The following is a 41,214-nucleotide window of genomic DNA, read 5'->3' as shown; positions in this document are numbered from 1 at the left end:
GCATCTTGTCGGCGTTGGTGACGAAGTAGGGCGAGATGTAGCCGCGGTCGAACTGCATGCCCTCGACGACGTCGAGCTCGGTCTCGAGCGACTTGGCTTCCTCGACGGTGATGACACCCTCGTTGCCTACCTTCTTCATGGCGTCGGAGAGGAACTTGCCGATCTCCGCATCGCCGTTGGCCGAGATGGTGCCGACCTGGGCGATCTCGTCGTTCGAGGTGACCTTCTTGGAGTTCTTGACGAGGTCGGCGACCACGGCTTCCACGGCCAGGTCGATACCACGCTTCAGGTCCATCGGGTTCATGCCGGCGGCAACCGACTTTGCGCCTTCACGAACGATCGCAGCCGCGAGCACGGTTGCGGTGGTGGTGCCGTCGCCGGCCGCGTCCGCGGACTTCGAAGCGACTTCGCGCACCATCTGTGCGCCCATGTTCTCGAACTTGTCGTCGAGCTCGATCTCCTTGGCGACGGTGACGCCGTCCTTGGTGATGCGGGGAGCGCCGAACGACTTGTCGAGGACGACGTTGCGGCCCTTGGGGCCGAGCGTCACCTTGACGGCGTTGGCGAGGATGTCGACGCCACGCAGCATCTTGTCGCGTGCATCGACGCCGAATTTGACTTCTTTAGCTGACATCTGGATTTTTCCTTAGGTGTTTAGCTGGTGGGGAGAGGGGGCTCTTAGGCCGCCTTCTTCTTGGAAGCGGGGACGTCGAGGACGCCCATGATGTCGCTTTCCTTCATGATCAGCAGGTCGACGTTGTCGATCTTGACTTCAGTGCCGGACCACTTGCCGAACAGCACGCGGTCGCCGACCTTCAGGTCGATCGGGATCAGCTTGCCAGCTTCGTCGCGGCCACCGGGGCCGACGGCGACGACTTCGCCCTGCGAGGGCTTTTCCTTGGCAGTGTCGGGAATGATGATGCCGCCGGCGGTCTTCTCTTCTGCGTCGATACGCTTGACCACGACGCGGTCGTGAAGCGGACGGAATTTCATGCAGTCCTCCTAAGTAGTTGCACGGTATGGGAATTTTTTGGCGTTAGCAGTCTGTGCCAGCGAGTGCTAGCACAGGCGAGGCTGAAATAGGACAGGAATTTTGCGGGGGCAAGGGCTTCTAGCAGAAAATTCGGCACTCTGAAGGCCCGGGTGCCAGAATCTCTTTACCATCGTTAACCCGCCCGGTGACCGTATTAGCACGGAGCCGTCTCTGCTGCTAAAGCATTGAATTTCAACAGCTTGTTAAACTTTTGGGCTTGAGATGGATTGTCAGTTTGCGTCACATTTCTCTCATGTGAGCGCATCAGTACCGGGTGGCTCGTAAGGCGCACACCGACCAAGCCGCCCCTTGAATGCGCTCCTGCAAAGGAGGTTGGCATGGGCTTGCGGAGTGGGGGCGTTTCCGAAGATTTCCGGAAACAGCTTTTGGGTTACGGGCTGACGACGGCGCAAATTCTCTATCGGATGCCCGATCATCCCTCGCTTCTCCAGACCTACGTCTGGCAGAACTACGACATGTTTCCGAAATTTCCGGCGCTGAAGGATTTCCTGGCGTTCTGGCAGGAGAAGCTCGACGGTCCGCTCCATTCGGTGACCGTCGCGCATTCCAAGCTGATCAAGCCGGCCGAGCTGCGCGCCGTGGATGGCGTGTTCCGGCTGCATTGAACAGCGCGCCGGCATCGTAGAGTGGGCAAAGGCGCGCTCGCGCCGTGCCTACCATCTCTCCACGATTGCATCTGGCAATGGTGGGCACGCTTTCGCTTTGCCCACCCTACGATATCTCGTTCTGTGCTAGCCTCCGCCCATAACAACAGGGAGGCGGCCCATGGCCAAGAAAACAAAATCGCGCAGCGCGGCCCAGGCCGCGGTGAAGAAGCGGAGCGGAGCCAAGGCCGTGGCACGATCCTCGGCGCGCAAGGCGGTGAAGGCAAAGGCGCGCACGACACCGGCGAAGGCCGCTCCGAAAAAGCCCGCGCGTCCCAAGCAGCGCATCGCCATCAGCCATCACCGCGAGGAAGACTTCAAGGCCGATGGCCTGCGCGCCTACGCCAAGTACCGCGACCTCGGCATCGCCGAAGCCAGTCACGGCCTCGCGCAAGCCCACGTGATCCGCCTGCAAGGACCCTGCGATCCGAACGAGGTGTCGAAGCTGCACTTCCACGACGTCGAATTCCAGATGGTCTACGTGCTCAAGGGCTGGGTGAAGACCTACATGGACGGTCAGGGCGAGACCTTGATGAAGGAAGGCAGCGCCTGGACCCAGCCGCCGAAGATCAAGCACATGATCCTGGATTATTCGGATGACGTGGAGCTGCTGGAGGTGATCCTGCCGGCGGAGTTCAGGACGGTGGAGTTGAAGGCGTAGCCTCGCTCTTTCCGCCGTCATTGCCCGCAATGACGGCTCTCCTGTAGCCCGGATGGAGCGAAGCGAAATCCGGGGCGACTGTCTGCGACGGAGATACTGTCCCGGATTGCGCTGCGCTCCATCCGGGCTACGGCCACTCAGCTCAACACCCCCACCACAGCGCCCATCAGGCACGTCGTCAGCGTTCCCGACACGATCGATTTCAGCCCGAGCGCGTTGATCTCCTCGCGCCGCTCCGGCGCCATCACCCCTAAGCCGCCGATCATGATGCCGAGGCTGGCGAAATTGGCGAAGCCGCACATTGCGTAGAGCATGATCAGGCGCGAGCGCGGATCGAGCGTATCGGGCGGCAGTTTCGAGAAGTCGACATAGGCGATCAGTTCGTTGAGCACGGTCTTGGTGCCCATCAGGCTGCCGGCGGTCACCGCCTGGTCCCAGGGCAATCCCATCAGCCAGCACACCGGCGCCATCACGAGGCCGAGCAGCCGTTGCAGCGAGATCGCGCCGCCGCCGATATTAGGCAGCAGGCCGAGGATGGCATTGACGAGATAGACCAGCGCCACCAGCACCAGCAGCATGGCGACGATGTTGATCAGCAGTTCGATCCCCGCGCTCGTCCCCTTCACGATTGCATCCATCGGGCCGGAGACATCCATGTCAGGATCCTCCAGCGCGCCGCCGGTGCGCTTGTCTGAAGTCTCCGGCACCATGATCAGGCTGACGAGGATCGCGGCCGGCGCACCCAGCACGGAGGCGATCACGAAATGGGCGGCGGCATCGGGAATGAGCGGCGCCAGCAGCGTCGCGTAGAGCACCAGCACCGTGCCGGCGATGCCGGCCATGCCGCCGGTCATCACCAGGAACAATTCGCTGCGCGTCATCTGCGCCAGATACGGCCGCACGAACAGCGGTGCCTCGACCATGCCGAGGAAGATGTTGGCCGCGGTCGAGAGCCCGACCGCGCCACCGACGCCCAGCGTCCGCTCCAGCAGCCAGGCCATGCCGCGCACGATTGGCGGCAGCACGCGCCAGTAGAACAAGAGCGTCGTCAGCACGCTCATGACCAGCACGATCGGCAGCGCCTGGAACGCCAGGATGAAATCGGCGCCCGGCACCTTCAGATCGAAGGGCAGGGGACCGCCCCCGACATAGCCGAACACGAAGGAGGAGCCGGCGCGCGAGGCCGCGGAGATCGCGCCGACCGCGTCGTTGATGGCGCCGAAGGCGCGCGCGACGACGGGCACCTTTAGGAGCACGACCGCGGTGACGAAGGTTGCGACAAGCCCGATCGCTGCTTGGCGAGCCGAGGCCGCGCGGCGATTCTCGCTCAGCACCCAAGCGATCAATAGCAATGCGAAAACGCCGAGTGCCGATTGCAGCCGAAGCATGATGTCCCCAAACCCTCAATGATTATGGCCGCGCGTGCGTTGCAAACGCAATGCCGGAAGGCCGCCGAAGCCGCTCGCTGTTGACAAGCAGGCCTGCGTCAGCCACGCGGGGCAGGTCGAAATCAGGGGGCGGACGGTCCAAGCGTGACCCAAGAGGCGATGACAGAGCAGCCGATATCCTCGAATCCGCCGGTCACCGCCCGCGCACTTCTCGCCCACCGCGCCTTCCTGTTCTTCCTGCTCTCGCGCAGCCTGTCGCGCTTTTCCAGCCAGATCGCGGCGGTCGCGATCGGCTGGCAGATTTATGATCTCACCGGCTCGGCCTTCGACCTCGGCATGGTCGGCCTCGTGCAGTTCCTGCCCACCGCGCTTCTGGTGTTCGTCGCCGGCCATGCCGCCGACCGTTTCGAGCGCAAGCGCGTGGTTCAGCTCTGCCAGCTCGTGGAAGCCGCGACCGCGCTCTATCTCGCAATCATCACCTATCTCGGCCTGGTCAGCGAGGTGCAGATATTCATCGCGACCTTCGTGCTCGGCATTGCCGGCGCCTTCGAGAGCCCGACCACCGCGGCTCTCTTGCCGCTGATCGCGCCGCAGGGATCGCTCCAGCGCGCAACTGCAGTCGCGAGCGGCGCGGGGCAGGTCGCGACCATCACGGGTCCGGCGCTCGGCGGCTTTGCCTACGCGGTCGCGCCGCACCTCGCCTATGCCGTGATGCTGCTGTTCTGGATTCTCGGGATGATTTTGACCGGCTTCATCCGGCCGCGCCCGCAGGCGGTCTCCAAGGAGGGGACGGACGCCGACAATATCTTCGCCGGCGTCCGCTTCATCCGCAGTAACCCGGCGATCCTCGGCACCATCTCGCTCGATCTGTTCGCGGTGCTGTTCGGCGGCGTCACCGCGCTGTTGCCGATCTATGCCCGCGACATCCTCCAGACCGGCCCGATGGGGCTCGGGATCTTGCGCGCCGCGCCCGCGGTCGGCGCGCTGCTGATGACCATGGTGCTGGCGCGTCACGCCATCTCGCGGCATGTGGGCCTGCGCATGTTCCAGGCCGTGATCGTGTTCGGCGTCGCCACGGTCGTGTTCGCGCTGTCGTCGTGGATGTGGCTGTCGGTGCTGTCGCTGGCCATTCTCGGCGCGGCAGACACGATCAGCGTCGTGATCCGCTTCTCGCTGGTGCAGCTCTCAACCCCCGACGAGATGCGCGGCCGCGTCGGCGCGGTGAACTTTCTCTTCATCAACGCCTCCAACCAGCTCGGCCAGTTCGAGAGCGGAGTAGCAGCCGCGCTGCTCGGCGCGATGCCTGCGGCCGTGCTCGGCGGCGTCTGCACGGTCGCGGTGGCGCTGCTGTGGATGAAGCTGTTTCCGAGCCTGCGGCAGGTGGAGAGCTTGGAGTAGGGGCTCCGCTCTCTCCCTCCCGTCATTGCGAGCGCAGCGAAGCAATCCAGAATCTTGCCGTGGAGGCGTGGTCTCTCACCAGGAGACCACGACGAGACTGCGTTGGTCGTCCCAGTTGTCGAGAAAGCTGGTTCGGAAATCCTGCTGTGCCTCAGCGATCGTTAATTCGAATATTCTCTGCGCGTACGATTTTTCAACGAACATCCCGTCCGGGAGGAATTCATTGAAAAAGGCGTCAGCGACGGCGTTTCTTTGATACCCGATCTGTTTGGTGTAGACGACATCCTCCAATCGATCGACCATCGGATACTGCTTGATCTTGAAGGCCTTCAATCTCTTCAAGACATTTGGCGGCAGTTGCGGCTTCGGCGCGAAAAAGCTTCTCTTGTCGGTAAAGTATAGACCCGTCTGGGTCGGGTTCATCGGATCCGATTCGCCCGTGGGGCAGAAATAAAAGCTGTCGGAGAATTTTCCGATCCCCGACAGCTCCCGTTGATGAAGGGCTTGATAGTAATCTTGCGCGGAGAATCCGTGATCGGAAAGAAGCCGCTCAAAGTCGATATACTGATTTGTTTTCTTGCGACTGAATTGAACGATCTTTTGAAGTTGAGCCTGCTCGACGTCGATGATGACAGGAAAATCAGTGACGTCATCGTCGATGTGAAGATGATATATGTCCAAACCCATTTGTACCGTTCCGAACGATTTGCGGAGCCGCCGGGCAATGGCCGGGATTGTGGCTCTACCCCAGATGGCTCATACCTTAGTTCGGGATTGTGACATGCTTTCTCGCCCTTTCCCGCCTCTGCGCGCGTGTAAGGACGATTGTCGAGGCCGGGCCAGGACTTATTCCGTCTCACCCCGCTTGCGGGGAGACTTCGCGGCGCCTTGACGCCTACTGTGCATGGGGTTGTTTTTCAGTTTTTTGAGTCAGGCCCTCTCCCCGCAAGCGAGGAGAGGGAGAGGTCTTCAGCCCCGTCCGACGAACGGCATCTTGGTGGCCATGACGGTCATGGTCAGCACGTTGGCATCGAGCGGCAGGCCGGCCATGTAGGCGACGGCGTCGCCGACCGCCTTGGCGTCCATGCGCGGCTCGTGCTTGGTGGTGCCGTCGGGCTGCAGCACGCCGGGGCCGTTGACCATGCGATCGGTCATGGGCGTCGCGGCATTGCCGATGTCGACCTGGCCGACCGCGATGTCGTACATGCGGCCGTCGAGGTTGGAGGCCTTGGTGAGGCCCGTGATGGCGTGCTTGGTCGAGGTATAGGCCGCCGAGAACGGACGCGGCGCGTGCGCCGAGATCGAGCCGTTGTTGATGATGCGGCCGCCGCGCGGGCTCTGGTCCTTCATGATGCGGAAGGCGTGCTGGGTGCACAGGAACGGGCCGGTGAGGTTGGTGTTCACCACCGCCTGCCACTGCTCGAGGCTGAGATCCTCGAAGTTCACCGCCGGCGCGCCCATGCCGGCATTGTTGAACAGCACGTCGAGCCGGCCGTAGGTCGCCTTCACCTTGTCGAACAGCGCGGCAATGGAGTCCGGCTTGGTCATGTCGGCGGTGACGCACAGGCTCTTGCCTGCAGGGCCGAGCTTCGCGGTCTCCTCGAGCATGTCGAGCCGGCGCCCGACCAGCACCACGGTGAAGCCGATGTTCATCAGCGCCAGCGACGCCGCGCGCCCGACACCGGTGCCGGCGCCCGTCACCACTGCGATCTTGTTTGCTTCACTCATCGTTTCCTGCCTTTTCTCTCTTCAAGTTGGCTGTCAGGTTTTTGGTTCTTTTTCGTTCTTGTAGGGCGGCCGCGGAATGTTCTGATGCGCCGCGCGCAAGGCCGCCGACCAGCGCGAGCGGAGGTCGTGGAAATAGGGCTCGCCCGCCTCGATGCGGTGGTTGAGATCGGCATCGCAGGCATCCGCGCGCACCACCAGCACGTCGATCGGAAGACCGACGCCGAGATTGGAGCGCATGGTCGAGTCCATCGAGATCAGGCCGGTCTTGAGCGCCTCGTAGAGCTCGACGTCGTAATGCATGGCGCGGTCGAGCACCGGCTTGCCGTATTTGTGCTCGCCGATCTGCAGGTAGGGCGTGTCCGTGGTGCACTCGATGAAATTGCCGGCGGTGTAGACCATGAACAGGCGCATGCGCGCGCCCTTGATCTGGCCGCCGAACAGGAAGGAGACGTCGAAGGAAACGTCTTCGGATCGCAGCGCCGGTCCTTCGGTCGCGTGCACCGCCCGGATCGCCCGGCCGATGCGCTGGGCGGCCTGGAACATGGTCGGTGCGTTCATCAGCGTCTCGACCTCGCCCGTGGTGGGGTCCTCCAGGCCTTCGGTCAGCGTCGACAGCACCGACTGGCTGATGGCGAGGTTACCGGCGCTGGCGATCGCCATGATGCGGTCGCCGGGTTTCGAGAAGATGTGGAGCTTGCGGAAGGTCGAGACATTGTCGAGCCCGGCATTGGTGCGGGTGTCGGCGATCATCACCAGACCGTCCCGAACCAGGATTCCGCAACAATAGGTCATTTCCAGTCCCCGAACGCGTTTGCGCGGAATTACTAGCCAATTTCGGGGAGGCATGAAACCCCCGATTCCCCGGGGGAGGCCGGCATTCTCCGGCGAAACGGCTATCTCTGCCGCTCAGTCCGCAGCATCGACGAGAAACGCCGCATCGACGGGGACGCCGAGCGCCGTGACCAGCCGGTTGGTCTCCGCGGCCATGCCGACGATGGCGAGCATCTCGCCGTATTCGGCCTCGGTCATGCCCTTGGCCCGTGCGCCCGCGGTGTGCGAATGGATGCAGTAGCTGCAGCCGTGCGCGATCGAGACCGCGACATAGAGCATCTCCTTGATCTTGGGATCGAGCGCACCCGGGGCCATCACCTCCTTGATGCTCTCCCAGGTCCGCCGCAGCGTCTTCGGATCATGCGCGAGCGCGCGCCAGAAATTGTTGACGAAGTCCGATTTCCGCACCTTGCGGATATCGTCGAAAACGGCGCGCGCCTCGGCTGAGAGCTCATCGTCCGAAAGCAGCTTTACGGTCGCCATGGGATACCTCGCGGGGTCAGGTCTGATCCCGCGAGTGTAGCACGGCTCGAGCCCTCAGCCGGCATGTCCGGCCGAGCGACGCAAGGCCAGCTTGCCGATTTCGACATATTGCCGCTGCTGCGCGTGCGCGTGCTGTGCTGCGACGTGAAGGTCGCGCAGGCGCCGCTGCAGCGGCGAGCTGTCGTAGACAGCGCCGGCGCCGGCCAGCGCAAAGCAGGCATCCGCGATGCCGACGCAGGTCGCGGCGAGCCAGGTCGCGGATCGGGCCCCCTCGATCATGAGGTCTTCGTCGTTCAGCGTTCCCGCCAGCGCGTGACGCCAGTGGCTGGCGGCCTGGACCTCGTGAAACGCTTGCGCGGCTCCGAGGTCGGCGGAAATCCGGCCGAGATCGTATTGGAAGATCTCGGACTCCCGCATCGGCACGGCCGCGTACAATTGCTGCCTTCCGGTGCTGGCCAGCGCGAGCAGGTCATCGACGGTGCCTTCGGCCATCCCCACCGAGAATGCGCCGTGCACCAATGGCAGCCATTGCCGCAACGCCTGATAGAGCGGACCCGACTGGCGCGGGGCGGCATCGAGATCGAAGAAATGGGCTTCGGAAACCAGCGTCTCCCGCAGCGTGACGTGATGGCTGCCGGTGCCCTTGAGCCCTGCCGCGTGCCAGGTGTCCTCGATCTCCCAGTCCCGCGCCGGCAGCGCAACGACGCGAAGCAACGGCTTGCCCTGCGGGCCGGGGACCGGTTTGCCGTTCTCGGTGACGATGCAGAACCCGCCGATCCAGTCGGCATGCGTGCAACCGCTGGCGAACGGCCAGCGGCCTTTGACGCGATAACCGTCGGCCACGCGCTCTGCTGTTCCACCCGGTTGGGACGAGCCGCAAATCGCCGTATCCGGTCCGTCCTGATAGATGCGCTGGTACAATTCCGGAGGTGACGCGGCGACGAAGAGGCTGCTCGCTCCGGCGACAGTCGCGATCCAGCCGATCGAGCCGTCGAGACGGGCCAGTGCCTTGATGACCTCCAGTCCGGCCGGAAAATCCAGCTCCAGCCCGCCATGACTGCGCGCAACGAACATCCGGAAGAGCCCGATCGACCGCAGTCGTTCCAAGAGGTCGGACGGGACGCGGCGTGCGGCTTCGATCTCGGCGGCGTGTGCCTTGATCTCGGGAGCCAACTCCCGGATCCCCGCAAGCATGTCTTGGTGGGGATCGCGCAGGGGCACGGAATGCTTCTTGTTCTTTTCGTGAAGCCGCATCTGTCTCAACCTCTGTTGCGGAAACGGATCACAACGGAGGTTGAAGAGATGGCGCTACGGGACGGTTTCAGCGCGGCGGTCGTCGATTACAGCTGTAACGCTGCGACGTGATTGCGCCGCAGATCCCTCGGACGAGATACCGCCGCGCCTAGCTCTGCCGCTGTGACTGGGACTGCGATTGCCCGCCGCGGCCGGCCTGCTCGACCTTCACGGCCACCGTCAGCGTCTCCGCGCCGCCGCCATAGCGGGTGCCGCGAACGGGGGCTGCGCCGAGATAGTCGAGCCCGATCGCAACGCGGACATGGGCGTCGGTGGTGCAGATGCAGTTGGCGGGATCGAAGCCGACCCAGCCGAGACCGTCGACGTAAGCTTCCGCCCAGGCATGGCCGGCATCCTGGTGCACCGTGCCGTCCGAGCGCAGGAAATGGCCGGAGACGAAGCGCGCCGGCACGCCGCCGCTGCGGGCGCAGGCGATGAAGATATGCGCGTAGTCCTGGCAGACGCCGCGCTTGAGGGTGAACGCTTCCGCCGCCGAAGTGCCGCTGTTGGTCGGATCCTCGTCGAAGGTCATGTGATCGCTGATTTGGGTCATCAGCGTGTGCAGGAAGCCGAGCGTGTCGCTCTCGGCCTCGCTGCGCAACTGCCGCGCGACTGCCGTCATCGCCGGATTGACGGCGGTGAGGTCGGTGGCGCGCAAGAACATGCCGGCCGGAAAACGCTCGTCGGCGCCGCGCAGCACGCCGCCGGTGTCGTGGGTCTCGATCAGGCCCTCGGCGGTGATCTTGATGTCACCGACGGGTCCGCAGGACAGCACATGGGTGACGTTGCCGAAGGCGTCCTCATGGGTGTCGAGCTTGGTGTCGGTCGAGACGTCGATCTGCCACTCCGCCACATATTGCCCGTCATGGCTGCCGGGCGTCATGCGCAGGATCTGGATCACGCTGGTGGCCGGCGGCTCGTAGCGATAGGTCGTGGTGTGCTGGATTCGCAGGCGCATGGTGGACCGTTGTTCTGGCGTCGTCATTCCCCAGGCTCGCCCTGCGGGCGCACCGGAATGACGGCAGTATCAGATCAAATACTGCTTCGTGATGATTTCGCCCAGCCTGGAATTGTCCGTGATGAATTCCTGAATGAATTCATGCACGCCGTGCTGGAAGATGTCGTTCATATTGCTGTGTTCCAGCCGGTTGCGGATGCCGCGGGCATGGCGCTGGGCGGGGCCCTGGCGGCCATAGGCGACGCCGATCTGGTCGAGATTGCGCACGAGATTGCCGTAGCAGCTCGCCAGCGAGCGCGGCAGCGTGTCGTTGAGGATGAGCAGGTCCGCAATCAGCCACGGCTTCAGCGTCTCGCGATAGACCCAGTGATAGGCCGTCAGCGCCGAGACCGAGCGCAGGATCGAGCTCCACTGATAGAAGTCGAGCGGGCCGCCGACATGCTCCTCCTCGGGCAGCAGCACGTGGTACTTCACGTCGAGGATGCGCGCGGTGTTGTCGGCGCGCTCCAGATGCACGCCCATCCGCGAGAACCAGTAGGCGTCGTTGCGCAGCATGGTCCGGTAGGCCGAGCCGTCGAAGCGCAGCGAAGTCTCCTGCACGAAGCGCAGGAATTTGGCGAGATCCTCGCGCGTGGAGGTGCCCTTGCTCCAGACCTCCTGGAGTTCGATCCAGGCCGAGTTGATGGTGTCCCACATCTCGCTGGTCAGCGCGGTGCGCACCGAGCGCGAGTTCAGCCGCGCCGCCTCGATGCAGTTCCTGATCGATGATGGATTGCTTGCCGAGAACGAGAGGTAGTCGACGACGTTGTGCTCGTTGGCGACTTCGTATTGCTGATAGAAGCTCGCGGCGACGCCGGCGGTGAGAAGCGCCGAGTCCCATTCATTGGTCTTGCCGATATAGGCGGCGGGAAGCGCGGTGACGCGCAGCGTCGCATCGATGGTGCGCGCGAGATATTCGGCCCGTTCGACATAGCGGGCGAGCCAATAGAGGTTTTCGGCGGTACGCGACAGCATCTGACTACTCGTCCAGGATCCAGGTGTCTTTGGTGCCGCCGCCCTGGCTCGAATTCACCACCAGGGAGCCTTCCTTGAGCGCGACCCGTGTCAGCCCGCCGGGCACGATCGTGGTGCTCTTGCTGCCGGTGAGCACGAAGGGCCGCAGGTCGACGTGGCGCGGCGCGAGGCCGCTTGCCGTACAGGTCGGGCAGGTCGAGAGCGCCAGCGTCGGCTGCGCGATAAAACCTTCCGGCTCGCGCTTGAGCTTTTCGCGGAAGGCCTCGATCGTCGCTTTCGTCGCGGCGGGGCCGATCAGCATGCCATAGCCGCCGGAGCCGTGGACTTCCTTGACGACGAGCTCGCCGAGATTGTCGAGCACGTAGGCGAGATCCTTCGGCTCGCGGCAACGCCAGGTCGGCACGTTCTTCAGGATCGGCTCCTCGCCGAGATAGAATTTCACGATGTCCGGCATGTAGGAGTAGATCGCCTTGTCGTCGGCGATGCCGGTGCCGACCGCGTTGGCGAGCGTGATGTTGCCGGCCGCATAGGCCGACATCAGCCCGGGCACGCCGAGCACGGAGTCGGGGCGGAAGGTGAGGGGGTCGATGAAATCGTCGTCGACGCGGCGATAGATCACGTCGATCCGCTTCACTCCCTCGGTTGTCCGCATGAACACTTCGTTGTTCTTGATGATGAGGTCGCGGCCTTCGACCAGTTCGATGCCGAGCTTGTCGGCAAGGAAGGAGTGCTCGTAGTAGGCCGAGTTGTAGACGCCGGGCGTGAGCAGGGCGACCGTCGGCTCGCCGGAGGCGCCTTGCGGCGCCACCGATCGCAGGGCGGAGAGCAGCTCGTCCGGATAGCGTTCGACCGGCGCCACCCTGTGGCGGGCGAACAGGTCCGGAAACAACCGCATCATGATCTCGCGATTTTCCAGCATGTAGGACACACCCGACGGCGTACGGGCATTGTCCTCCAGCACGATGAAGTCCTCGGCATCGACCCGGACGATGTCGATGCCGGCGATGTGCACGTAGACGTCGTGCGGCACCTGCTGGCCGTTCATCTCGGGGCGGAACACCGGGTTCTGGAAGATCAGGTCGTCGGGCACGATCTCGGCGCGCAGGATGTCGCGGCCATGATAGATGTCGCGCAGGAACATGTTGAGCGCGCGCACGCGCTGCTTCAGGCCCTTCTCCAGCAGCGCCCATTCCTTGCCGGACATGATTCGCGGGATCACGTCGAAGGGGATCAGGCGCTCGGTGGATTCGGAGTCGCCATAGACGGCAAAGGTGATGCCGATGCGGCGGAACAGGAGCTCGGCCTCCTGGCGGCGATATTCGAGCGCCTCGGGAGGGGTCTCCTTGAGCCAGCGCGCCAGCTCCTGATAGGCGGGGCGAAGGTCCCCACCGGGAATGTTCATTTCATCAAACGCGACTGCCATAGATCCCGACTTGTCTCCGCAAGGCGTTGCGCCATTCGACAGGTCGCCAGGCCTTGGTGAAGACCGCAACGTCCTGGCCATGCGGCAAGAGTGCATGACTCTGAGGAGGTAGCAAGGGCTGGGCCAGCGCGATAAGCATGGAGTTGTGGCATTTGCCGGGGACAGCCGGGAGGGTGCCTCAAAAAATGGCTGAGGACTGCTTATTTCGGCAGCAAAACCGCGTGACTTCAACGCGTTACCTCGGCAAAGTCTGGCCGACAGGTGAGGGACTTAAGGTATGAGCGACATCGTCACGGCGGGCATTCTGGTCATCGGGGATGAAATCCTGTCCGGCCGCACCAAGGACAAGAATATCGGCTTCATCGCCGAATACCTGACCAATATCGGCATCGACCTGAAGGAAGTCCGGGTCGTCTCAGACGACGAGGACGACATCATCGCCGCGTTGGATGCACTGCGGAAACGCTACACCTATGTCTTCACCACCGGCGGCATCGGGCCGACCCATGACGACATCACCGCCGACAGCGTCGCCAAGGCATTCGGCGTCGGCATCGACCACCATCCGGAAGTCGTCGCCCGCTTCCGCGAGCGCTGGAGCGAGCAGGACCTCAACGAGGCCCGCCTGCGCATGGCCCGCATCCCCGACGGCGCCGAGCTGATCCAGAGCGCCACCATCCTCGCCCCCGGCTTCAAGCTCGGCAACGTCATCGTCATGGCCGGCGTGCCCTCGATCATGCAGGCGATGATGGACATCGTCTCGCCCAAGCTGAAATCGGGCGTGCGCATGCTCTCCGAATCGGTCCGCGCCAATGCGCGGGAGGGTGACATCGGCAGCCCGCTGCGTGCGATCGCCGCCGCCCATCCCGACACCATCATCGGCAGCTATCCGTTCATGGACGAAGAGCAGAAGCCGAACACCAATCTGGTGGTGCGCTCGCGCGACGCGGACAAGCTGGCAGCGGCGATGGCAGCGGTGAAGGAAATGCTGGCGGGATTGAACATCACCCGGTAGCAGAAAGGCGGCCGGATGAAGATTGGCAGGAGACAACAATGGCTGGTGAAGCACCGGAGCTGAGCGCGCAGGAGCGGGCCGGCAAGGCCTTTCCCGTTTCGTGGGACCAGTTCCACCGCGACTGCCGGGCGCTGACCTGGCGGCTCAACGAGGTTGGCCCGTTCCACGCCGTCATCGCGATCACCCGCGGCGGGCTGGTGCCGGCCGCGATCGTGGCGCGCGAGCTCGGTGTCCGCATCATCGATACGGTCTGCATCGCCAGCTACGATCACGACAAGCAGGGCGAGCTCCAGGTCCTCAAGGGCATGTCCGAAGCGGCGATGAAGCTCGGCGGCGGCACCGGCAAGGGGCTTCTGATCGTCGACGACCTCGTCGACACCGGCAAGACCGGCAGGCTGGTGCGCGACATGCTGCCCGATGCGCATTTCGCCACCGTCTACGCCAAGCCGAAGGGACGCCCGCTGGTCGACACCTTCATCACGGAAGTCTCGCAGGACACCTGGATCTTCTTCCCCTGGGACACCGCGCTGTCCTACCACCCGCCGCTGCGCGACGGCGCGGCGTAGCTTTTCTTCGCCTCTCCCCGCGTGCGGGGAGAGGCCGCGCCGAAGGCGCGGGTGAGGGGGACTCCCCGCGAGTCCAAGTCTCACCGAACTTGCTGAGGCTACCCCTCATCCCGACCTTCTCCCCGCACGCGGGGAGAAGGAGAAGAGCCGCACCATGCCCCTGCAAAACCGTGTCACGCCGACCGGCGACATCATCGCCACGCCGCACCGCGGCCTGTTCACCGGCAATCGCGGCATCATCCATGATCCCGCGACCAGGACGCTGTTGAAGAGGCGCTGGTCGTCGCCGGCCTGGCTCACCTGCACCTGCGAATTCCGCGGCCGCCGCCGCGAGGTGATGGCGACGCATAGCTGGACCGAGCTGTTCTTCCTCGACGAGGCCACCGCGCTCGCCGCCGGCCATCGCCCCTGCTTCTACTGCCGTCGTGACGATGCCAATCGCTTCCGGGCTGCGTGGGAGAAGGGCAACCGCGTCCGTGACGTCCGCATGCACGATATCGACACGGTGCTGCACCACGAGCGGCTCGATCACGGCAAGAAGCGGCTTCATGCGCTGCTGGTGCCGCTCGAGCAGCTTCCAGATGGCGCGATGCTGCAGCAGGGCGAGGAAAGCTTTCTGCTGATGCAGGGCGGGACGCTGTTGTGGTCGGCGGCGGGCTATGTTGAAGGCGCGCGAGAGCTTGACGATGCGCAGTTGCTGACCCCGCCATCGACGTTGCGCGCGATGAGCGCCGGCTATGAGGTCACATTGCACCCCAGCGCGCACCGCGCCTGACCGTCCCCCGCAAGGGGGAGGGAACGCAGCGAGCGTGTGGCTATTTCAGCGGCCGCCCTTGCTCATCCACTGTCGTCCGCGCATCGCGCAGCTCCCATTCGCGGATGATCTGGCGGCAGCGGGTGAGCTCAGCCTCGGTTGCCGTACCCGTATCCTTCGACGCACGCTCGACCATGGCCTTGCAATTCAGCAGCACGGAGCGATCCTCCGCGCGCGCGGCGAATGTGATCCCCGCAAGAGCTGTGACGACGAGCGCCGTTCGGAGCACCATCACCCCAGCTTCTCACGCGCCAGCGCGGCACCGGCGCCGAGCGCCATCAGCTTGGCTTCGGCGATCTCCCGCCGCATCGGCGCCATGCCGCAATTGGTGGTGGCGATGATGTTGCTCTTGGGAACGAACTTCGACACCGCGTCGATCACCTGCACGACGTCCTCGGCCGTCTCCACCGTGTCGCTGGCGACGTCGATCACGCCGGCCTGCACGATCTTGGTCTTGAGCAGCGCGAGTAAATCGAGCGGCACCTTCGAATTCCGGCACTCGATCGCGACCTGCTGGATCGGGCTCGCGTCGATCGCCGGAAAGATCTGCTCGTACTGCCGCCACTGCGCGCCGAGCGTTTCCTTCCAGTCGGTGTTGGCCTTGATGCCGTAGCCGTAGCAGATGTGCACGGCGGTGGCGCAGGTCAGCCCCTGTGCGGCACGCTCCAGCGCCTTGATGCCCCAGTCGTTTACCTCGTCCATGTAGACGTTGAAGGCGGGCTCGTCGAACTGCACGAGATCGACGCCGTCGGCCTGCAATGCCTTGGCTTCCTCGTTGAGGAGATCGGCGAAGGCAAAGGCCATCTTGACGCGATCACCGTAGTAGCGGTCCGCAATCGTGTCGATGATGGTCATCGGGCCGGGCAGGGTGAACTTCAGCTTCTTCTTCGTATGCGTGCGCGCCACGCGCGCCTCGTCGGCATGAACACGCCCCTTGAGCTGAAGCGGCGCGACCACCTGTGGCACCATCGCCTTGTAGCGGTCCTTGCGGATGCCCATCTCGACCTTGTGGGCGAAGTCGATGCCGTCGATCTTCTCCAGGAAGCCGTGCACGAAATGCTGGCGGGCCTGCTCGCCCTCCGTGACGATATCGATGCCGGCATCCTCCTGGACCTTGACGGCAAGCATGGTCGCGTCGCGCTTGGCGCGGACAAGCTCCGCGCCTTGCGACTTCCAGGGTGCCCAGAGCATGTTCGGCTCGGCGAGCCATTCCGGCTTCGGCAAGGAGCCGGCGATTGTGGTTGGAAACAGCATGGCGGCTCTCCCGGCAGGTTGTGTTGCGCCCCTTCCTGCCATGTCTTAACGTCAAGGTACAGAACAACAAAAGTCGCTCTCTATTCCATCGGCGATGACAGGGAAGGCCAAAGGAAAGGCCAGGGAAAGGCTAAGGGAAAGGTCATGATCGACCTCTATTACGCGCCGACGCCGAACGGCTGGAAAATCTCGATCATGCTGGAGGAACTCGGGCTCCCCTATAACGTAAAGCCCGTCAATATCCGCGCCGGCGAGCAGTTCAGCCCCGAGTTTCTGGCGATCTCCCCGAACAACCGCATTCCCGCGATCGTTGATCGCGAACCTGCCGACGGCGGCGCACCGTTCTCGGCGTTCGAGACCGGCGCGATCCTGATTTATCTGGCGGAGAAGACCGGCCGCTTTCTGGCCAGCGATCTGCGCGGCCGCTCCACCACCATCCAGTGGGTGATGTGGCAGATGGCGGGCCTCGGGCCAATGCTCGGCCAGCACGGCCATTTCGCGCTCTATGCTGCCGAGAAGATCCCTTATGCGATTGAGCGCTACCGCGACGAGGCTGCGCGGCTCTATGGCGTGCTCGACCGGCAGTTGGCCAAGACCGGTGCCTATGTCGCCGGCGACTATTCCATCGCGGACATCGCCTGCTTCCCCTGGACCATGACCCACAAGGCGCAGGGCTTTACGCTCGACGACTATCCGAACGTGAAACGCTGGTACGCCGAGGTGCGGGCAAGGCCGCCCGTGCAGGCGGGGCTTTCGATCGGCAAGTTCGTGAAGGAGCCGTTCGACGAGGAATCACGCAAGATCATGTTCGGCCAGCGTGCCAAGGAAGTGCTGGGAAGGAAATAGAACTCCGCTGCCTCCTCGTCATTGCGAGGAGCGACTTGTCCGCCGTAGCTCGAAGAGCGAAGGCGGAAGCGACGAAGCAATCCAGACTGGTTCCGCGGAAAGACTCTGGATTGCTTCGCTGCGCTCGCAATGACGGGGATAGAGCACGACAAACAAGATAAAAAGGAAACGCCATGATTGAATTCTTCTTCGACTGTTCCAGCCCCTGGACCTACCTCGCCTTCCACAACATCCAGCCGCTGGTAAAGGAGCTGGGGGCCGAGATCATCTGGCGGCCGATCCTGGTGGGCGGCATCTTCAACACGGTCAATCCGAGCGTCTACGCGCAGCGCGAGACGCCGGTGCCGCTGAAGGCGCGCTACATGAAAAAAGACCTCGCCGACTGGTCGCGCTCGGCCGGCCTTGCGATCAAGATGCCGCCGACGGTGTTTCCGGTGAACAGCGTGAAGGTCATGCGCGGCTGCATCTGGCTGGGGAAAGACATGGTGCCGTTCGCCACTGCCGTGTTCGAAACCTATTGGGGCGGCGACAAGGACATCTCGCAGGACGTCGTGCTCGCCGAGATCTGCAGGAAGGTCGGTGTCGACGAGCAGAAGTTCTTTGCCGGCATCTCCGAGCAGGCAATCAAGGACCAGCTCAAGGCCAACACGGAAGAGGTCGTCGCGCGCGGCGGTTTCGGTTCGCCGACGATCTTCGTGGGCAAGACCGACATGTACTTCGGCAACGACCGCCTGCCGCTGATCCGCGAGGCGCTCGAACGCAACAAGGCGAGTGCGGCCTGATGGTGCGGGCTGTCGTCTGCCGCGCGCTCGGCGCGCCCGAGACGTTGCGGCTGGAGGAGTTTCCGTCGCGCGCCGTCAAACCGGGTGAGGTGCGCGTTGCGATCCGCGCCGCCGGATTGAACTTTCCGGACGTGCTGATGGCGGCCGGCGAATATCAGCTCAAGCCGGAGCTGCCGTTCACGCCCGGCATGGAGGCCGCCGGCGACGTCACCGAGGTGGGCGCAGAGGCGAGCGGCGTGTCCGTCGGCGACAAGGTCATCGTGAAGATGCGTCATGGCGCCTTCACCGATGAAGCGGTGGTGACGCCGACGCAGCTCACGCCGATGCCGTCGACGTTCGACTATGCGGAAGCCGCGACCTATCTCGCCGGTCACGGCACCGCCTATCACGCGCTGATCGATCGCGGCCGGGTCGAGCCCGGCGAGGTGTTGCTGGTGCATGGCGCCGGCGGCGGCGTCGGGCTTGCCGCCGTCGAGATCGGCAAGATGCTGGGCGCGACCGTGATCGCGACGGCCTCCAGCGACGAGAAGCTCGCCATTGCGAAATCGCGCGGCGCCGACCATCTCGTGCGCTACGATCGCGAACCGTTTCGCGATGCCGTCAAGCGCATCACCGACGGCCGGGGCGCCGACGTCGTGTTCGATCCCGTCGGCGGCGAGGTGTTCGAGAACTCGATGCGCTGCATCGCCTGGGGCGCGCGGCTGCTGGTGATCGGTTTTACGGGTGGCATCGGATCAGCGAAGACAAATCTTTTGCTGATCAAGGGCGCGAGCGTACTCGGCGTTCGTGCGGGCGAAGCCGTGCGGAAAAATCCGGCGCTCGGCGACGTGCGGCTTAAGGCTCTGCTGCAATGGGCGGAGGAGGGCAAGCTCCGACCCAACGTCTCGCACCGTCTGCCGCTGCAGGATTATGCCAAGGCGATGCGGCTGTTGATCGACCGCAAGGCGATCGGGCGCGTGGCGCTGGTGATGGAGTGACGGTGCCGTAGGGTGGGCAAAGCGGAGCGTGCCCACCATCTGGCTGTTGTCGCAACAGATCGTGGGCACGGCGCAAGAGCGCCTTTGCCCACCCTACGAGAGCGCTATTTGTAGTCCCGCTCGGTCCACCACGGAAAATAATCCGGCATATCGCTCGACACTTTGTTCTTGAACTGCGCGGGGCGCTTCTCCAGGAACGACACCACGCCTTCCCTAACGTCGTCCGAGCGGCCGCGGGTATAGATGCCACGGCTGTCGACCTTGTGGGCTTCCATGGGATCGTCGGCACCCATCATGCGCCACATCATCTGGCGGATCAGGGCGACCGACACCGGCGCGGTCTTGGCGGCGAATTCCTTGGCGAGCGCACGGGCGGTCGGCAGGAGATCATCGGGGGCTACGACCTTGCTGACGAGACGGCCGGCGAGCGCTTCCTGGGCCGGGAAGACGCGGCCGGAATAGCACCATTCCAGCGCCTGCGAGATGCCGACGATGCGCGGCAGGAACCAGCTCGAGGCGGCCTCCGGCACGATGCCACGCTGGGAGAACACGAAGCCGAAGCGCGCTGCATCCGAGGCGATGCGAATGTCCATCGCGAGTTGCATGGTGACGCCGATGCCGACGGCAGGGCCGTTCACGGCGGCGATGACGGGCTTCAGGCACTTGAAGATGCGCAAGGTCACCTGGCCGCCGCCGTCGCGCACCTGCGGATCGCTGTAATCGACCTTGCCGTCCGCGAAGCGCTTGACCGGGCCGCGCCGCGCATCGCGATCGAAGGTATCTGCACCCGAGGAGAGATCGGCGCCCGCGCAAAAACCGCGGCCGGCGCCGGTGACGATGATGGCGCGGACGTCGTCGTCCTTGTCGGCGGCGTCGAACGCGTCGATCAACTCGGCCTGCATCTGCGCATTGAAAGCGTTGAGCTTGTCGGGCCGGTTCAGCGTGATGGTGAGGATCTGCTCGGCGACCTCGTATTTGATGGTCTCATACGCCATGGTGGTTTCCTTCCTTTGTTCTTTTCACTGCGGGAGTGGCCGAGGCTCTGACCCTCCCCTGGAGGGGGAGGGTCGATCGCGCGCAGCGCGAGCGGGGTGGGGTGATCTCTCCACACGCGCACTGTGTCCGCGGAGAGACTGTCACCCCACCCCGTCTCACATTTCGCTGCGCTCCATGTGAGCCGACCCTCCCCCTCCAGGGGAGGGTGAAGCAATAAGCTCGGCATACTCTCTCAAGCAAGTCATCCGGGCTTGCGCCCAAAGGGCGCATCCCGGAATGATCGAGCGTTGCTATCGTGCCGGCGGGCTCGGCCAGGGCCGTTGTGCGCTACGCAGGCCTTCGAACGCCTTGGCCATGCCGAGCACGCCGATATCGTCGAAGCGGCGGCCGACGATCTGCACACCGATCGGAAAACCATTGGCGTCGAAGCCGCCATTGATGGAGACGGCAGGGTTCTCCGACATATTCCACGGCACGGTATAGGCGATGTGCTCAAACGGCCTCATGGGATCGTTGGTGGGCGCGGCCCAGTCCGCAGGGTAGTTCACGTTCGGCGCGGTCGGCGAGATCACGTAGTCGAGCTCGCAAAACAGCTTTGACGCAGCGGCGCGGATCGCCATGGTCTGGTTGAATCCGCGGATAACATCCACACCCGAGAGCTTTGCGCCGGATGCGCCCCATTTGAAGATGTAGGGCAGCACCTTTGCCTGTTCGGCCGGCGTCAGCTTGGACAGATCATCCCACATCCGCGCGCGCCAGAAATTGTCGAGGCCATCGAGCATCTCGCGGGTCAAAATGCCGTCGACCTCGGTGACGACGCTCCCTGCGGATTCGAACGCCTTTGCGGCTTTCACCGCGACATCGCGGACCGGCCTCTCTGCCGGCAGACCAACGCCGGCATCGAGCATCAGGCCGATGCGGAGCTTGCGCGGCGACTTCTCCAGCCCCTTCCAGTTGAGAGGCTCGGCGGGCAGGCTCATGCCGTCGCGCCGATCGGGCTTTGCAATGACGCTCATCATCAGCGCGCAATCGTCGACCGTGCGGGTCATGGGACCGGCAACACGGCCGACATAGGTCGGGTCGATCGGCACGCGGCCAAAGCTGGGTTTCAGGCCGACGAGGCCGCACCAGCCCGCAGGCAGGCGGACCGAGCCGCCGATATCGGTGCCGAGATGCAAGGGGCCGTAGCCAGCCGCAGCAGCGGCGCCCGCGCCCGCGCTGGAGCCGCCGGGATTCTTGGAGAGGTCCCAGGGATTGCGCGCCAGCGCGTGGAAGCTGGAGAGCCCCGAGGACAGCATGCCGTAATCGGGCATGGTGGTCTTCGCGAAGATGATCGCACCGGCCTCGCGCAGTCGCGCAGCGGGCGGGGCGTCCTTCTCGGCCGGCACGAGCTTCACGCTCGCAGCGCCGAGCGGGACGGGCACGCCCTTGGTCGCGATGTTGTCCTTCACTGTCACAGGCACGCCGTCGAGCGCGCCGGAGGGTTCGCCCCCGCTCCAGCGCGCGGTCGAGGCCTTTGCGGCCTCGCGCGCGCTGTCGGGATCGAATGCATAGAGCGCCTTGAGGTGAGGTTCCCACGCAGCGACGTGCGCAAGCACGTCCTCCAGCACCTCGCTCGGCGAGAATTGCTTGGCCCGATAGCCCGCGATCAGATCGACCGCGGAGAGATCGTGCAGCGAGGTGACGGCCTCTTCGACGCTCTTTTTGTGCATTGCTAACCTACCGGCATGCGCGTTTCGATGATCCGGGCGAACATGCTGGCGCCGATCGGCAGGATCTTGTCGTCGAGCACAAAGCCGGGATTGTGGACGGGCACCGAGCCGTCGTGGCCGACCCAGAAATAGGCACCGGGAATGGTTTGCAGCATGTCGGCGAAATCCTCGCTGCCCATCTTCGGCTGGGTGCGGGTGATGACGTTGGCGGGATCGACGATCGTGCGCGCGACGTCCTCGACCACCTTGGACTGCTCGACCTGGTTGACCAGCACGTCGAAAGTGTCGCGGATGTCGACGTCGATCACACACTGATAGGCGCTCGCGATGCCGGCGCTGATCGTGCGGATGCGTTCGGCGATCAGGGTGCGGACTTCTTTCGAGAAGGTGCGGATGGTGCCGCAGAGATGCGCGTCGCCGGGGATGACGTTATAGGCGGAACCGGCGTGAATCTGCGTGATCGAGATGACGGCGGCCTGCAGCGGCTCGACGTTGCGGCTGACGATGGTCTGGATCGCCTGCGCCAGCGTGGTCGCGATGATCACCGCGTCCTTGGAGCGCTCGGGCATCGCGCCATGCGCGCCGTAGCCGGTGATGCGGAGGTCGAAGAAGTCGGCACTGGCCATCGCGGGGCCGGGCAGGATCGCGATCTCGCCGAGATTGAGGTCGGGCGCGTTGTGCAGGCCGTAGAGCTCGTCGCAGGGGAATTTCTCGAACAGCCCGTCCTTGATCATCGCGCGGGCGCCACCAAGGCCTTCCTCGGCGGGCTGGAAGATCAGGTGCACGGTGCCGTCGAAATTTTTGGTCTCGGCGAGGTAGCGCGCAGTGCCGAGCAGCATGGTCGTGTGGCCGTCATGGCCGCAGCCGTGGAAGCGGCCGGGGATTTTCGAGCTCCATTTCAGGTTGGTGTTCTCTTCCATCGGCAGCGCGTCCATGTCGGCGCGCAGGCCGATGCGCTTGGCGCTCGAACCCTTGCCCTTGATGACGCCGATCACGCCGGTGCCGCCGAGACCGCGATGCACCTCGATGCCCCAGCTCTTCAGCTTGTCGGCGACGATGCCGGAGGTGCGCACTTCCTCGAAGCCGATCTCGGGATGGGCGTGGAGGTCGCGCCTGATAGCAGTGAGTTCGTCGGCATAGCCGTCGATGCGGTCGATCGTGGGCATGTGTCCTGTCCGGTTAGCGTGATGGGGGCGTGAAAACGGGGCCGTTCGGCTTGATGCGGATGCCCGGCCGCAGGCGCGTCCAGGGCAGGGTGGCAGTGTCGGCCGGCATCGCGCCGGGCGCGGCGCAGATCATCAGCTTTTCCGCGATCGGCTCGAAATCGGCGCGAAAGTGCACCGAGCTCTTGTTGACCAAAATCTTCTCTTCGGTCGGCTCGATGCCGACATAGCGGTACATCGCCTGATCGGCGAGCTGCGCCTTGTGCGATGAGACCACGACGCGGACATCACCGATGCGCAAGGCTGCGGACGGGCCCATCTCCATCTCGCGGCCGCCGTAATACGGGCCGGGCGCGATGAAGCGGCCGTCGGAGAGTTTTTCGACGATGAAGGTCTCGCGATAGGGCTCGTCGCCGGGGATGCCGGACTTGCCGCCGAGCGACAGCGTCACGGTCGCGCCGACGCCGGCGTCATGTGCGGCCTTGGCCGATGCCGGATCGTAGATCGCGCCGGTCGCCGCGCTCGCCTTGTTGCGCACCAGTGCGCGCAGCATGCCGGTGGTGTCGGAATCACCGCCGGCGCCGGGATTGTCCTGGGTGTCGGCGATGATGATCGGCTTGCTCGCGCCCTTGGCGAGTTCCATCGCATGGCGCACGCCGTCGTCGGGCGACCAGATCTTGCCGTCGAAATCGTCCTCGTGGCTTTCGATCAGTTTGACGATCGCATCGGCCGCGCGGTCGGCGTCGGCCTGCGTCTTGCCATAGGCGAACACGCTCGGGCCGCAGTCGCGGAAGTCTGCGGCGGGGAAGCCGGGCGCGAAGGACAGCGTCGGAACGGCTTCGCTCTCCAGCGCGGCCAGTTTTTCGTAGATGCCCTTGGTGGGAAAGTCATTGGTGCATTGCCAGCTGATCGCGATCAAGAACGGCAATTGGCGAAACGACTTTGCAAAGCGCTGCTTGGTCTTCAGCAGCAGGGCGAGGTGCCTTGCGGCGGCGCGGCCGGTCTCGGCCATGTCGACGTGCGGATAGGTGCGGTAGGCGATCAGCGCGTCCGCGTGTTCCATCATCTCGGGCGTGACGTTGGCGTGCAGGTCGAGGCTGGCAACGAGCGGAACCTCCTTGCCGATGACGCGGCGCACGCGCGCCAAGATTTCGCCTTCGCCGTCGTCGAGATGCTCGGTCACCATCGCGCCATGCAGATCGAGATAGACCGCATCGAGCGGGCCGGCGGCGGCGATACCGTCGACCATCACCTTTACGATACGCTCGAAGGCGTCCCTGGTGACATGCGCCGACGGACTTGCGCCACAGGCGATCGTCGGAATGAGGTCCCAGCCGTTGGCTTCGGCGCTGTCGACGAAACCGGCAAGGCCGACATTGATGCGGCGCATCACCTTCAGCACGTCGGCGCCTTCCGTCATGGCCGGCCAGCCGCCGCCATGCTGGAAATCCGCGAAAGTCGCCTTGGTCGGGGCGAACGTGTTGGTCTCGTGCAGGAAGCCGCCGACGGCGATGCGTGTCATTAATTCTGGTCCGGTCAATAAAGAGTTCGGGACGTTAGCCTTGTGCCTGCGGCGAGAGCAAGGTGGGACGCACTCGCGCTATGCATGGCCTCAAGCTGTTTTGGGAATACTTGCCGCGATCACCGTCATTGCGAGCGAAGCGAAGCGAAGCAATCCAGACCGTCTCCGCAGAGGGACTCTGGATTGCTTCGCTCCGCTCGCAATGACGAGTGGACAAACCTACAGCGTCGCCGCGACGCCTTCCGATACCGGTCGGAAGTTCGCAAAATCCCAGCCGCGGCCCGGTGCGGCCTCCAGCAGGGCCCTGGTGTAGGCTTCCTTCGGATGCGTCAGCACCTCGGCGGCCAGGCCCTGTTCGACCACACGGCCGTGCTGCATCACCACGACCTCGTCGCAGATTTGCGCTGCGACGCGCAGATCGTGGGTGATGAACAGGATGGCGATGCCGAGCCGATTCTGAATCTCGTCGAGCAGTTCCAGCACCTGCGCTTGCACCGAGACGTCGAGCGCGGAGACCGCTTCGTCCGCGACCAGCACGTCCGGATCGAGCGCGAGCGCACGCGCAATGGCGATGCGCTGGCGCTGACCGCCGGAGAACTGGTGCGGATAGCGCGTCACTGCGTCCGCAGGCAGGCCGACGAGCTCGAGCAGCTCGCGCGCCCGCTTCATCGCATCGGCATGCGGGGTGCCGTAATTGATCGGGCCTTCCGCGATGCTCTCGCCGACGGTAATGCGCGGGTTGAGCGAGCGATAGGGATCCTGGAACACGATCTGGATCTTCTGCCGGTGCGGCTGAAGCAGTCGGCGCGAGATGTCGGCGATCTCGCGGCCGGCAAGGCGCACGCCGCCCGAGGTCGGATCGATCAGGCGCACGATGCACCGCGCGACCGTCGACTTGCCCGAGCCGCTCTCGCCGACGATGCCGAGCGTGCGGCCCTTGCGCAGCGTCAGCGTCACCTTGTCGGCGGCGACGACCTCGCGGCCTTTGCCGAAGAAGGCACGCTCCTTATAGACCTTGCCGAGCTCGTTGGCTTCCAGCACCACCGGCTCTTTGGTCTCGGGCCGCGCCGCGCGCGGCACCAGGCTCGGCACCGCTGAAAGCAGGTTGCGGGTGTACTCCATGGTCGGGTTGCGCAGCACGGTCTCGAGCGGACCGGTCTCGACCAGCCGGCCCTGCCGCATCACAGCGACGCGGTCGGCGATCTCGGCGACGACGCCCATGTCGTGGGTGATGAAAAGGACGGCCGTGCCGTGATCGCGCTGGAGGTCGCGGATCAGCGTCAGGATCTGCTTCTGCGTGGTGACGTCGAGCGCGGTGGTCGGCTCGTCGGCGATCAGCAGCTTCGGCTCCAGCACCAGCGCCATCGCGATCATGATGCGCTGGCGCTGGCCGCCGGACAGGCGATGCGGATAGGAGGCGAAGATGCGCTCGACCTGGGGCAGGCGGACCTGCTCCATCATGTCGAGAATGCGCTTCTTCCGCGCCTTGGCGTCGAGATCGGTGTGGGCGCGCAGCACTTCGTCGATCTGGCGGCCGACCGGCACCACCGGATTGAGCGCGGTCATCGGCTCCTGGAAGATCATCGCCATCTGCGTGGCGCGGAGCTGGCGCAGCCGGCGATCGGTCGCGGTGAGAATCTCTTCGCCGACCAGCTTGACGCTGCCGCCGGTCGGAACCAGCGTGCCCTTCGGCAGCAGGCCCATCGTGGTGAGCGAGGTCACCGACTTGCCCGAGCCGCTTTCGCCGACGAGACACAGTGTCTCGCCCTTGTGCACCTGGATCGAGATGCCGTCGATGATGTTGGCGCCCTTCGGCTTCTTGCCGACGGAGACGACGAGGTTGTTGATGTCGAGGACTGGGTTGGTCATCACTTGATCCGTCATCACTTGCCCTCCCGCTGCTTCATGCGGGGATCGAGTGCGTCGCGGGCGGCGTCGCCGATCAAATTGATGCTGAGGATGGCAATCGAAAGCAGCAGGCCCGGCCAGAAGATCAGCGTCGGCTTGAGCTGAAAATACTGACGGCCCTCGGCCATGATGTTGCCCCAGGTCGGCGTCTCCGGCGAGATGCCGGCGCCGAGGAAGGAGAGGATGGCCTCGGTCAGGATCGCGGAGGCACAGACATAGGTGCCCTGGACGATCAGCGGCGCGATCGTGTTCGGCATCAGATGGCGCCACATGATCTTCGGCAGGCTGGAGCCGACCGAGATCGCGGCTTCCACATAGGGCTCCTCGCGCGCGGACAGCACGACCGAGCGCACCAGGCGCGCCACGCGCGGAATTTCGGGGATGGTGATCGCGACCAGCACGGTCCAGATGCTGGCGCCGGACAGCGACACCACAGCGATCGCGAGCAGGATGCTCGGCATCGCCATGAGGCCGTCCATGACGCGCATCAGGACGGCATCGACCAGCTTGAAGAAGCCTGAGACGAGGCCAATCGCAAGGCCGATGGCGATCGCCAGGATCGCCGAGCCGATGCCGATCAGGAGCGAGATGCGGCCGCCATAGATGACGCGCGACAAGAGGTCACGGCCATAGGCGTCGGTGCCGAGCAGGAACTGCGCCGAGGCCGGCTTCAGCCGCTGCGAGGGCGCAAGCTGGACCGGATCGTGCGGCGCGATCAGCGGCGCCAGGATCGAGACCAGCACGATCAGCGCGAGCAAGATCGTGGCCGCCGCGATGATCGGCGTCGAGGTGAGGAATCCGAAACGCGGCCGCAGCGGCGACGTGATCGGAATGGACGACTGGGGAAGGCTATCGACGGACATTTTTGTTGGTATCCTTAGCCCTAGTACCGGATCCGGGGATCGAGCAGCGTGTAGGCGACGTCGATCAGGAGATTGACGACGACATAGATCAGCGACGTCAGCAGGATCATCGCCTGGATGACCGGATAGTCGCGCGCCAGCACCGCGTCCACCGTGAGGCGGCCGATGCCGGGGATGTTGAACACGCTCTCGGTGACGACGACGCCGGAGATCAGCAGCGCAAAGCCGGTGCCGATCACGGTGATCACGGGCACGGCCGCGTTGCGCAGCGCATGGCGCATCATCACGGCGACCTCGTTGATGCCCTTGGCGCGGGCGGTGCGGACGTAGTCCTCACCGAGCACGTCGAGCATCGCCGCGCGCGTCATGCGCGCGATCAGCGCGATGTAGATGAAGGAGAGCGCGCAGGTCGGCAGGATGATGCGCTCGAAGAACGGTCCAAAGCCGTTGAAGATGCTGCGGAAGCCCTGCACCGGCACCCAGCGCAGGTCGATCGCGAAGACCTCGATCAGCAGATAGCCGACCACGAACACCGGCACGGAGAAGCCGAGCACGGAGAGGCCCATCACGAAACGGTCGATCCAGGTGCCGTGCTTCCACGCCGCGATGACGCCCAGCGGCACGGCGACGATCACCGCGAGGATGATTGTCGAGAGCGCAATCGAGATCGACGGCTCGACGCGCTGGCTGATCATCTTCATGACTGGCAAATTGGAGATCAGCGACGTCCCGAGATCGCCGTGCAGCAGCTTGTTCATCCAGGTGATGAACTGCACGATCAGCGGCTCGTTGAGGCCGAGCGAGTCGCGGATGCGTTCCAGCCGTTCCGGCGTCGCGTTATCGCCGGCGAGAATTGCGGCGGGATCGCCCGGCGTCAGCCGCAGCAGCAGGAAGACGAACAGCGCGACGACGCCCATCACGGGCACCGCGGCCAGAACGCGGCGAATGAGATAACCTAGCATGCACCTATCTCCGGCTGCGGAACTTGTGGGGCCCGGAGGCCCCCGTGGAATCGGTTCTTTCTATCATGCACGCCTGTCACTCGGGCTGGAAAGCCGGCCGGAGAAGCCGACGTTTCGGGGCAAATTGTGTGCCAAGGGCAGGGCGGTCGCAAGAGGCCGCCGAGCCTCCGATATCGACCACTCAGGATGCATGGCGGAACTCGCGCTCAACCCTGAGTGACGGTGCGGCCGGCGGTGCGTTGAGCCCGCGCCAGCCGTCGATGGTTCCGGCAATCATCTGCGCGGTCGCGGCCGACAAGGTCCAGCCGAGATGGCCGTGGCCGGTGTTGAAGAACACGCCCGGCATCCGTCCTGCGCGCACCACCGGCATCATGTTCGGCATCATCGGCCGCAGCCCGGCCCAGGGCACGACCCTGGACGTTTCGACGGCGGGGAAATTGTTGCGCACCCAGTCGACCAGCGGCTGCACCCGGTCGGCGCGGATGTCGCGGTTGAAGTCGTTGAATTCGGCGGTGCCTGCGACGCGGAAGCGATCGGCGCCGAGCCGGCTGGTGACGATCTTGGCGGCTTCGTCGAGCAGGCTGACGGTCGGCGTCGCATTGCGGCTCGCCGCAGTGTCGAGCTGCACGGTGATCGAATAGCCCTTCACCGGATAGACGTTGACGCGCTCGTCGAGGAGGGCGGCGAAGTGACGGCTGGCCACACCGGCGCAGACCACGACACCGTCCACCTTCAGCATGCCGCGCGCGGACGCGACAGCGTCGGTTGCGGAAAGATCAGCCCAGCCGATGACAAAGCCGCCACCTGCCTGGGCAATGGAATCGATGTTGGCTTCGTGGATAAAGGTCGCGCCGCGCCGCTTGCAGGCTTCCGCAAGTCCGCGCGTGAATTTGTGGATATCGCCGGTCGCATCCGACGGCGTGTAGAAGCCGCCATAATAGTCCTTGCGCAGCGTCGGCTCGATGGCGCGGATCTCCTCCGGTGTCACCGGACGGCGATCGAGCCCGCCTTCCTTCAGCAGCGCGTTGACCTGCAGACCGGATTCAAAACCTTTCTTGTCGTGACAGATGTGCAGGATGCCGCGGCGTTCGAGATCGAAGTCGATGCCTTCGCGCTCCGCGATCTCGAACAGATGCTTGCGGGCTTCGATCGCGAGCCGTGTGGTCTGAACCGTGTTGGCGCGGTAGTTGCCGATATTGGCGACGAACTCGCTCATCCACGAATATTTGTGCCAGTTCGGCCGCGGGTTCATCAGCAGCGGCGCATCGCGCCGGAACATCCAGCGCAGACCCTTCAGGATCGTTGCGGTGCTATTCCACACCTCGGCATTGCTGGCGGAGAGCTGTCCGCCATTGGCGAAGGAGGTCTCCATCGCGGCGTAGCGGTGCTTGTCGAGCACCGTCACCTTGTATCCGCGTTCGAGCAGGGCATGGGCGGTCGTTACGCCGGTGATGCCGGCGCCGATGATGGCGATATGGGTCATGATAGTTCGGGGCTCCCGTGAGTTAGGATAGGCTAACCGCCGGCCAAAGGCCGTTGGCGGCGCCCCATCTGTCACGGTTACCTGAGAGCTTGATCCGTTGCGGACCCTGTGAGGTCAGCTCCGGACTATCCCCTTCGGTGGACGTCACGATCCCAAGATCGTGCCATCTCTCTCCAGATCGTCCTGACGATACGGTCCTTTTGCCTGAGAGTTTCCGGGGCGGTTGCTCCGTCGGCGCCGCAACGAAAGCTTGAACTCTCGTCGCGATCTCTCCCGCATCGTCGCGTGGACAATCGAGCAGTACGATGCGCCTCATTTTTAGACAAGGCTAAATTTCAACCGCGACTGCCAACGCATTGTGCAGTGCGAAGTTGATTCAATTACTCCAGCGTCGCCAGCAAACCGGCCATCAGGCGGCCGCGCTCGACCAGGCTGTCGACCTCGATGAATTCTTCCAGCGTGTGACCGTTGCCGCCGCGCACGCCGAGGCCGTCGAGCGTCGGGATGCCCATCGCGCCGGTAAAGTTGCCGTCGGAGCCGCCGCCGGAGCTCGCATGCGGCAGCTCAGTGCCGAGCGATTTGGCGATGTCGCGCGCCTTCTCATAAAGCGCCATGGTGCCGGCATCCGGCTCCCAAACCGGCCGTGTCACGCCGCGCGTCACCTTGAACGTGACATCATTGGTCGTGCCCGACAGCGCCAGCATCCGCTCGACGCCGCGGTCGAGATCGGCCTGGCGCTTGGCCATGGACAGCGCCTCGCCGGTGGCGGTCGTGGCAACGCAATTGACCCATTGTCCGCCATGTACGACGCCGACCGAGAAGGTGCAGTCCTCCGTCGTCATCGCGTCGATGGCGAGGATCTGCCGCGCCATCTCGCGGATCGCCGAGCGTCCGGCCGACAATGTCGCGCCGGCATGGCTCGGCCGGCCCGTCGCTTCCAGATTGAAACGCGCGATGGCATAACGTCCGGTGGTGACGCCGTTGTCGGCGCGGCCCGGTTCGGGCACCAGCACATATTTGTTGCGCGCGGCTTCCGCCTCGATGATGTCTCGCGTCGAGGGCGTGCCGACTTCCTCGTCGGGCGTAAACAGCACGGTGATCGGCAGCGGCGTGGTGAAGGAAGCGCGTGCCAGCTGCCGGATCGCTTCCAGCGAGAGATAGTTGCCGCCCTTCATGTCGTAGATGCCGGGGCCGTAGCACTTGTTGCCCTCGCGCCGCCATTTCAGCTTCTCGATGGTGCCGACCGGGTGGACGGTATCCATGTGGCCGGCGATCAGGATGCCCGGCTCGCCCTGTTTCGGATGCGGGAAGCGCGCGCGGATCACGCCGCCAAAGCCCTGTCGGCCGCCGATGCGTTCGATCGTCGCACCCATGATCGCCATATCCCGCGCTGCGATATCCAGCATGCGGTTGACGGTACCCGCATCCCAGGTCGGGCTCTCGCATTCCACCCAGGCGCGCAGGCCCTGGAGCATCGCCTCGGAATCGAAGGGAAGATTGGCTGGATTCATCTTAATGTCTCTCAAGCTTCGAAAGATGGAACGCGCATTGCATTGGCGCGGACAGGACTGGCGGAAAGCGTTGTAGAGCCAAACCGATCTTTGTGGAGCCCGTGAGCGCGCCGCTTGGGGCTGCAGCGAAACCGGATTGACGCGCTCGGCACTGTCTGCAAGTCTCGAAAGACAAAGGCATCGCATGAGGTTAGTTCGCCTAAAGAACGAACCGAATGCTCAACCAATAACCTGCCTTTGAACAGTTTCACGTCAGGAGAAACTTTTATGTTGAGCTTGATGCGCCGGGGGCGTCGCGCGTTCGCCTCCACACTTGCGCTATCGGTCGTTGCGCTTTCGACGGCGATGGCCTCGCCGGTACTTGCCGCCGCCAGCAAGACCATCACCGCGGTGATGCATTCGGATCTGCGCATCATCGATCCGATTTTCACCACCGCCTACATCACGCGTGACCATGGCTACATGGTCTACGACACGCTGATCGCGACGGACTCGAACTTCAAGATCCAGCCGCAGATGGCGGACTGGAAGATCTCCGACGACAAGCTCACCTACACCTTCACGCTGCGCGACGGCCTGAAGTGGCACGACGGTACGCCGGTGACGGCGGAAGACTGCGCCGCTTCACTGAAGCGCTGGGCCGCGGTCGACGGCATGGGCCAGCAGATGATGCAGTTTACTGCGAGCATCGAGGCGACCGACCCAAAGACGATCACGCTGAAGCTGAAGGAGCCCTACGGCCTCGTGCTCGAATCCATCGGCAAGCCGTCCTCGCGCGTCGCCTTCATGATGCCGAAGCGTCTCGCCGAAACGCCGCCGGACAAGCAGATCCCCGAGCAGATCGGCTCGGGCCCGTTCAAGTTCGTGCAGGGCGAATTCCAGCCCGGCGTCAAGGCGGTGTACGTCAAGAATACCGACTACGTGCCGCGCAAGGAGGCGTCGAGCTGGACTGCCGGAGGCAAGTTGGTCAAGGTCGATCGCGTCGAATGGATCACCATGCCGGATGCGCAGACCGCAGTGAACGCGCTGCAATCGGGCGACATCGACTTCATGGAAGTGCCGCCGTGGGATCTGCTGCCCGTGCTTGAAGGCAATGCCGACCTCAAGGTCGAGACGCTGAACAAGTTCGGCTACCAGACCCTTGGGCGCATGAACTTCCTCTATCCGCCCTTCGACAATCCGAAGATCCGCCGTGCCGCACTTCTGGCGATGAACCAGAAGGACGTGCTCGACGCGCTCGTCGGCAATCCCAAATACTACAAGATCTGCGGTGCGTTCTTCATCTGCGATACGCCGTTCGCGACCGACGTCGGCTCGGAATCGCTGGTCAAGGGCAACGGCATGGCGGAAGCCAAGAAGGCGCTCGCCGAGTCCGGCTATGACGGCACGCCCGTCGTGGTCATGGTGCCCGGCGACGTCGTGACGCTGAAGGCGCAGCCGACGGTCGCGGTGCAGTTGCTCCGCGAGGCCGGCTTCAAGGTCGACGCGCAGGCGACCGACTGGCAGACGGTGGTCAGCCGGCGCGCCAGCCAGAAGCCTCCGAAGGAGGGCGGCTGGAACATGTTCTTCACCAACTGGGTCAGCGCCGACGTGTCCAACCCGATCGCCAATCTGTCGATCGGCGGGCAGGGCAAGAAGGGCTGGTTCGGCTGGGCGGAGAACGCCAAGATCGAGAAGCTCAAGGACGACTTCGTCCGCGCCGCCTCGCTCGACGATCAGAAGAAGATCGCGACCGAGATCCAGAAGGAAGCCTACGACCAGGTGATCTACGTGCCGCTCGGCCAATATCTGGCGCCGAGCGCATGGCGGAAGTCGCTGACCGGCGTGCTCGACGGCCCGGCGACGCCGGTGTTCTGGAACATCGACAAGACCGAGTAAAGCGAGGGCGCGCCAGCGCGCCTTTCTCGACCGTTACGCGGCGTCGCTGTCATCAGCGGCGCCGTTTTCGTTTGTCAGCCTGGCGTCAGCTTTTAACTCTTCCAGTGTCCAATCATTGCTATTTGTTTCTGACTTGAAATAGATGTGCGCAGTTTGCCCATCACTTCCTTCCTGCATTCGAGTCCCGTGGCGATTGATTTTTCATTTCGAGCAATGGCAGAGCGGTCCGATCGCGCGCCGGCGCGATGGCGGCGGCCTTTCCTGCGCTGGCTCGACGGCGTCGAGACGGGCTGGGCCGTACCGCTTCTCATTGTGTGCTTCGTCGCGCTCTGGACGATCTATCTGGCCGTCGCCTATGCCGGCAGCGGCCTGCACCCCGATACCCTCGAGGCCTGGACGCTCGGGCGCCGTTTCGCGTGGGGCTATCACAAGCATCCGCCGTTGATGGGCTGGGTTACGGCGGTGTGGACCGCCGTCTTCCCGCTCACCGACTGGTCGTTGCAATTGATGGCGATGGCCAATGCCGGGCTCGCCCTGTTTTTCGTCGACCGGATCGCACGGCAGTTCGTGACCGGGGACAAACGCATCCTGGTGCTGCTGCTCTTGATGCTGACGCCGGCCTATCAATTCCACGCCCAGCGCTTCAACGCCAATGCGGTGCTGCTTGCGCTCTGGCCGCTCGCGACCTGGTGTTTTCTGCGCGCGTTCGAGACCCGCAGCGCGGCCTGGGCGGTCGCCGTAGGATGCACGACGGCGCTGGCGATGGTCGGCAAATATTATTCGGTCTTCCTCGTGGCAAGCTTTGCATTTGCCGCGCTGGCCCATCCCGCGCGCCGCGCCTATTTCACGTCCGCTTCGCCGTGGATATCGGTCGTGATCGGGCTCGCGGTATTGTCGCCGCACATCTACTGGCTCGCGACGACGGGCGCGTCGGCCTTCACCTACGCGATGGCGCACGCCAACGGCAACTTCGTGAGCTCACTCGGCGAGGTGCAGAACTTCCTGCTCGGACTCCTTGCGGCCATCAGCGTATCGGCCGTCATCTGGGTGATCATCGCAGGCACACGGCTGAAGCAATTTGCGGCCGACTTCGCCGCGATGAGTTCCGGCCTGCGGCTTCTTTTCTATGTTGCGATCGGCACGATCGTGCTGCCGGTCCTGACGTCGCTGGCGATGGGCACCGATCTGCCGTCGCTATGGGCGCTGCAAGGGCTGTTCCTGTTCGCTGTGCTGATCGTTTGCGGCACGCGCTACCCGATCGAAAGATTCTACACCGTCAATGTCACGGTCATGACCGCAATCGTTGGGCTCGCCGCTGTCTTCGTCGCCGCCCCGATTCACGCCGTCTATCGCAACAATCACGGCTACGAAGAGGGCCGGAATTTCTACGCGCAGGTAGCCAACGAGCTCACCCGGGAATGGCACGAGCTGACCGAGGAACCCCTCAGCGCCGTCAGTGGCGACGATTCGCTGGCCTTTGCGACCGCGTTCTACAGTCCGGACCATCCGTATTACGCGCGGCCGTTCGAATTTCAGTACATGTGGGGCCTGCCGCGAAAGACGACATTGGATCGTGGTTGGGCCGCGCTCTGTTTCAGCGGCCAGGACTATTGCGGCAGGTGGATGGAGTCGGTGTCCGCGCGCGCCGGGCATTTCGTCAAGCGGCAGTTCACCGTGCAGGCGACGCTATGGGGCAAGCCCGGCCTGACGCGAGACGTGGTCGTGCTGATCGTGCCACCGCGAACGAGCAGCGCGACGCCCGAGAGCGCCGCGCAGGACTTCAGCGCCAGCAGGCGCCCGCCGGACCAGGCTTTGCGCTCAGCAATGGCTGTCGCGGATTCGCTCGAGGCCTTCGCTCGCGAAGGGGGGAGTGAACGGAGCTTGGTCGGCGCCCGACGTCGGGCGTTCCGTTTCCGCCCGATCCGGGGTGGTGTTGTCTTCGCGATGTTCCGGTTCCATGAGGCGGCCTTTCGAATTGCTGCAGTACAACATCGACCCGGCCGGGAAGTTCCTCATGCGATGGGACGATGATGCGGCTTGAACAGCCGTCCCTTTTCCACCACCAGCACGATCGCAAGCGCCGCCAGCGTCGACAGGAAGAAGCCGACCGAGAACGGCAGCAGCGTGCCGTCGAAACTCTGCCCGATCGCCATGCCGACGACGATGCCGATCAGCGTCGTGATCGAGCCGTAGAGCGAGGAGGCGGTGCCGGCGATGTGGCCCTGCGGCTCCATGGCCAGTGCGGTGAAGTTCGCGACCATCATGCCGAACGAGAACATCATCAGAGCGGACAGCACCATGAACAAGGAAAGCGGCAGCATGCCGAGGCTTTCCGTCAGCAGCATCACGCCCGCAACCGCGGTGTAGAGCGTCAGCGCGCCGTGCGAGATCACGCGCATGCCGAGCCGTCCGACCAGCTTCGCATTGAGGAAGCCGGCGATCGCGGTGCCGGCCGCGATCGCGGCGAAAGCAATCGGGAAATAGTGGCCGAGATGATAGATGCCGGTGAAGACCTGCTGCGCCGAGAAGACATAGGCAAAGAGTGCGCCTATCACGCTGCCGGCGGCCGTCGCATAGCCGATGGTCTGGCGGTTGGTCACGGTCTGCCGGAATGCCGAGAGCACGTCTGCGGGCGCCAGCGACCTGCGTTCGGACTCGGGAAGGGTTTCAGGCAGCCGCAGCACGCTCCATGCGAGCGCGAGCAATCCGTAGAGCATCAGTACGACGAAGATGCCGCGCCAATGCGTGACCAGCAGCACCGCCTGCCCGAACGAGGGCGCGATCACCGGTACCGCGATGAACACCATCATGGCGAGCGACATCACGCTCGCCATCCGGCGGCCGACATAACAGTCGCGCACAATCGAGGTCGCGATCACGCGCGTTGCCGACGTGCCGAGCCCTTGCAGCGCGCGCGCCAGCAGCAGCGTCTCGAACGAGGGCGCGGCGACCGCCAGCACGCTCGCCACCGCATAGACGGCCATGCCGCCGAGCAGCACCGGGCGGCGGCCGAAGCGGTCCGACAACGGGCCCATGACGAACTGGCCGGCGCCGAAGCCGATCAGGAAGGTCGAGAGCACCAGCTGAAGATGGTTGGCGTTGGGAATGGCGAAGGCTGCCCCTATGTTGGGCAGCGCCGGCAGCATCATGTCCATCGCAAGCGGATTCAGCGCCATGATGGACGCGATCACGATGACGAATTCTGGAAAACCCATAGGCCGGTGTCCCGAGGACACCCAATCGTCGGCATTGACGTCGGACAAAGCTCACCTCTGAAAAAGAGGCTTTTTGATCGGTTATGCTGCGTCGCACAACCCATGTTTCGGGATGGCTGACAGGCGGGGCGGCGGCGCACACGAGTTTGTGAGGTCGCGGGCCGCGCGGAACTCCTGGGTCAATCAATCGAGCGATCAGCTCGTAACTTTCGCAATCCAAAGTTCTAAGATTCCCGGCTTAACAAGCGGCTCTTTGCTAAGGGAGATATCCGGACTCAAGTCGCCCCTGATCTTGTCGTAGACCTTTCTCTCAATCTCTTCCGAATTGGCTTTCTTGATTGCTTCGATGACTTGGTCGTCCGTTAAAGGCATGATCAATCCTGATATTCAGAAATCAGTTTTGCGGCCCTATATGGCTGCGGAAAAACGCCGTCGCGTTGTTTTGGGGCTGGCTCTCTCCGACAGCGAAACCCCACTCAACCACGAGATTCAATCCGTCCCATCATCAGATTATCTCAAGGCGATTTTGTGTAAAGTATCAATCATAGAATGTGATTGCGTGAGGCATCTTGTCGTCGCGAGCGAGCGCGCGAGCTTCGCCAAGCCCGAGATCGCGATCGGCATCACGCCGACCTTCGGCGGCAAACAGCGCCTGCCGTGGCTCGCGGGCCGCAAGCCGCATCACACGGCATTCGCGCCTCGCCGTCGCGCGGGTCATCACCGCCGCCACGCGGGGCCTCAACGTCTCGATCTCGGAAGGCCTCGCCATCGAGAGCGAGCAGTTCGCACGCATGGCGGCGGCTCGGGACACGCGCGAAGCGCTCGATGCCTGGCTTGCCGTCCGCTCGTCGCGGTAGGGGTGGCGCGGCGGATCTGGCGGTCGCGGCGACAGGGAACCGGTTCCCCGCCGTCCAGGCGGAGCGCTGGCAACCAGGGATTCACCATAAGCGCGAGCGCAACGCACAGGGGAGATGAATCCGCAACCCATCCTGTCCATGGTGGCACGGCTGGCGCCGCGTTGGCGCCGGGAGAAACCTGGCCAAACAAGGTATCCGATTGTGTCCGATGTCACCGGTGCAGCACGATGGTTGGAGCCCTCGGCCGACACGGCTTCGCGGCGGAACTTCTGGCTTGCCTGCCTGATCGCACTGACCACACTGCTGGTGCTCGGCAATCTCGCCAACGACGCCGTGCTCGACATGAAATATGGCTGGGACACCCGCGTCAATTGCGCGGCGGTCGATGCATATGCCGGCGGGCTCGATCCTTATTTCGTCAAGAACCTGAAGGGCACCAAGCTCTCTTATCCCTATCTCCCGGTGACGCTGGACGTCTTCCGCCCCTTCTGCGCGGGTGGATTCATGGTTGATCACTACAAGGGCATCTTTCCTGTCCTCGCCGTGCTTTGCGGGCTCCTCTTGCCCGGTCTTGGCCGAACGCGCCCGAGCGCGCGCGATGTTGCGCTGAGGGTGCTCTGCGCGCTCGGCGCGTTCGTCGGTTTCGAATGGGTGCAGGCGTCCGGCAACTTCGCGATCCTGAGCGGCGTGCTGACCGCGATGGCGCTGAGGTTTCTGCTCTCTCTGTCCGCATCCGATGCGCCTGAGGACAGCAACTTTCCGCGGCGGCTCGCCGGCGCCGCGCTGCTCGGCCTCGTGACGTCGTTCAAGCTGGTGTTCTTTCCCGTGCTGGCCGCTCTCTATTTCCTGCCGCTGCCGCGCGGCCGCAAGCTCGCGCTGATCGCGGTCGCGGCGTTCAGCTTCGCATTGCCGATCCTGATATCGCGGCTGATGTACCCCGAGCTGTTCGCGAGCTGGCAACTGGCGATGGGCGGAAAGATCCCTGACCAGCATCTCGTCGATCTCTTCGAGATCAATCCGTCGCTGCTGCTGGCGGCGCGCGACCTCATGGATTTTGCCGGCCTCGGTGACAGCAAGGCGGCGACGTTCGCGACCTATGCATTCGCAGCACTCGCGCTCGTGCTGCTGCCGTTCGCCTTGTCCATCCTGCGTGTCGTCAAGAGCCCGCCGCCGCAGGAAGGCGGATCACTTCTTGCGCGACTGGATCGCTGGCTGATGGATCATCCCCGCGTCGCCATGCGCATCACGGTGTTCGCGATGTTTGCGCTCTATCTCAGCTCGCCGCGCCTCAAGGAATATGCCTTTTTCGAGCTCGCGCTTTATGCCGCGATCCTCGTCGTCGATCTTCCGGCCCTGTCACTTGCCGCGTTCCTCGCCGTCGGTCTCGCCTTTCCGGCACTGATCTCGATTCTGGGGACGGCATTCGAGGGCAGCTTCATCCTGCTCATCATTGCGCTGACAAGTTTCTGGATCCTGCTGCTCGACTTTCGCGCCGAGCCGATGCGGCTGGAGACGGAAGGTGCGCAGTCATAACGCATGCCGCCGCGTCCGCCGGAAAAGGACGGCGCCTTGCCCCCGCGCAGGCTCCATCCGGTTCGCGACTGCATCGTTCTGCCGCCCGCCTTTGGGCGGAGGCTCGCCCCGTCAGCTCCGATGGTGCGGGCAGCCGGGGTCGAACCGGCACAGCGCTTGCGCGCCGAGGGATTTTAAGTCCCTTGCGTCTACCAATTCCGCCATGCCCGCTTGATCCAACGAGATCAAATAGTTAAGTCCACCTCCGGCCGTCTGGAATTGGTGCGTTTCGTGGGCCGGATGAGCGGTTCTTCCTTAAGCGAGCCGGCCGCGCAAGGCAAAGCCTCAATCCGGACATCTGTTGTTGCTTTAGGCATTCTCAATCCACGGGGACTATTCATCCGGCATGGCTGCTTCGCTTTCCTCTCCGCTGCGCTTCTGCGGCGCGCTCGTTGTGCTGCTTGCGGGCGGCGCACTGTCCGGCTGCGCCAGCATGAGCGAGACGGTCGCTCCGGCCTTTGCCGACCCTGGCAAATACGAATTGTACGACTGCAAGCAGCTCGAGGGTGAGCGCAAGGCGCTTGCCGCCCGCACCGCCGATTTGCAGAAGCTGATGGACAAGGCCGAGACCGGGGCCGGAGGCGCCGTCGTGTCCGAGCTCGCCTATCGCAACGACTACATTGCGGTGCGCGGGCAGTCGCAACTTGCCGAGGAGGCATGGCGCCGCAACAGGTGCCGGGAAACGCCGCCCGGTGTGACGCCGGCGGCCTCTGCTCCGCAGCGGCCGGACATCAAGCCCGCCCCGAAATCCGGTAGCGCCGTTCGCTGAGCTGACACGATTGCGTCCGCCTCAGGGGCGCCAGCCGTAGATCCAGTCCTGCCGCGCCAGCATGCGCTCCGGGCCGAGCGCGCGGATCGCAACATCGCGCGCGATCGCGAACGGCCCACCGAGATGATAGATGCGGCCCTGCTGCCGCGCTGTCCGCTGCACCCGCCGCACCCGTGCCTGCCGCGCGCGGCCATATTGCTTCAGCGCCGCCGCGATGCCGGCCGCGCTCTCGGCAGCCTCGAGGCTCAGATGCCGGGCGAGCACGGCGGCGTCCTCGATCGCCATGCCGGCGCCCTGGGCCGCGAATGGCAGCATCGCATGCACGGCGTCACCGAGCAGGCCGACCGGTCCTTCGCTCCAGGGGCAGCCGTCCGGCACGCCGAACAGCGCCCATTTGCGCCAATTGTCGACGGCAGTGAGCATCATCCTGGCCGCCGACGGCCAGCGCGGTGCCGCGAAGGCGTCCATCACCTCGAACGGATCGCCCGGCGTGCTCCAGCCGGGCCTGTTCCAGGTCCCCGGCAGCACCGCGACCACGTTGATCTGGCGCCCGCCGGCGATCGGATAAGCGACGAGATGGGCATTCGGACCCATCCAGAGTTGCACCCGCCGCGCGGTAAAATCCTTCGGCAGTTGCGTGGCATCGAGCGTGCCGCGCCAGGCGATCAGGCCGGAGAAGCGCGGCTGCACCTCGGGAAACAGATGCTGGCGTACCGTCGACCAGATGCCGTCGGCGCCGATCAGTGCGCTGGCCAGATCGCTGCGGCGTATCGTGCCGCTGCGATGGACGACCGTCAGCCCCTTGGCGTGGGGCGCCACATCCTCGAAGGTCGCACCTAACTTCAGGTCGATATCGGGATGGTCGGAGACCGCGCCGGCCAGCGCGGATTGCAGGTCGGCGCGGTGCACCACCCAATAGGGCGCGCCGGCCCGCGCGGAAGCGGCTTCGCCGAGCGGCATGCGCAGCAGCTCGCCGCCGGCCCGCGCACTCATGACGCAGAGTGCCTCAGGCGTGACGGCGCTTCGCTTGAGCCGCTCGGTGAGGCCGAGCTCGACCAGCACGCGGCTGGCGTTGGGGGAGAGTTGCAGGCCGGCACCGACTTCCTCGAGCCGCTCGGCCTTTTCCAGCACGACGATGCGGAAGCCCCGGGCTGCGAGCGCAAGCGCGGCGGTCAGTCCACCGATGCCGGCACCGGCGATGACAATCGTTCGGGAGAGCGCCACCCCTGACCGTGAGAGGCGGTCAGGCCACCTTGTCCTTCAGCACGCATTCCGGCGGACGGGCCTCGCCGGCCTTCAGGTCGGCGGCGAAACGGTACAGCGTCGAGCAATAGGGGCAGATGATCTCGTTGTCGTTGCCGAGGTCCAGGAAGACGTGCGGATGATCGAACGGAGGGTTGGCGCCGACGCACATGAACTCTTGCGAGCCGATCTCGATGACGGGGACACCGGCATCGTTATGGAAGTGCGGGACGACATGGTCGGACATCGTAGTTCATCCTGGAGTGGCAATGGCGGCAGACACAATCAAACACTGACGCGGCATCTTTGAGGCGCCGCGGACCATACTGGTGGGTGCAGATGATTGCTAGTCCAGCGGAACCGAAAGGTTCGCAATTGCCCCATGCTCATTTGCTCATGCAAATTCGACACAATCTTGCGGCCTGAGAGAAG

At 64.3% G+C, this 41,214-nt stretch carries 39 protein-coding genes, 1 tRNA gene, 1 pseudogene and 2 riboswitches; of the genes and pseudogenes, 14 read left to right on the top strand and 27 right to left on the bottom strand.

Going from position 1 to position 41,214, the window contains the following annotated elements; translation table 11 throughout:
- Together OWC48_RS18360 and OWC48_RS18355 are read right to left on the bottom strand one after the other, a co-directional pair.
- Positions 1–634: TCP-1/cpn60 chaperonin family protein (locus tag OWC48_RS18360; protein WP_282521218.1), on the bottom strand; the 634-nt coding region annotated here is incomplete at its 3' end.
- Between the two features lie 44 nt (positions 635–678).
- The gene (locus OWC48_RS18355; protein ID WP_008139213.1) at positions 679–993 is read right to left on the bottom strand and encodes a co-chaperone GroES; all 315 of its coding nucleotides are present in this window, start codon (positions 991–993) and stop codon (positions 679–681) included.
- 378 nt (positions 994–1,371) lie between these two features.
- Here OWC48_RS18355 and OWC48_RS18350 point away from each other — a divergent pair, with 378 nt between their 5' ends.
- Positions 1,372–1,659, top strand: a complete 288-nt coding sequence (locus OWC48_RS18350) for an usg protein (RefSeq protein WP_014494242.1) — start codon at positions 1,372–1,374, stop codon at positions 1,657–1,659.
- A 160-nt stretch (positions 1,660–1,819) separates the two neighbouring features.
- Positions 1,820–2,359 carry a cupin domain-containing protein gene (locus tag OWC48_RS18345; RefSeq protein ID WP_071912540.1) on the top strand — a complete coding sequence of 180 codons (540 nt, stop codon included), beginning with the start codon at positions 1,820–1,822 and terminating at the stop codon, positions 2,357–2,359.
- A gap of 137 nt (positions 2,360–2,496) precedes the next feature.
- On the opposite strand, the gene OWC48_RS18340 is transcribed toward OWC48_RS18345, so the two are convergent.
- On the bottom strand, positions 2,497–3,747 hold the full coding sequence (locus OWC48_RS18340; protein ID WP_282521217.1) for a NupC/NupG family nucleoside CNT transporter: 1,251 nt from the start codon (positions 3,745–3,747) through the stop codon (positions 2,497–2,499).
- A 159-nt stretch (positions 3,748–3,906) separates the two neighbouring features.
- Here OWC48_RS18340 and OWC48_RS18335 point away from each other — a divergent pair, with 159 nt between their 5' ends.
- Entirely contained in the window at positions 3,907–5,145 is a 1,239-nt protein-coding gene (locus tag OWC48_RS18335; RefSeq protein WP_282521216.1) for an MFS transporter, read from the top strand.
- A gap of 75 nt (positions 5,146–5,220) precedes the next feature.
- Here OWC48_RS18335 and OWC48_RS18330 read toward each other — a convergent pair whose 3' ends face one another.
- The 8 genes from OWC48_RS18330 to OWC48_RS18295 all read right to left on the bottom strand — a co-directional run bounded on the left by OWC48_RS18330 (position 5,221) and on the right by OWC48_RS18295 (position 12,875).
- Positions 5,221–5,832, bottom strand: a complete 612-nt coding sequence (locus tag OWC48_RS18330) for a hypothetical protein (RefSeq protein ID WP_282521215.1) — start codon at positions 5,830–5,832, stop codon at positions 5,221–5,223.
- 282 nt (positions 5,833–6,114) lie between these two features.
- Positions 6,115–6,873: an SDR family oxidoreductase gene (locus OWC48_RS18325; RefSeq protein ID WP_028150002.1), complete on the bottom strand. Its 759-nt coding sequence runs from the start codon at positions 6,871–6,873 to the stop codon at positions 6,115–6,117.
- 33 nt (positions 6,874–6,906) lie between these two features.
- Entirely contained in the window at positions 6,907–7,665 is a 759-nt protein-coding gene (locus tag OWC48_RS18320) for a proteasome-type protease (RefSeq protein ID WP_028150003.1), read from the bottom strand.
- A 114-nt stretch (positions 7,666–7,779) separates the two neighbouring features.
- A complete protein-coding gene (locus OWC48_RS18315; RefSeq protein ID WP_014494248.1) occupies positions 7,780–8,187 on the bottom strand; it encodes a carboxymuconolactone decarboxylase family protein in 408 nt (135 codons plus the stop codon).
- A 54-nt stretch (positions 8,188–8,241) separates the two neighbouring features.
- Positions 8,242–9,441, bottom strand: a complete 1,200-nt coding sequence (locus tag OWC48_RS18310; protein ID WP_282521214.1) for a flavin-dependent monooxygenase — start codon at positions 9,439–9,441, stop codon at positions 8,242–8,244.
- 148 nt (positions 9,442–9,589) lie between these two features.
- A complete protein-coding gene (locus tag OWC48_RS18305) occupies positions 9,590–10,438 on the bottom strand; it encodes a transglutaminase family protein (protein ID WP_282521228.1) in 849 nt (282 codons plus the stop codon).
- A 69-nt stretch (positions 10,439–10,507) separates the two neighbouring features.
- Positions 10,508–11,452, bottom strand: coding sequence for an alpha-E domain-containing protein (locus OWC48_RS18300; RefSeq protein ID WP_028150006.1), 945 nt, complete (start codon positions 11,450–11,452; stop codon positions 10,508–10,510).
- 4 nt (positions 11,453–11,456) lie between these two features.
- Positions 11,457–12,875, bottom strand: a complete 1,419-nt coding sequence (locus tag OWC48_RS18295; RefSeq protein ID WP_282521213.1) for a circularly permuted type 2 ATP-grasp protein — start codon at positions 12,873–12,875, stop codon at positions 11,457–11,459.
- A 277-nt stretch (positions 12,876–13,152) separates the two neighbouring features.
- Here OWC48_RS18295 and OWC48_RS18290 point away from each other — a divergent pair, with 277 nt between their 5' ends.
- From OWC48_RS18290 to OWC48_RS18280, 3 genes are all read left to right on the top strand, one after another.
- Positions 13,153–13,890 carry a molybdopterin-binding protein gene (locus tag OWC48_RS18290; RefSeq protein ID WP_282521212.1) on the top strand — a complete coding sequence of 246 codons (738 nt, stop codon included), beginning with the start codon at positions 13,153–13,155 and terminating at the stop codon, positions 13,888–13,890.
- A gap of 38 nt (positions 13,891–13,928) precedes the next feature.
- Entirely contained in the window at positions 13,929–14,456 is a 528-nt protein-coding gene (gene gpt / locus OWC48_RS18285; RefSeq protein ID WP_028150009.1) for a xanthine phosphoribosyltransferase, read from the top strand.
- 154 nt (positions 14,457–14,610) lie between these two features.
- Complete coding sequence (locus OWC48_RS18280) at positions 14,611–15,231, top strand: hypothetical protein (protein ID WP_282521211.1); 621 nt, start codon at positions 14,611–14,613, stop codon at positions 15,229–15,231.
- Positions 15,232–15,271: 40 nt separating this feature from the next.
- On the opposite strand, the gene OWC48_RS18275 is transcribed toward OWC48_RS18280, so the two are convergent.
- Both OWC48_RS18275 and OWC48_RS18270 read right to left on the bottom strand, forming a co-directional pair.
- A complete protein-coding gene (locus OWC48_RS18275) occupies positions 15,272–15,502 on the bottom strand; it encodes a hypothetical protein (RefSeq protein WP_282521210.1) in 231 nt (76 codons plus the stop codon).
- Positions 15,502–16,524, bottom strand: coding sequence for a methionine synthase (locus OWC48_RS18270; RefSeq protein WP_282521209.1), 1,023 nt, complete (start codon positions 16,522–16,524; stop codon positions 15,502–15,504). The genes OWC48_RS18275 and OWC48_RS18270 overlap by 1 nt, the downstream gene beginning before the upstream one ends.
- Positions 16,525–16,668: 144 nt before the next feature.
- Between OWC48_RS18270 and OWC48_RS18265 the strand changes: the two genes are divergently transcribed.
- From OWC48_RS18265 to OWC48_RS18255, 3 genes are all read left to right on the top strand, one after another.
- Positions 16,669–17,370 (top strand): glutathione S-transferase N-terminal domain-containing protein, encoded by a 702-nt coding sequence (locus OWC48_RS18265; RefSeq protein ID WP_282521208.1) that lies wholly within the window; start codon positions 16,669–16,671, stop codon positions 17,368–17,370.
- Positions 17,371–17,543: 173 nt separating this feature from the next.
- Positions 17,544–18,152, top strand: coding sequence for a 2-hydroxychromene-2-carboxylate isomerase (locus OWC48_RS18260; protein ID WP_282521207.1), 609 nt, complete (start codon positions 17,544–17,546; stop codon positions 18,150–18,152).
- Positions 18,152–19,129 (top strand): NADPH:quinone oxidoreductase family protein, encoded by a 978-nt coding sequence (locus OWC48_RS18255; RefSeq protein ID WP_282521206.1) that lies wholly within the window; start codon positions 18,152–18,154, stop codon positions 19,127–19,129. The genes OWC48_RS18260 and OWC48_RS18255 overlap by 1 nt, the downstream gene beginning before the upstream one ends.
- Positions 19,130–19,233: 104 nt before the next feature.
- Here OWC48_RS18255 and OWC48_RS18250 read toward each other — a convergent pair whose 3' ends face one another.
- The 9 genes from OWC48_RS18250 to OWC48_RS18210 form a co-directional block, all read right to left on the bottom strand.
- The gene (locus OWC48_RS18250; RefSeq protein ID WP_282521205.1) at positions 19,234–20,124 is read right to left on the bottom strand and encodes a crotonase/enoyl-CoA hydratase family protein; all 891 of its coding nucleotides are present in this window, start codon (positions 20,122–20,124) and stop codon (positions 19,234–19,236) included.
- Positions 20,125–20,415: 291 nt separating this feature from the next.
- A complete protein-coding gene (locus tag OWC48_RS18245; protein WP_282521204.1) occupies positions 20,416–21,837 on the bottom strand; it encodes an amidase in 1,422 nt (473 codons plus the stop codon).
- Positions 21,838–21,839: 2 nt separating this feature from the next.
- Entirely contained in the window at positions 21,840–23,003 is a 1,164-nt protein-coding gene (locus OWC48_RS18240; RefSeq protein WP_282521203.1) for a M20 aminoacylase family protein, read from the bottom strand.
- A gap of 13 nt (positions 23,004–23,016) precedes the next feature.
- Entirely contained in the window at positions 23,017–24,522 is a 1,506-nt protein-coding gene (locus tag OWC48_RS18235) for a M81 family metallopeptidase (RefSeq protein ID WP_282521202.1), read from the bottom strand.
- Between the two features lie 219 nt (positions 24,523–24,741).
- Positions 24,742–26,391: an ABC transporter ATP-binding protein gene (locus OWC48_RS18230; RefSeq protein WP_282521201.1), complete on the bottom strand. Its 1,650-nt coding sequence runs from the start codon at positions 26,389–26,391 to the stop codon at positions 24,742–24,744.
- Between the two features lie 14 nt (positions 26,392–26,405).
- Positions 26,406–27,293, bottom strand: a complete 888-nt coding sequence (locus OWC48_RS18225) for an ABC transporter permease (RefSeq protein WP_014494266.1) — start codon at positions 27,291–27,293, stop codon at positions 26,406–26,408.
- Positions 27,294–27,313: 20 nt separating this feature from the next.
- On the bottom strand, positions 27,314–28,255 hold the full coding sequence (locus OWC48_RS18220) for an ABC transporter permease (RefSeq protein ID WP_282521200.1): 942 nt from the start codon (positions 28,253–28,255) through the stop codon (positions 27,314–27,316).
- A 181-nt stretch (positions 28,256–28,436) separates the two neighbouring features.
- Positions 28,437–29,738: a D-amino acid dehydrogenase gene (locus OWC48_RS18215; RefSeq protein ID WP_282521199.1), complete on the bottom strand. Its 1,302-nt coding sequence runs from the start codon at positions 29,736–29,738 to the stop codon at positions 28,437–28,439.
- Positions 29,739–29,804: 66 nt separating this feature from the next.
- Positions 29,805–29,917: riboswitch (glycine riboswitch) on the bottom strand.
- 3 nt (positions 29,918–29,920) lie between these two features.
- Positions 29,921–30,024: riboswitch (glycine riboswitch) on the bottom strand.
- 94 nt (positions 30,025–30,118) lie between these two features.
- Complete coding sequence (locus OWC48_RS18210) at positions 30,119–31,249, bottom strand: M20/M25/M40 family metallo-hydrolase (protein ID WP_282521198.1); 1,131 nt, start codon at positions 31,247–31,249, stop codon at positions 30,119–30,121.
- A 267-nt stretch (positions 31,250–31,516) separates the two neighbouring features.
- Here OWC48_RS18210 and OWC48_RS18205 point away from each other — a divergent pair, with 267 nt between their 5' ends.
- Together OWC48_RS18205 and OWC48_RS18200 are read left to right on the top strand one after the other, a co-directional pair.
- A complete protein-coding gene (locus tag OWC48_RS18205) occupies positions 31,517–33,127 on the top strand; it encodes an ABC transporter substrate-binding protein (RefSeq protein ID WP_282521197.1) in 1,611 nt (536 codons plus the stop codon).
- Positions 33,128–33,340: 213 nt separating this feature from the next.
- On the top strand, positions 33,341–35,158 hold the full coding sequence (locus OWC48_RS18200; RefSeq protein WP_282521196.1) for a glycosyltransferase family 39 protein: 1,818 nt from the start codon (positions 33,341–33,343) through the stop codon (positions 35,156–35,158).
- Here OWC48_RS18200 and OWC48_RS18195 read toward each other — a convergent pair.
- Complete coding sequence (locus OWC48_RS18195) at positions 35,140–36,342, bottom strand: multidrug effflux MFS transporter (RefSeq protein ID WP_404979780.1); 1,203 nt, start codon at positions 36,340–36,342, stop codon at positions 35,140–35,142. The two genes, OWC48_RS18200 and OWC48_RS18195, sit on opposite strands and share 19 nt — an antisense overlap.
- A gap of 195 nt (positions 36,343–36,537) precedes the next feature.
- The gene (locus OWC48_RS18190) at positions 36,538–36,714 is read right to left on the bottom strand and encodes a hypothetical protein (protein ID WP_282521194.1); all 177 of its coding nucleotides are present in this window, start codon (positions 36,712–36,714) and stop codon (positions 36,538–36,540) included.
- Positions 36,715–36,907: 193 nt separating this feature from the next.
- Between OWC48_RS18190 and OWC48_RS18185 the strand changes: the two are divergent.
- Positions 36,908–37,199 (top strand): annotated as a pseudogene (locus tag OWC48_RS18185) (enoyl-CoA hydratase); the annotation flags it as partial.
- Between the two features lie 201 nt (positions 37,200–37,400).
- Positions 37,401–38,732, top strand: coding sequence for a hypothetical protein (locus OWC48_RS18180; RefSeq protein ID WP_282521193.1), 1,332 nt, complete (start codon positions 37,401–37,403; stop codon positions 38,730–38,732).
- A 121-nt stretch (positions 38,733–38,853) separates the two neighbouring features.
- Here OWC48_RS18180 and OWC48_RS18175 read toward each other — a convergent pair.
- Positions 38,854–38,942 (bottom strand) — tRNA-Leu (locus tag OWC48_RS18175).
- Between the two features lie 175 nt (positions 38,943–39,117).
- Here OWC48_RS18175 and OWC48_RS18170 point away from each other — a divergent pair.
- Positions 39,118–39,540, top strand: a complete 423-nt coding sequence (locus OWC48_RS18170) for a twin-arginine translocation pathway signal (RefSeq protein WP_282521192.1) — start codon at positions 39,118–39,120, stop codon at positions 39,538–39,540.
- Positions 39,541–39,561: 21 nt separating this feature from the next.
- On the opposite strand, the gene OWC48_RS18165 is transcribed toward OWC48_RS18170, so the two are convergent.
- Positions 39,562–40,764: an FAD-dependent monooxygenase gene (locus tag OWC48_RS18165; RefSeq protein ID WP_282521191.1), complete on the bottom strand. Its 1,203-nt coding sequence runs from the start codon at positions 40,762–40,764 to the stop codon at positions 39,562–39,564.
- Positions 40,765–40,783: 19 nt separating this feature from the next.
- Positions 40,784–41,029, bottom strand: a complete 246-nt coding sequence (locus OWC48_RS18160) for a zinc-finger domain-containing protein (RefSeq protein ID WP_007602543.1) — start codon at positions 41,027–41,029, stop codon at positions 40,784–40,786.
- Between the last annotated feature and the right edge of the window lie 185 nt (positions 41,030–41,214).

Source organism: Bradyrhizobium sp. Arg816 (assembly GCF_029989365.1).
Classification (GTDB): Bacteria; Pseudomonadota; Alphaproteobacteria; order Rhizobiales; family Xanthobacteraceae; genus Bradyrhizobium.
Note: the sequence above shows the minus strand (reverse complement) of the source record. Positions and strands in the feature narration are given on the sequence as shown.

Coding starts and splice junctions, on each gene's coding strand:
- OWC48_RS18355 (WP_008139213.1), bottom strand. CDS start 993: ATGAAATTCCGTCCGCTTCACGACCGCGTCGTGGTCAAGCGTATCGAC.
- OWC48_RS18350 (WP_014494242.1), top strand. CDS start 1,372: ATGGGCTTGCGGAGTGGGGGCGTTTCCGAAGATTTCCGGAAACAGCTT.
- OWC48_RS18345 (WP_071912540.1), top strand. CDS start 1,820: ATGGCCAAGAAAACAAAATCGCGCAGCGCGGCCCAGGCCGCGGTGAAG.
- OWC48_RS18340 (WP_282521217.1), bottom strand. CDS start 3,747: ATGCTTCGGCTGCAATCGGCACTCGGCGTTTTCGCATTGCTATTGATC.
- OWC48_RS18335 (WP_282521216.1), top strand. CDS start 3,907: ATGACAGAGCAGCCGATATCCTCGAATCCGCCGGTCACCGCCCGCGCA.
- OWC48_RS18330 (WP_282521215.1), bottom strand. CDS start 5,832: ATGGGTTTGGACATATATCATCTTCACATCGACGATGACGTCACTGAT.
- OWC48_RS18325 (WP_028150002.1), bottom strand. CDS start 6,873: ATGAGTGAAGCAAACAAGATCGCAGTGGTGACGGGCGCCGGCACCGGT.
- OWC48_RS18320 (WP_028150003.1), bottom strand. CDS start 7,665: ATGACCTATTGTTGCGGAATCCTGGTTCGGGACGGTCTGGTGATGATC.
- OWC48_RS18315 (WP_014494248.1), bottom strand. CDS start 8,187: ATGGCGACCGTAAAGCTGCTTTCGGACGATGAGCTCTCAGCCGAGGCG.
- OWC48_RS18310 (WP_282521214.1), bottom strand. CDS start 9,441: ATGCGGCTTCACGAAAAGAACAAGAAGCATTCCGTGCCCCTGCGCGAT.
- OWC48_RS18305 (WP_282521228.1), bottom strand. CDS start 10,438: ATGCGCCTGCGAATCCAGCACACCACGACCTATCGCTACGAGCCGCCG.
- OWC48_RS18300 (WP_028150006.1), bottom strand. CDS start 11,452: ATGCTGTCGCGTACCGCCGAAAACCTCTATTGGCTCGCCCGCTATGTC.
- OWC48_RS18295 (WP_282521213.1), bottom strand. CDS start 12,875: ATGGCAGTCGCGTTTGATGAAATGAACATTCCCGGTGGGGACCTTCGC.
- OWC48_RS18290 (WP_282521212.1), top strand. CDS start 13,153: ATGAGCGACATCGTCACGGCGGGCATTCTGGTCATCGGGGATGAAATC.
- gpt (WP_028150009.1), top strand. CDS start 13,929: ATGGCTGGTGAAGCACCGGAGCTGAGCGCGCAGGAGCGGGCCGGCAAG.
- OWC48_RS18280 (WP_282521211.1), top strand. CDS start 14,611: ATGCCCCTGCAAAACCGTGTCACGCCGACCGGCGACATCATCGCCACG.
- OWC48_RS18275 (WP_282521210.1), bottom strand. CDS start 15,502: ATGGTGCTCCGAACGGCGCTCGTCGTCACAGCTCTTGCGGGGATCACA.
- OWC48_RS18270 (WP_282521209.1), bottom strand. CDS start 16,524: ATGCTGTTTCCAACCACAATCGCCGGCTCCTTGCCGAAGCCGGAATGG.
- OWC48_RS18265 (WP_282521208.1), top strand. CDS start 16,669: ATGATCGACCTCTATTACGCGCCGACGCCGAACGGCTGGAAAATCTCG.
- OWC48_RS18260 (WP_282521207.1), top strand. CDS start 17,544: ATGATTGAATTCTTCTTCGACTGTTCCAGCCCCTGGACCTACCTCGCC.
- OWC48_RS18255 (WP_282521206.1), top strand. CDS start 18,152: ATGGTGCGGGCTGTCGTCTGCCGCGCGCTCGGCGCGCCCGAGACGTTG.
- OWC48_RS18250 (WP_282521205.1), bottom strand. CDS start 20,124: ATGGCGTATGAGACCATCAAATACGAGGTCGCCGAGCAGATCCTCACC.
- OWC48_RS18245 (WP_282521204.1), bottom strand. CDS start 21,837: ATGCACAAAAAGAGCGTCGAAGAGGCCGTCACCTCGCTGCACGATCTC.
- OWC48_RS18240 (WP_282521203.1), bottom strand. CDS start 23,003: ATGCCCACGATCGACCGCATCGACGGCTATGCCGACGAACTCACTGCT.
- OWC48_RS18235 (WP_282521202.1), bottom strand. CDS start 24,522: ATGACACGCATCGCCGTCGGCGGCTTCCTGCACGAGACCAACACGTTC.
- OWC48_RS18230 (WP_282521201.1), bottom strand. CDS start 26,391: ATGACCAACCCAGTCCTCGACATCAACAACCTCGTCGTCTCCGTCGGC.
- OWC48_RS18225 (WP_014494266.1), bottom strand. CDS start 27,293: ATGTCCGTCGATAGCCTTCCCCAGTCGTCCATTCCGATCACGTCGCCG.
- OWC48_RS18220 (WP_282521200.1), bottom strand. CDS start 28,255: ATGCTAGGTTATCTCATTCGCCGCGTTCTGGCCGCGGTGCCCGTGATG.
- OWC48_RS18215 (WP_282521199.1), bottom strand. CDS start 29,738: ATGACCCATATCGCCATCATCGGCGCCGGCATCACCGGCGTAACGACC.
- OWC48_RS18210 (WP_282521198.1), bottom strand. CDS start 31,249: ATGAATCCAGCCAATCTTCCCTTCGATTCCGAGGCGATGCTCCAGGGC.
- OWC48_RS18205 (WP_282521197.1), top strand. CDS start 31,517: ATGTTGAGCTTGATGCGCCGGGGGCGTCGCGCGTTCGCCTCCACACTT.
- OWC48_RS18200 (WP_282521196.1), top strand. CDS start 33,341: ATGGCAGAGCGGTCCGATCGCGCGCCGGCGCGATGGCGGCGGCCTTTC.
- OWC48_RS18195 (WP_404979780.1), bottom strand. CDS start 36,342: ATGGGTTTTCCAGAATTCGTCATCGTGATCGCGTCCATCATGGCGCTG.
- OWC48_RS18190 (WP_282521194.1), bottom strand. CDS start 36,714: ATGCCTTTAACGGACGACCAAGTCATCGAAGCAATCAAGAAAGCCAAT.
- OWC48_RS18170 (WP_282521192.1), top strand. CDS start 39,118: ATGGCTGCTTCGCTTTCCTCTCCGCTGCGCTTCTGCGGCGCGCTCGTT.
- OWC48_RS18160 (WP_007602543.1), bottom strand. CDS start 41,029: ATGTCCGACCATGTCGTCCCGCACTTCCATAACGATGCCGGTGTCCCC.